Consider the following 40,706-nt stretch of genomic DNA (forward strand, 5'->3'; position numbering starts at 1 on the left):
CCGCAAGATCGCCTGAGGCTTTCTCTTTCACCAGCAGCGAGAACACGGCTGGGCCTGCGAGGATAGCGAGCCCGGCCAGCGCCAGCAGGTAGTTATTGTGCAACACGCGTGACAACAGCCAGACGACAATCATCGCCGCGCCGAAATACCAGGTGGTGGTTAACTCTTCGAGCACGTCGGCGAACGCGCGCCAGCGCTGCTCAGGGTGGCGCTGCAGCGCCAGCATCAATACGACGGTCACGGCATACAGCACGCAGAGCCCCAGGCCAACGCGTACCAGCGCGCCGCCCATCCAGCCCATCACCAGTGCGGCGACGACCAGTAAATGCAACATAATCTGCCAGCAACTGAGTCCCGTTGCGACACGAATTCGTTGTTGCCACTTCATGGCTTCTCTCCTGAAGAATTTTATTCGCTTATTCAGAGTACTCAAGTCTACGGAAAATTCCGTAATAGTGGTGCTTTTTGTGACGCTGTTGTCACTATTTTCACCAACAGAGTGATGAATTGTGCCTAAACATTCATTTAACGAAGAGGAAAATGCAGGGGATTAGGTGAGATTCCCGGCGTCGCTGCGCTCGGCCGGGCTACAAATTCGAGTCTGTAGCCCGGCCGAGCGCAGCGACGCCGGGGAGGCATTTAGCGGCGGTTACCGAAAATACGCAGCAGCATCAGGAACAGGTTGATGAAGTCGAGATACAGCGTCAGCGCGCCAAGAATGGCGTATTTGCGCAGGTTCGACGAATCGCGAACGTCAATCTGCTCGCCGATATTTTTCAGCTTCTGGGTGTCGTAGGCGGTCAGGCCCACAAACACAATCACCCCGATGTAGGTAATCGCCCACATCAGCGCATCGCTTTTCAGCCAGAAGTTCACCAGCGACGCCAGTACGATACCAATCAGCGCCATAAACAGCATGTTGCCAAAGCCGCTCAGGTCACGCTTCGTGGTGTAGCCGTACAGGCTCATAATACCGAACATCCCGCCGGTCACCACGAAGGTGCTGGCGATGGACGAATAGGTATAGACGATGAAAATACTCGATAGCGTCAGCCCGGTGAGCGCTGAATAGAGCATAAACAGCGTAGTCGCCATGCCTGCGCTAAGACGCTGAACCATGCCCGAAAGCACGAACACCAACGCCAGCTGCGCGATGATCAGCCCAAAGAAGGTAATTTTGCTGGAAAAGACAAACATCATCACCGCGGGAGTATTTGCCGCATACCAGGCGATAAACGCCGTCAGCAGCAACCCGCAGGTCATCCAGCCGTATACCTGAGCCATATAGGTTTGCAGACCGCTACGCGCCTGCACAATGGAATCGGACCGAGGGAATCGTTCCATGACTTTCTCCTGAGTGTGAGTAGAACTTATTCTAAGCGTATCACATTCACGGCTTACCAGCGCTCGGCAGCGTGTTTATCGCTATCGCGGGCTTCGACCCAGCGCTCACCTTCCGGCGTCGCTTCACGCTTCCAGAACGGTGCACGGGTTTTCAGGTAGTCCATGATAAATTCGCCAGCGTCAAACGCGCTGCTGCGGTGCGCGCTGGTCACCCCAACAAACACAATCTCCTCGCCTGGCCACATTTCACCGATTCGGTGGATGACCGTCACGCGGCCGAGCGGCCAGCGTTCGCGCGCGGCATCAACGATTTCCGCCAGCGCTTTTTCCGTCATGCCCGGATAGTGCTCCAGGGTCAGCGCTTTGACGCTATCGCCCAGATTGTGATTACGCACCTTGCCGGTAAAGGTCACGACCGCGCCATCTTCGTCGCGCTCGGCAAGCCACGGGTATTCATCCCCAACGCTGAAGCGTTCGTGGCGGACGATAATTCGGGTCTCGCTCATCTTAACCTCCTGTTACCGGTGGGAAAAACGCCACTTCGTCGCCGTCAGCAACCGGATGGTCGAAGCTCACCAGCGTCTGATTCACCGCCGCCAGCAGCTTGCCCTCTTCCAGCGCCAGAGACCAGCGCCCTTCCTGCGCCGCCAGATGCTGGCGTACCGCTTCAACCGTTGCAAACTCAGGCGTCAGCGCCAGCGAATCGGTGCCCACCAGCTCGCGGACCTGAGCAAAAAACAGCACATTAATCATAGGAATCCGCCTTGAAATCGCCCGATTTGCCGCCGCTTTTCGCCAGCAGACGAACCGGGCCGATGACCATATCTTTTTGTACCGCTTTGCACATGTCGTAAATCGTCAGCGCGGCGACCGAGGCGGCCGTCAGCGCTTCCATTTCGACGCCGGTTTTCCCGGTCAGACGACACAGCGATTCAATGCGTACGCGGTTGTGTTCCGGCTCGGCCTGCAGGTTAACTTCCACCTTACTCAGCATCAGCGGATGGCACAGCGGGATAAGATCCCAGGTGCGCTTGGCCGCCTGAATACCGGCGATGCGCGCCGTGGCGAACACGTCACCTTTGTGGTGGCTGCCTTCGATAATCATCGCCAGGGTTTCCGGCTGCATGGTAACAAACGCTTCAGCGCGCGCTTCGCGAACGGTTTCTGCCTTGGCGGAGACATCCACCATGTGGGCTTCACCCGCCGCGTTGATATGGGTCAGTTGCGACATCGTTTATTTCTTCAGATGAGGGTGGAAGTTACACGGACGCGTACGGGCATCCAGCTGCGGAGCAATAATATTGTCCCACGCGGTCCGGCAGGCTTTGGTGGAACCCGGCATCGCGAAAATCAGCGTGCGATTCGCCATTCCGGCGACGGCGCGGGACTGTAGCGTGGCGGTGCCAATCTCTTCAAAGGAGAGCATGCGGAACACTTCGCCAAAGCCTTCGATTTCGCGGTCGAACAGCGGCAACAGCGCTTCCGGGGCCTGGTCGCCATCGGTCAGACCGGTACCGCCGGTAATCAGCACCACCTGTACGTCGTCGCGGGCAATCCAGGCGGAAACCTGGGCGCGAATCTGATAGCGGTTCTCTTTGACGATGGCCTTATCGACTATCTGATGCCCGGCTTCCTGGGCAGAGTCGCGCAGGAAGTGACCGGAGGTGTCATCTTCTTCGCCGCGACGGTTGGAAATAGTAAGAATAGCAATGCGTGTCGGGATAAATTCAGCGCTCACCTGACTCATTTACGTGCTCCTTGATTTGGAATTATCCACCAATATAGGACAAATTCTGCGTAATTCCGGTATTGCCCTGATGCAGGAAGTGGGTCTGCTTTTTGTGGGTTAACGCTTCGGCAATACGCGCTTCCAGCGCCTGCTGCTGAGCGTCATCCGCCAGCAGTTCACGCAGGTCAACGCCACCGTCGCCAAACAGGCACAGATGCAGCTTCCCAATGGACGATACGCGCAGACGGTTACAGCTGGCGCAGAAGTCTTTCTCATACGGCATAATTAAGCCGATTTCCCCTTCATAGTCGGGATGACAGAAGACCTGCGCCGGGCCGTCGCTGCGTTGACGGATTTGATGGATCCAGCCGCGTTTGAGTAGTTGATCGCGCAGCACCATGCCAGAGATATGGTGCTTGCGGAACAGCTCGCTGCTTTCGCCGGTTTCCATCAGTTCAATAAAGCGGAGTTGAATGCGGCGCGGTTTGATCCACGCCAGAAAGGTGTCGAGCTGGTGATGGTTAACATCGCGCATCAGCACGGTGTTGACCTTCACTTTTTCAAAGCCCGCGGTAAAGGCGGCATCGATGCCGTCCATAACCTGGCGGAATTTATCCTGGCCAGTGATGGCGTGAAACTGACGCGCGTCAAGACTGTCGACGCTGACGTTAATCGCGGTTAAGCCCGCATCGCGCCAGCCCGCTACGTCGCGCGCCATGCGGTAACCGTTGGTAGTCACAGCAATCTGGCGGATAGCGGCATTCTCTCTCACAGCGGCGATGACGTCGGTAAAGTCGCGACGCAGCGAGGGTTCCCCGCCGGTCAGACGGACTTTTTCCGTACCCAGCGCCGAAAAGGCGCGCGTCACCCGGCGAATTTCGTCCAGAGACAGAAATCCGTTATTGGTGACCCCATTAGGCTGGTAGCCGTTTGGCAGGCAGTAGGTGCAGCGAAAATTGCATACGTCGGTAATCGACAAACGCAGATAGTAGAAGCTGCGTGCATACGCATCAGTGAGTTGTGAAGCCATAGACACCTTTCCAAATACGGGAGGCGAGATCATTTCTTCCTTCGCCCTGGCAACAGCGTTGGCTGTTGCGGCCAAAGCGCCGTATTTTTCAACTTAGGCGCAGAGGCTAGAGTGTGTTGTTCAACCTGCATAGCAGGATGACTGAACCATGTTATGCCGAATAGTAGCGCGAGAATAAAGGTTTCGCCATTTTCGCTTTCGCTATATAAACTTGTATATAGCGAGCCTATCGTGCACTTTCCCTACAGAATACGTAAAAATCACGTTTTTGCATTGATATACGTCATTTTGCTGGGGGTGGAGCATCGTCTTTTAGAGGTAGTTAGGCTAATGTAAGCAGGTTTTTCAGACATAAGGAAGTTGTATGCGCAATCGCACTTTTGCCGATCTCGACCGCGTTGTGGCGCTCGGCGGCGGGCACGGACTTGGACGCGTGATGTCGTCTCTCTCCACCCTTGGTTCTCGCCTGACCGGCATTGTCACCACCACCGATAACGGCGGCTCAACGGGGCGTATCCGTCGTTCGGAAGGCGGCATCGCCTGGGGCGATATGCGTAACTGCCTTAATCAGTTAATTACCGAACCCAGCGTTGCTTCGACGATGTTTGAGTATCGTTTTGGCGGTAACGGAGAACTTTCCGGACATAACCTCGGAAATTTGATGTTAAAGGCGCTAGACCACCTGAGCGTGCGGCCTTTAGAGGCGATCAATTTAATAAGAAATCTGCTGAAAGTTGAGGCTTCACTGATTCCCATGTCCGAGCAGCCGGTCGATTTAATGGCGATCGATAGCGAGGGGCATGAAATCTACGGCGAAGTGAATATCGATCAGCTTGCGCTGCCGCCGCAGGAGCTGATGCTAACGCCGTCGGTTTCCGCGACCCGCGAGGCAGTACAGGCTATCGCCGAGGCGGATCTGATTCTGATTGGCCCCGGCAGCTTTTACACCAGCCTGCTGCCTATTCTGCTGCTGCCGGAGATTGCCCAGGCGCTGCGCCGCACCCCGGCACAAATGGTTTACATTGAAAACCTCGGCCGGGAGCACAGCCCCGCAGGCCACTTAACCCTTGGCGACCGCCTTGTCCTGCTGGAGCACTACATTGGCAAACCCGTTATCGATGCCGTGATTGCTGGCCCCAAAACCGATATCAGTGGCGTAGAGGGGAAACTGGTCATTCAGCAGCCGCTTGAGGCCAGCGATATTCCGTATCGCCACGATCGCCAGTTGCTACGTGCCGCACTGGAAGAGGCACTCCAGGCTTTTGGTCGCGTTTCCTTAAAATCTTAAGGTTGTCTTAAAAAACGTCAGGCAGCATAGCGAGCATCAATCTCTTTGGGTTCAACGTTATGCTTCGCCTGTTTCGCCATCGTCCTACCGTCAGCCGACTGACCTACATCATCCTGTTTTCGCTGTACATCGCTCTGGCGCTGAATATCGCTTTCTATCGCCAGGCTTTTACATTGCTGCCGGTCGACGGCTTGCACAACGCGCTGGTGTTCCTCTCCATGCCGGTGGTCGCCTCTGCGGTGATGGCCATTTTGCTGGCCCTGGCTTCGGTGATTCGCTTAGAGAAAGTCGCCGCAACGCTGTTTATTTTGCTCAGCGCCAGCGCGCAGTATTTCATGATGAACTTCGGCATCATTGTCGACCGTTCGATGATTACCAATATTCTCGATACCACCCCTGCGGAAAGCTACGCCCTGCTCTCCGGGCAGATGATTATGGTGCTTGGTTTTACCGCACTGCTCTCTATTGCGCTGGCCTGGTGGATCAAAATTAAGCCCGCACCGAGCGTATGGCGCGGCACAATAATGCGTGCGGGCACCGTTCTCGTATCGGTGCTGTTAATCCTTCTGGTCGCTGGCCTGTTCTATAAAGATTACGCGTCGCTGTTCCGCAATAATAAAGAGCTGGTGAAATCGCTTAACCCGTCTAACAGCATTGTGGCCATGAACTCCTGGTATTTCCACCATGAGATGGACAACTTGCCGCTGGTGAAAATTGGTGAAGATGCCAAACAAAAAGCGGTGATGAAAAACGGCCCACGTAAAAATCTGACGATATTAATCGTCGGCGAAACATCGCGCGCCGCTAATTTCTCACTGGGCGGCTACGAACGCGAAACCAACCCGCTGCTGGCAAAAGATAACGTTGTCTATTTCCCAAAAACGGCGTCCTGCGGGACGGCCACTGCGGTCTCGGTTCCGTGCATGTTCTCTAATATGCCACGCACCGGTTATGACGAGTCATTAGCACACCACCAGGAAGGGCTGCTGGATATTATTCAGCGTGCCGGGATTCAGGTGCAGTGGAACGATAACGATGGCGGCTGTAAAGGTGCCTGCGACCGCGTTCCGCATCAGGATGTCACCGCGCTGAACCTGCCAGGGCAGTGCATCAACGGCGAATGTTACGATGATGTGCTGTTCCATGACCTGGAAAAAACCATTGATAGTATGCAGGGTGACGGCGTCATCGTGTTGCACACCATTGGCAGCCACGGTCCGACCTATTACAACCGTTATCCACCGGAATTCCGTCGTTTCACGCCAACCTGCGACACCAGCGAAATTCAGTCCTGTAGCCAGGAACAGCTGAAAAATAGCTACGACAACACGATTTTGTACGTCGACCATATTGTTGATAAAGCGATAAAATTACTGCAATCCAAACAGGATAAATTCACCACCAGCCTGGTTTACCTTTCCGACCACGGTGAATCTTTGGGTGAAAACGGCGTTTATTTACATGGGCTGCCTTATTCCATTGCCCCGGAAACGCAAAAACACGTGCCGATGCTGTTATGGTTATCTGATGATTATCAGCAGCGCTATGGCGTTAATTACGCCTGCCTGCAGCAAAAGGCCAAAGAAAATGACTACTCGCAGGATAATCTGTTCTCTACAATGCTGGGGTTAACGGGCGTAGAGACCCAGGAATATCGCGCAGCGGATGATATATTAGCCACCTGTAAATAGAGGCCAGCAGATGAAAATATTAGTCGTGGAAGATGACACCCTATTATTGCAGGGGCTGATTCTGGCAATGCAGAGCGAAGGCTACGCCTGCGACGGCGTCGCCACTGCACAGCAGGCGGCGTTGAGCCTGGCTAACGGGCATTACAGCCTGGTAGTACTGGATTTAGGTCTACCAGACGAAGACGGCCTGCACTTCCTCAACCGTATGCGTCAGGAAAAAATGAGCGTGCCGGTGCTGATTCTGACCGCCCGCGATACGCTTGAAGACCGCGTGATGGGGCTGGATACCGGTGCAGATGACTATCTGGTGAAGCCATTCGCGCTGGAAGAGTTGAATGCCCGCATTCGCGCCCTGCTGCGACGTAACCTCAACCAGGGCGATAACGAAATTACGGTTGAGAATCTGCGTCTTAACGTCACCCGTCGTCAGGTCTGGCTTGATGAAGAGTTGCTGGAGCTGACGCCGAAAGAGTACGCCCTGCTTTCACGCCTGATGCTGAAAGCGGGCAGCCCGGTACACCGCGAGATCCTCTACAACGATATCTACAACTGGGATAACGAACCGGCGACCAATACGCTGGAAGTGCATATCCATAATCTGCGTGACAAGGTGGGTAAAGCGCGGATTCGCACCGTGCGCGGTTTTGGCTACCAGTTGGTTAACGCGATAAGCAAAGCGGAGTAAGGCATGGCGCTATTTTCCATCCGCAAGTGGCCAATGCGGCATCAGCTGCTGCTCACCATTGGCGTGATTCTGGTGGTGTGCCAGCTCATTAGCGTGTTCTGGCTCTGGCATGAGAGCAAAGAGCAGATTGAGCTGGAAGTGGCGATGCTGATGCATAACCACAACAACGCCAAGCACATCCGCCACGAGGTGCGTGAAGCGATTGCCAGCCTGCTGGTGCCCAGCATGCTGATCATTGGCCTTGCGCTCTTCCTCTGCCTGCAGGCGGTAAAGCGGATCACCCGCCCTCTGGCCGACCTGCAACAAGAGCTGGATTCACGGACGCCGGGGAATTTGCAGCCAATCTTTCTTCAGCAGACCACCGTGGAAGTCGAGGCGGTGACCAACGCTATCAACCAGCTTGTTGATAACCTGACGCAGACGCTTAACCGAGAGCGTCTGTTTACCGCCGACGTCGCCCACGAGCTGCGTACGCCGCTGGCTGGATTAAAGCTGCACCTTGAACTGCTGGAGAAAACCCAGAAGCTCAACCTGTCCCCGTTAGTACAGCGCCTGGACCAGATGACCGATAGCGTGGCGCAACTGCTGCTGCTTGCCCGCGTCGGACAGTCGTTTTCGGCGGGGAGCTATCAGCAGGTGAATCTGTTGAGCGATGTGATTGAGCCACTGAAGGGCGAGCTGGAAACGATGCTGGAAACACGCGCACAAACGCTGGTGATTGCCGAACCGACACCAACGGTGACCGTTCCCGGCGATGCCACGCTGTTGCGCCTGCTGCTGCGAAATCTGGTTGAGAATGCCCATCGCTATAGTCCAAAAACGTCAGCGATTACGCTGTCGCTGGTTCAGGGCGTGCGACCGATGCTGGTCGTGGAAGATGAAGGTCCAGGGATTGATGAGTCGAAGGTGGGCGAACTGAGCCAGGCGTTTGTGCGCATGGACAGCCGATATGGCGGTATTGGTCTGGGGTTGAGTATCGTTACGCGCATCGCCCAGCTGCATGAGGCGGCGTTCTTTTTACAAAACCGCGACACTGCAACCGGGACGCGGGCATGGGTAGAGTTTCAACCGACGAAGCGCTAAGGCGCTTCAGAAGGTGAGCATCCAGTGGCAAACAAAGCCGGCAACGATGGCAACAGAGACGAGCACGGTGAACAGCTGTTGGACGTTCAGATTCGACATAACACTACCCTCAATAATTTTACGGATAGTATCAGTAGATTATATTAAGCGAACCTTAAGGCTGGTTCCCGGCCCGTGATGGCTGCCGCAATTCAGATAAATAGTGCCCGTTGAGCGGTCGTGCGGCCCCGGGGTCGGCGTAAACGCCTCGCCCGGGCTACATCGGATCGACCCGATATTTACGATGTCGCGATAAACAGCTCACGCAGCTGGTGTAAACGGTCGCGAATCTCTGCTGCTTCTTCGAACTCCAGGTTCTGCGCGTGTTTGAGCATCTGCGCTTCCAGCGACGTAATCTGCTGCTGCAGCGCTTTTGGCGTCAGCGCCTGGACATCCGGCTCGACGATGGTGACCGCGGTCTTCGACTTACCGCGACCTTTGGCCCTGGTTTTCGCCAGCCCCTCGCCCATCGCCAGAATATCGACAACGTCTTTCACCAGCCCCTGCGGCACGATGCCGTGCTCTTCGTTATAGCGCTGCTGTTTCTCACGACGGCGCTCGGTTTCGCCAATCGCTTTCGCCATTGACGGGGTAATTTTGTCCCCGTAGAGAATCGCTTTACCGTTGATGTTACGCGCCGCACGACCGATGGTCTGAATCAGCGAGCGTTCGGAACGCAGGAAGCCCTCTTTGTCGGCGTCCAGAATCGCCACCAGCGAGACTTCCGGCATATCGAGGCCCTCACGCAGCAGGTTGATCCCCACCAGCACGTCAAACTCGCCCAGACGCAAGTCGCGGATGATCTCCATACGCTCCACGGTGTCGATATCAGAGTGCAGGTAGCGCACCCGCTCACCGTGCTCTTCCAGATATTCCGTCAGATCTTCCGCCATACGTTTGGTCAGCGTGGTCACCAGCACACGCTCGTTAATCACCGAACGTTTACGAATTTCCGACAGCAGGTCGTCTACCTGCGTGCCAACCGGACGCACTTCAATCAGCGGGTCAAGCAGCCCGGTTGGACGCACCACCTGATCAATCACATCGCCGCCGGATTTTTCCAGCTCATAGTTGCCCGGCGTCGCCGACACGTAGATAGTCTGCGGCGCCAGTGCTTCAAATTCTTCAAACTTCAGCGGACGGTTGTCGAGCGCCGACGGTAGGCGGAAGCCGTACTCCACCAGCGTCTCTTTGCGTGCGCGGTCGCCGCGGTACATGCCGCCAATCTGGGGAATGGTGACGTGGGATTCGTCGATCACCAGCAGGCCGTCCGCCGGCAGGTAGTCAAACAGGGTTGGCGGCGGCTCGCCCGGTCCGCGCCCGGAGAGGAAGCGCGAGTAGTTTTCAATGCCGGAGCAGTAGCCAAGCTCGTTCATCATTTCGAGGTCAAACTGCGTACGCTGGCTCAGGCGCTGCTCTTCCAGCAGTTTGTTATTCGCCAGCAGCACCTTGCGGCGGTCCGCCAGCTCCACTTTGATCTCTTCCATCGCCTGCACAATACGCTCGCGCGGCGTCACGTAGTGCGATTTCGGGTAGATGGTAAAGCGCTGAATGGTCGAATCAACGTGGCCGGTCAGCGGGTCAAACAGCGAAAGGCGTTCCACCTCTTCGTCAAACAGCTCAACGCGCAGCGCCAAATCGTCAGATTCGGCCGGGAAGATGTCGATAACCTCGCCACGCACGCGGAAAGTCGCGCGCTGGAACGCTTGATCGTTGCGGGTGTACTGCAATTCCGCCAGACGGCGCAGAATGGAGCGCTGGTCGATAATCATGCCCACCGTCAGGTGCAGCATCATTTTGAGGTACAGGTCAGGGTCGCCCAGACCGTAGATAGCGGACACCGAGGCCACCACCACCACGTCACGGCGTTCGAGCAGCGCTTTGGTGGCAGACAAACGCATCTGCTCAATGTGTTCGTTCACCGAAGCATCTTTTTCGATGAAGGTATCCGAGCTTGGGACGTACGCTTCCGGCTGGTAGTAGTCGTAGTAGGAGACGAAGTACTCCACCGCGTTTTCCGGGAAGAACGCTTTCATTTCGCCGTACAGCTGGGCGGCCAGCGTTTTGTTCGGCGCCAGCACCATCGTCGGACGCTGAAGGTCAGCAATCACGTTGGCGACGGTAAAGGTTTTCCCCGACCCCGTTACGCCTAACAGCGTCTGGTGCGCCAGGCCGTCTTCCAGCCCCTCTTTCAGGCGTGAAATGGCAGCAGGCTGGTCGCCTGAAGGACTAAACGCAGAATGCAATTTGAAGGGTTTACTCATGGACAACGCTACCTGATGACGAATGGGCCGGGCTGGAGATTAATTCTACTCGCCGCCTGCCGAATTGCCAATAAAAAATACTGGATATAAAAACAGTAATCACTTACTGTATTTCGTGTTCCTGGGGCAACGGCACGCAAGAGCGGCTGAAATTTATCCTCTGACAAGATAAAACACCAGCCTGATAAGGTTATCCCCAAAATTTTTTCTCTTTTAACATTTGTCAATATAGGTCATGAAAGTTTTATGGCAATCCGCAGCACTTTTTATTACGCCATTGCTTTTATTTATCTTATTGAAATTTATAAAAAACATCGAAAAGCCGCGTTTCGCATCAATTCAGGCGCAGGCCGCATGTTCTCTCGTTTACCGCAGGTTTTCTAACTCTAATACACAGGGTTATCCACAGGAATAGTGGATAACTGCCGCTAGCCCCTATCCCCCGGCACCCGGCGATTTGCGCAACGGCGTGTCAACGGGAAAGCAAAAAAATATTTTATCGTCGATTTTGATATTTATCAGCGAAAAGGCACGCCCATTTTGTCCATCAACATGAGCGATTTCCTTACGTTATCTTCGGGTTAGCGCTTACGAATGAAGATGAAAAAGGCGTGCCAGAAAAGCGGCTTACAGGGCGCTCAGGTCAAGGTATTGCCCAAGTGGTTGGGATTCAACGTCATTGCCAAGCCATGGGATCTCTCCAAGCAACGGTGCGGGAAGCATTCGCTGGAGCGTGCTGAGGTATTCTGCGTGGCGACGCCCTGGTGGCGTCACATCGTTGGCAATCCAGCCCGCCAGTCGTAGCCCTGCCTGCTGTACTGCCTGCGCGGTCAGCACCGCGTGGTTGATGCAACCAAGCTTCACGCCCACCACCAGGATGACCGGCAGCTGTTCTGCCTTCACCCAATCCGCCAGCGTCAGCGTTGGCGAGAGCGGCGTAAACCAGCCACCGGCCCCTTCCACCAGCACCCAGTCGGCTTCGGCCTCCAGCGCGCGCAGCCCAGCGGAAAGCACGCTGGCCTCGATAGGCCGCTGCTCGTCGGCGCTGACGATATGCGGAGAGGTCGGCTCGGCAAAAGTATACGGGTTCACTTGCTCATAGCGTAACGGCAGCACGCTGTTGCGTTGCAGCGCCAGTGCGTCGCTGTTGCGCAAACCGTCGGCGGTCATTTCACTGCCGGAAGCAACCGGCTTATACCCCGCGGTACGCCGCCCAAGTGAACCTGCCGCCTGGAGCAGCGCGGTGCTGGCGACGGTTTTTCCGACTTCGGTGTCAGTACCGGTTACATAAAAGCGTTCAGTCACGCGAGATCACTCCTGTAAAAAGATGGTAGGTCAGCGGGAATCCTCCCGCCTGAGATGGCCACGCCAGCTGAAGCTGCTGAAGCCTGCTGCGGGTCAGCGGCTGCTGGCTGCGTCCCTCGTGGAGATGCGTCGCGCCAATACCCTTCAGCGAACGCATGGCGCTCAGCGCATCGGGAAAGGCCAGCGTGATAGAGGTGGCAACGCTGCGGCAGTGGTAGCCAACTAGTGCCTCCTGCAGCGCCGTCTCGGGAAGAAAACGGTTGGCGTGTGGACGCTGGTCAACGGCACGCCAGGCCTGATTCAGCTCTGGCAGTGAGCCTGCCGTCAACGTGGTAAAGGCCAGCGTGCCGCCGGGGCTAAGCTGGCGATATAGCCCCTCCAGCGCCACGTGGAGATCGCTGCACCACTGAATAGCCAGATTGCTCCACACCAGATCAAAACCACCGGCAGGTAGCGGAATAGCTTCGATATCGGCCTGGAGATAGCGGTCTGCCGCCTGCTGACGCTGCGCCTGCTCAAGCATTTCCGCTGAGAGATCCAGCGCCGTCACATGGCAGCCTTTGTCGCGCCAGTAGCGACTGTAGCTACCCGGCCCACAGCCCGCGTCCAGCACGCGGTCAAACGCCCGCGACGGCAGCTGGGACAGCAGCTGCTGTGCGCTCAGACGCTGTAACTCGTCGTGCTGATGGTAGTGCGCCGCCGCACGGCCAAACGCCGCCGCCACCGCCTGTTTATTGACGGTCGCCATGCAACACCTCCAGCAGTCTGTCGATATCCTGCGCTTCATGCGCCGCGGTCAGCGTTAAGCGCAAGCGTGCCGTCCCTGCGGGTACCGTCGGCGGGCGAATCGCCGTCACCCAACAGCCCTGCTCCCGCAGTTGATCGGCCAGGTTGAGGGTGTGCTGGTTATCGCCGACGACAAGCGGCTGAATCGCACTTTGTGAGTCGGTTAAGGTATAAGCCAACCCCTGTGCGCCGTGACGGAACGCGGCAACGTGCTGCGCCAGCTTTTCACGTCGCTGCTGGCCGTCATCGCTCTGAATCACGGCCAGCGCCGCCTGTAGCGCAACCGCCTGGGCGGGCGGCATGGCGGTGCTGTAAATCAGATGGCGGGCGAACTGCACAAAGTAATCCGCCACGTCATGGCTGCACAGCACCGCGGCACCGCTCAGGCCAAACGCTTTGCCAAAGGTCACCACCAGCAGCTCAGGATGAACGCCCTGCTGCTGACAACTCCCCCGTCCGTTTGTGCCGTTGATGCCAATACCGTGCGCATCATCGACCATCAACCAGGCGTTAGCGTTGCGCACAGCCGCAGCGATATCCGCCAGCGGCGCGCCGTCGCCATCCATGCTGAACACCCCTTCAGTGACGGCCAACTGTTGACCGTCGATGGGGGCCGCCAGCAGCCTGGAGAGATGCTGGCTGTCATTATGCTGAAAGCGGCGCAGCTGCGCCGGGCTTAGCGTGGCGGCTTCAAGCAACGACGCGTGGCTGAGACGATCGGCCACGATCCGGTCTTCACGCCCGGCAAGTGCGGCGATCGTCGCCTGATTGGCAGCAAAACCGGAGATAAACAGCAGCGCGCGGTCATAGCCCAACCAGTCGGCCAGTTGCTCTTCAAGGCGTCGATGGGCCTGGTGGTAGCCGGTCACATGCCCGGACCCACCGCTGCCCACGCCATACTGCTCTGCCCCCTGCTGCCAGGCGTGGATCACCTGCGGATGCTGGCTGAGGCCAAGATAGTCATTGCTGGAAAAGTTGCAGTAACGACGTTCACCGCGCACCAGCCAGCGACCTGCACCTTGTTCCAAAGGCTGGCGTGAACGAAAGGCCTGGGCCTCCCGACGTTCGCTTAATGCCTGTTCAATGCGCTGCTGCCAGCTCATATCGCCGCCGCGTTGTAATAATCCTCGGTGTCCGGCGTCATCAGTACCTGCTCCAGACGCTGCTGCTGTTCGTTATCACCCGCCGTCACCGTGGTCTGCTGCGGGTTAAGACCCAGTTTACGGAACAACTGCAGGTCTTTATCCTCTTCCGGGTTCGGCGTCGTCAGCAGTTTGCAGCCGTAGAAAATGGAGTTCGCGCCCGCCATAAAGCACATCGCCTGGGTCTGCTCGTTCATCTGCTCACGGCCTGCGGAGAGACGAACGTGGGAGGTTGGCATCATGATGCGCGCCACGGCAATAGTGCGAATAAAATCAAAGGCATCGACATCGTCGTTATCCGCCAGCGGCGTGCCCTTCACCTTCACCAGCATGTTAATCGGCACGCTCTCCGGCGGCGTTGGCAGGTTGGCTAGCTGCAGCAACAGCCCGGCGCGGTCGGTGACGGTTTCACCGAGGCCTACAATGCCGCCGGAGCAGACTTTAATCCCGGCGTCGCGCACTTTATCCAGCGTGTCCAGGCGCTCCTGGTAGCTGCGGGTGGTGATGATATTGCCGTAGAATTCCGGCGAGGTATCGAGGTTGTGGTTGTAGTAATCCAGCCCCGCCGTCGCCAGACGACTGGCCTGGCTATCGGACAGCGTGCCCAGCGTCATACAGGCTTCCAGCCCCATCTCTTTCACGCCCTGAACCATCTGCTCCAGGTACGGCATATCGCGATCGTTCGGGTTTTTCCACGCCGCGCCCATGCAGAAACGGGTCGAGCCCGCTAGCTTGGCTTTGCGCGCCGAGTCCAGCACCTGCTCGACTTCCATCAGGCGTTCGGTTTCCAGCCCGGTTTTGTAGCGGGAGCTCTGCGGGCAGTATTTGCAGTCTTCCGGGCACGCGCCGGTTTTGATCGACAGCAGCGTGCTCACCTGCACCTGCCGAGGGTCGAAGTGCTGGCGGTGAACCTGTTGAGCTTCAAACAGTAAATCGAGCAGCGGTTTATCGAAAAGAGCGGTGACCTGCGACATTGTCCAGCGTAAAGGGTTAGCCATTGGCTTCTCCGGGGTTTTGTTAATTTTCGGTTCGGTTTATACTCGTAAACCTAAAACTTTTCAAAATGGTTTACAAGTCGATTATGACAACGGACGATCTTGCCTTCGATAGCCGCCATATCTGGCATCCCTATACCTCAATGACTCAACCGCTGCCGGTCTACCCGGTGGTTTCCGCCGAGGGCTGCGAGCTACACCTCGCCAGCGACGAGCATCTGGTGGACGGCATGTCCTCATGGTGGGCCGCCATTCACGGCTACAACCACCCGCGTCTGAACGCGGCGATGAAGACGCAGATCGACCAGATGTCGCACGTGATGTTTGGCGGGATCACCCACCCTTCCGCCGTGGCGTTGTGCCGTAAACTGGTGGCGATGACCCCGGAGCCGCTGGAGTGCGTGTTCCTGGCCGATTCGGGTTCGGTGGCGGTGGAAGTGGCGATGAAAATGGCGTTGCAGTACTGGCAGGCCAAAGGCGAGTCGCGTCAGCGTTTCCTGACCTTCCGCAACGGCTATCACGGCGATACCTTTGGCGCAATGTCGGTGTGCGACCCGGATAACTCGATGCACAGCCTGTGGAAGGGCTACCTGCCGGAGAACCTCTTCGCGCCCGCGCCGCATAGCCGCTTTGACGGGGAGTTTGACGAGTATGATATGGTGGCCTTTGCCCGCCTGATGGCCGCGCATCGTCACGAAATTGCTGCCGTTATTCTTGAGCCTGTCGTTCAGGGTGCGGGCGGCATGCGGATGTATCATCCGGAGTGGCTCAAACGAATTCGTAAGATGTGCGATCGCGAAGGGATCCTGCTGATTGCCGATGAAATTGCCACCGGCTTTGGCCGTACCGGCAAGCTCTTTGCCTGCGATCATGCGGGCATCAGCGCCGATATTCTGTGTCTCGGAAAAGCACTAACCGGCGGCACCATGACCCTCTCCGCTGCTATCACCACCCGTGAGGTTGCCGAGACCATCAGCAACGGTGAAGCGGGCTGCTTTATGCACGGCCCCACTTTTATGGGCAACCCGCTGGCCTGCGCTGTCGCCACTGAAAGCCTGGCGCTGCTGGAGAGCGGCGAGTGGCAAACGCAAGTGGCGGCGATTGAACGTCAGCTCAAGCGCGAACTCGCTCCGGCCGCCGACGCACCGCTGGTCGCCGATGTCCGCGTGCTGGGGGCCATTGGCGTCGTCGAGACGCGCTATCCGGTGAACCCGGCGTTGCTCCAGCGCTTCTTCGTCGAACAAGGGGTGTGGATCCGTCCGTTTGGCCGCCTGATTTATCTGATGCCACCGTACCCGATTACGCCGCAGCAGTTGACACGTCTGACGCGGGCGGTGTGTCTGGCGGTCGAGCAGGAAACATTTTTTATCCAATAAGCTGCGGTAATCTCCCCACGTTACCGCTACACTCCTTTGTTAATCAGTTGATTAACAAAGGAGGCAGTTGATGAAATTAGTCAGTCACGACCTGCGTGACGGTGAAAAGCTCCCTCATCGCCAGGTGTTCAACGGCATGGGCTACGATGGCGAAAACCTATCTCCCCATCTGGCCTGGGATGACGTTCCTGCGGGCACCAAAAGCTTTGTCGTAACCTGCTACGATCCGGATGCGCCAACCGGCTCCGGTTGGTGGCACTGGATCGTTGCCAATATTCCAGCCGATACCCGCGAACTGCCAACCGGTGCAGGTTCAGGCCTGGTCGGGTTACCGGCAGGCGCCCTGCAAACCCGTACTGACTTTGGTAAAGCGGGCTACGGCGGCGCGGCACCGCCGAAAGGCGAAACCCACCGTTATATCTTCACCGTCCATGCGATGGACGTTGAAAGCATTGAGGTTGATGAAGGCGCCAGCGGCGCGATGGTCGGCTTCAACGTGCACTTCCATAGCCTCGGCAGCGCATCCATCACCGCCCTGTTCAGCTAATCGCAGCCTAATCTGTTCACGCCCTGCCGGGGAAACCTCGCAGGGCTTTTTTATGGCTGACACGAAGCGCTGTAATTTTCTAACGTAAACGCCAGTGCATGACAGGAAAGCGCAGTAGTGTGAGGGGAATGTAAATTTATCTTGTGAATTTGATCACAATTTAAAAACAAACACGCCAATACAAAAGGTGATTTAAATCACAAAAAACAGGACAGGAAAGGACGTATTTTCGCTTTGTAGCCGACTTACAGCCATTTTATGTGACAGCGATCACCAAAAGTGACCTATTGATGGGGTGATGAGAGTGATCAAGATCACAAACACCCCTCGGGGTACGCGAGACGAAAACGCCGTGATAGAGTCGATTTTGCATACTGAACGACTGGATGGTTTTTGGCGAAACCATCACAACTATGACGACGCGCAGCATCTAAGACGCGCACCACGAGGGGTGTTTTTATGTTATCACCAGATATCAAGGTCAAGGTACAGAATTTTGGCCGCTTCCTCAGCAATATGGTGATGCCCAATATTGGCGCATTCATTGCCTGGGGTTTGATTACTGCACTGTTTATTCCCACCGGATGGCTCCCTAACGAGACGTTAGCCAAACTGGTCGGCCCGATGATCACCTATCTGCTGCCGCTGTTAATCGGTTATACCGGCGGCCGTCTTATCGGCGGCGAGCGCGGCGGCGTGGTCGGTGCCATCACTACCATGGGCGTTATCGTTGGCGCTGATATGCCAATGTTTATGGGCGCAATGATTGCTGGTCCACTGGGCGGCTGGGCGATTAAACGCTTCGACCGCTGGGTTGACGGCAAAATCAAAAGCGGCTTTGAGATGCTGGTGAACAACTTCTCAGCCGGTATCATCGGCATGCTGTTGGCTATGCTCGCCTTCCTGGCGATTGGCCCGATGGTTGAGCTGCTCTCTAAAGCGCTGGCGACCGGTGTTAACGTCATGGTGCAGAACAACCTGCTGCCGCTGACCTCTATCTTTGTTGAACCGGCAAAAATTCTGTTCCTCAACAATGCGATTAACCACGGTATCTTCTCACCGCTGGGCATTCAGCAGGCCACCGAAACCGGTAAATCTATCTTCTTCCTGATTGAAGCGAACCCAGGCCCAGGCCTCGGCGTGCTGCTGGCGTACATGTTCTTTGGTAAAGGCAGCGCCAAGCAGTCCGCGGGCGGTGCGGCGATTATTCACTTCTTCGGTGGCATCCACGAAATCTACTTCCCGTACGTGCTGATGAACCCGCGCCTGCTGCTGGCGGTGATTCTGGGCGGCATGACCGGCGTCTTTACCCTGACCCTGTTCAACGCCGGCCTGGTTTCCCCGGCCTCTCCTGGCTCTATCTTTGCCGTACTGCTGATGACACCGAAGGCCTCTATTATTGGCGTGGTGCTGTCGATTCTGGCCTCAACGCTGGTCTCTTTCCTGACCGCCTCCATGTTGCTGAAACGCGTTCGCGTTGGCGATGAAGAGAGCAACGGCCTGGCGGAAGCCACCCGTCGCATGCAGAGCCTGAAGCAGCAGTCAAAATCCGGCGAGAAATCCTCCGGCGAACTGCCACAGCCAGCAATGCGCAGCGAAACGCTCGACCTGTCTAAAGATCTGCACCACGTACGTAAAATCATCGTGGCGTGCGATGCGGGTATGGGCTCCAGCGCATTGGGCGCAGGCGTACTGCGCAAGAAGGTGAAGGATGCGGGCCTGACCCACATTTCGGTGAGCAACTGCGCGATTAACAGCCTGCCTGACGACGTTGACCTGGTGATTACCCATCAGGACTTAACCGAACGCGCCATGCGCTTTGCGCCACAGGCGATGCACATGTCGCTCTCCAACTTCCTCGACAGCGGCCTGTATACCGACCTGACCACCCGCCTGCTGGCAGCCAAACTGCCTGCCGCCGCGAACGACAGCCGTCTCATCAACCAGACGATTATCGCGGCGAACGATGACGCTTTCGACGGCACCGAGCGCGATGAGAATCTGTTTAAGCTCAGCGCGGACAACATTTTCCTCAACCTGACCGCTGAAAATAAGGCTCAAGCTATTCGCTTTGCCGGTGAGATGCTGGTCTCCGGTGGCTACGTTGAACCGGACTATGTTGATGCCATGCTGGCGCGTGAAGCGCTGACCACCACTTACCTGGGAGAATCCATTGCGGTGCCGCACGGTACCGTAGAAGCCAAAGACCGCGTGCTGCGCACCGGGATTGTCATTTGCCAGTACCCGCAAGGCGTTCGATTCGGCGATGAGCCGGACGATATCGCCCGCCTGGTTATCGGCATTGCAGCCCGCAACAACGAGCACGTTCAGGTTATCGCCCGCTTAGCGAACGCCCTGGATGATAAAGACGTGATTGAGCGTCTGACGCAGACCAGCAGCGTGCAGGAAATTCTACAAATCCTGTCCGGCGAACAAGCAGCATAAGGCTTCAGGGGCGAAACGCCCCTGACATGGAAAGTTTTTCTCGAGGTCAGATTTATGAAAGCGATTCATTTTGGTGCAGGGAATATTGGTCGGGGATTTATCGGCAAACTGCTGGCCGATGCCCAGGCGGAGTTAACCTTTGCCGACGTTAACCAGCCACTGGTCGATCAGTTGGCGCACCAGCAGCACTATCAGGTCAACGTGGTGGGAGAAAATGCCCGCATCGAGCAGGTTAACCGCGTCAGCGCTATCCACAGCAACAGCCCGGATGCCATCCAGCAGATTGCTGAAGCCGACATTATCACCACCGCCGTGGGCCCACAGGTATTGAGCAAAATCGCCAGTACGCTGGCGCAGGGACTGATTGCCCGTCATGACAACGGTAATCATCAACCGATGAATATCATCGCCTGCGAGAATATGGTGCGCGGCACCAGCCAGCTCAAACAGCACGTGCTGCAGGCGATGCCAGCCGAGCTGCACGGCTGGGTGGAAGAGCATATTGGTTTCGTCGATTCCGCGGTAGACCGTATCGTACCGCCGGGCTCAGCGGCGAACGACGATCCGCTGGATGTAACCGTGGAAACTTTTAGCGAGTGGATTGTCGACAGCACGCAGTTCAAAGGCGCACTGCCGGAAATCGCCGGTATGGAGTCCACCAGCAATCTGATGGCCTATATCGAGCGTAAGCTGTTTACCCTCAATACCGGTCATGCAATTACCGCTTATCTTGGTCAACTGGCCGGGCATAAAACGATTCGCGATGCCATTCTGGACCCGGCCATTCGCGATGTGGTGAAAGGCGCGATGGTGGAGAGCGGCAACGTGCTGATCAAACGCTACGGCTTTAACCCTGAGCAGCATGCGGCCTATATCGAGAAGATCCTGACCCGCTTTGAGAACCCGTACCTGCACGATGACGTGGAGCGCGTGGGGCGTCAGCCGCTGCGCAAGCTCAGCGACGGCGACCGTCTGATCAAGCCATTGCGCGGCACGCTGGAGTACGGTTTGCCTCATAGCAACCTGGTGATGGGCATTGCGGCAGCGTTAAGCTATCGCAGCGGCGATGACCCGCAGGCGCAAGAAATGGCGAGCCTGCTGCGCGATAATGGCGTCACCCACACCGTCACCCAGGTCTGCGGTCTGCAGGACCAGCCAACGCTTGTCGCCCAGATAGCGAATGTGTATAACGCCATGCAACGGAAATAATGTTGTTGCCCATAGGGTTGGAGCTGCTGTTCCGGCAGCAGCTCCAGAATAAGAAGGTAAGATGAAACAAAATCGACTGCGTTTGACGACGCAACCAGAGATACAAGGACATCATCCGAAGGAGCCGACGCCGCTAAAGCCGCGCCCTTCGGTCAATGAAACCACCATGATGGCGACAATGGACGAATCTGACCTTTATAAAAACCAGGCCGCGGAGAACCGCGTGCTGGAAAAGCTCAACGCGCGCCAGACGCTCAGCGGTTTTATTCAGACCGCCGTCTTGCTGCTGGCTGAAGCGGTCGATCAGCTGATTCTTCAGGCCTTTCGTAAAGACGATTATGCCGTTAAGTACGCCGTCGAACCGCTGCTCGAAGGGAGCGGCCCGCTGGCCAACCTGTCGGTGAGACTCAAGCTCATTTACGCGCTCGGCGTCATCAGCCGCGATGAGTATGAAGACGTTGAGCTGCTGGTCGCGCTGAACAACGAACTGGAGCAGGAGAAGACCGTTTACAGCTTTACCGATGATGAAATCCTCGGCCCGATTAGCATGCTGCATAGCATGACGGCGCTGCCGCCGCACCCGACGCTGCATATGCCGGAGGACGTGGTGGATGATGCACTGAGAGCTATGCAAGAGCAACGCTATCAGCAAATGGTGCGTTCGGCGCTGGTATTGAGCATCACCGATTTAATTACTCGTCTGGCCCACAAAAAAGCGTTCTAGCAGGACGATGGGGTTTCCATTGTCTTGACGAACGCCCCTGACAAATGGCGGCCACCTCCGCCAGAGACCTCCCCTTTCCTTCCGTCACGGTAAGTCGGCAAAAAAACAGGCGATTTTTTTGCCAGCACATCTTCCCGTTTCGCTCAACTTAGTATAAAAAGGCTGCTTTTACGGGATTCACATTCACTTAAATTAGCCTGGAGCAACATGAACACTTTATCGGTTTCTCGTCTGGCGCTGGCATTGGCTTTTGGCGTGACACTGACGGCTTGCAGCTCAACCCCAGCGGATCAACGACCTTCTGACCAGGCAGCCCCTGGTACGGCTTCTCGTCCGGTGCTGTCAGCTGATGAAGCGCAGAACTTTGTCGCCGCACGTTATTTCTCATCGCTCGATCCTAACGCTGCTGCCTGGTCTCCGTCTTCCATCGCCGTTCCAGCCAAAGCAGACTTCGTGGTAGGGCCAGCGGGTACGCAGGGCGTTACCCACACCAGCATTCAGGCTGCGGTTGACGCCGCCATTGCTCGCCACAGCAGCTCACGTCTGTATATCGCCGTTCTGCCGGGCGAATACGATGGCACCGTCTATATTCCAGCCGCACCAGGCAGCGTGACCATTTACGGTACCGGCGAAAAAGCCACCGACGTGAAAATTGGTCTGGCTATCGACTCCGAGATGGACCCAACCACCTGGCGTCGTCAGGTCAACCCAGGCGGTAAATATATGCCTGGCAAACCGGCGTGGTACATGTTTGACAGCTGCCAGAGCAAACGCACCGCTACCGTCGGCGTGATGTGCTCAGCGGTTGTCTGGTCACAGAACAACGGCCTGCAGTTGCAGAATCTGACTATCGCCAACAACCTGGGCGACAGCGTTGATGCTGGCACTCACCAGGCGGTCGCTCTGCGCACCGACGGTGACAAAACGCAGATCAACAACGTCAATATTCTGGGGCGTCAGAACACCTTCTTCGTGACCAACAGCGGCGTTGATAACCGTCTGCAGAACAACCGTCAGACCCGCACGCTGGTCAGCAACAGCTACCTGGAAGGCGATGTAGATATCGTTTCCGGCCGTGGCGCCGTGGTGTTTGATAACACCGACTTCCGCGTGGTGAACTCACGCACCCAGCAGGAAGGCTACGTGTTCGCCCCAGCGACACTGTCCAACGTCTATTTCGGCTTCCTCGCCACCAACAGCCGCTTTACCGCAGCCGGTGACGGCGTGGCGCAGCTCGGCCGCTCTCTGGACGTTGATAGCAACACCAACGGTCAGGTGGTTATTCGCGATAGCGTAATTAACGAAGGCTTTAACGCGGCGAAACCGTGGGCTGATGCTGCCGTATCTAAACGTCCATTCAGCGGCAATACCGGCACGCAGGACGAGAAAGGTCAGATGAAGCGCGATCTGAATGACCGTAACTTCAACCGCATGTGGGAGTACAACAACCGCGGCGTGGGAAGTCACGTAGTAACAGAACCGAAGAAGTAATTTGTGATGATGTGAAAAAGGCCCATGATTTCATGGGCCTTTTTTTATCACGTAGGCCTGATAAGCGTAGCGCCATCAGGCATCATGCCGCACATGGCCGAATGGCGACGTACGATCAATGTGCGTTAACCACCACCCACATCGGGCCCTGACCTACCGCGTAACGCCCTTTCTCCTGCAGCAGCCCCTGCTCACCGGCAATCTCATACACCGCAACGTGGTGTGATTTCTGCCCGGCAGCAATCAGGTATTTCCCGCTATGATCGACGTTAAAGCCGCGCGGCTGCGTTTCGGTTGGCTGGAAGCCTTCCAGTGACAGCACGCTGCCGTCTTCTGACACGCTGAAGATGGTAATCAGGCTAGAGGTACGGTCGCAGGTGTACAGGTGACGACCGTCTGGGGTGATATGAATATCTGCCGCCCAGCGAGTATCGGTGAAATCAGCAGGCATCATGTCCAGCGTCTGCACGCACTCAATTTTGCCGTACGGATCTTTCAGTTCCCACACATCGACAGAACCGTTCAGTTCGTTGACGCAGTAGCCGTACTGTTCGTTCGGATGGAACACCATATGGCGCGGGCCAGCGCCTTCTACGGTAGTCACTTCCGCCGGGGTCTGCGCGGACAGGAAGCCGTCATCGCTCAGCGTGAACAGGCAGATGCGATCCTGCTTCAGTGCCGGTACCCACAGGGTGCGGTTGTCCGGGGAGATGTTCGCTGAGTGGCAGCCGTCCAGCCCTTCCACAACCGTCACGGTGTCGCGCGGCAGGCCATCTTCCAGACGAATCACGCTGACGTTGGCCTGGTTGTAGGAGGCGCTAAAGACGAAGTTGCCTTTACGATCGGTGGAGATATGGGTTGGGCTACCCGGCAGCGGCGCTTCGGCTTCAAAGGTCAGTGCACCGTCGTCTGGGGCAATGCGGTAAGCCAGCACGCGGAATTCAGGGCGTACGCCGACGTACAGAAAGCGTTTATCAGGGCTGACAACCATTGGCTGTACCTGACCCGGGACATCCACCACCTGAACCAGCGTCAGGCTGCCGTCATGGTTCAGCGTCCAGACGTGGATCTGCTGGCTCTCCGGGCTGGCGGTATAAACGGTCTGTTTCATGACTACTCCTTTCTGAAAACATTGAATTGGCGGCGACGAGTCGCGGCCTGGTCCACACAATTTTGCCGTACAGGTATCTCGGTGTACCATCCTGCACAGCGAATTTTCTCTTTAACTCGAGACAACACTATGACTGCACGTGTGATTGCCCTGGATCTGGACGGAACGCTCCTGACGCCAAAGAAAACTCTGCTTCCCTCTTCACTGGAAGCGCTGAATCGTGCCAGAGCGGCTGGCTATCAATTAATGATTGTCACCGGCCGACATCACGTTGCCATTCATCCTTTTTATCAGGCACTGGCGTTAGATACACCTGCAATTTGTTGTAATGGTACTTATCTTTATGATTATCAAAATAAAAAAGTACTGACCGCCGACCCAATGCCGGTCGAAAAAGCCCAGCAACTGATTACCCTGCTGGATGAACATCAGGTGCACGGCCTGATGTACGTCGACGATACCATGATGTATCAGTACCCCACCGGCCACGTGGTACGCACCAGCAACTGGGCACTGAGCCTACCGGAAGCCCAGCGCCCGTCGTTCACCCAGGTTGATTCACTGGCGCAGGCCGCTCATGAAGTCGAGAACGTCTGGAAGTTCGCGCTGACCGACGAAAATGGGCAGAAGCTGCGTGAATTCGCCGAGCACGTCGAAAAAACGCTGCAGCTGGAGTGCGAATGGTCGTGGCACGATCAGGTCGATATCGCCCGCCAGGGGAACAGCAAAGGCAAACGCCTGACGCAGTTTATCACCGACCAGGGCTGGTCGATGCAGGATGTGGTGGCATTTGGTGATAACTTTAATGACATCAGCATGCTGGAAGCTGCCGGAACCGGCGTGGCGATGGGCAATGCCGATGACGCGGTAAAAGCCCGCGCCAACGTGGTGATTGGCGACAACACCACCGATGCCATCGCCGACTATATCAATAAACACCTGCTGTAATCAGGCGGTGATCGACACGCTTTTCACCTGAGCATACAGCCACTGGCCTGGTTTAATCGCCAGGTCATCGCGAGCCCACGGGCTGACGCGCGCCCACAGCGTGCGTCCGCTCACGTCCAGCTGCACTTCCACCTGCCCGTTATCATCGTAGCACTGCACCACCTTCGCGTGCAGCACATTACGGATACTGGTGTGTAACGACGGTTGCAACACCAGCGACACATCGGTGGCCTGAATGCGCACGCGCACCGCGCTCTGCAGCGGCTTATCAAGCTTGTTGACCCAGATATGCTGGTCGCCTAGCGCCAGTGCGGTCATGGCGTAATGCGGATGGTGTTCCAGCACCGTGACACGCAGAATGCTGCTTTGCTGCTCCTGCGGCAGCCACGGGTGCATCACGCTGCTGCCCCACACCTCTTCCAGAGGGCCAAAGGCTTTCACCTTTCCGCTTTCCAACACCAGCACGTTATCCGCCAGATGGAGAATTTCATCCAGCGAGTGGCTGACGTAGAGCATCGGGATGTTAATTTCCCGCGCCAGACGCTGCAGATACGGCAGCAGCTCGCGTTTACGCGGGATATCAAGCGAGGCTAGCGGTTCATCGAGCAGCAGTAACTCAGGGGCGGTCAGCAACGCACGGCCAATCGCCACGCGCTGTTTTTCGCCGCCGGAGAGGCTACCGGGGAGTCTATCGAGCAGGGGTTCAATGCCCAGCAACGCTACCAGCTTATCGAACTGGTCGGTCATGCTTTTTGCCATGCCGTAGCGCAGATTGCCGCGCACCTTGTAGTGCGGGAACAGTCGCGCATCCTGGAACACATAGCCGACGCGGCGTTTTTCCGGTGCCAGACAGACGCGCTGTTCCACATCGTTGAGCACACGGCCGTTAAGCACAATGCGCCCTTGCTGCGGCTTGGTCAGGCCGCTGATGGCGTTAATCAGCGAGGTTTTGCCCGCCCCGGAGACGCCAAATACGGCAGTAATACCGGAAGCCGGCAGCGATTCATCAATTTGCAGACAGTGCGTACCGAGCGTCTGGCTAAAATTCAGCTCCAGCATGGTTACGCCCCCATCCGACGACGGCTAATGCTCGCCAGCCATTCAGAGATCATCAGGGAAATCAGCGCCAGCACAATGGAAATCAGACACAGACGTGCCGCCGCGCTTTCGCCGCCGGGAGTCTGAATCAGGGTATACATCGCAGAGGGAATGGTGCGGGTTTCGCCTGGAATATTCGACACGAAGGTAATGGTCGCGCCAAACTCGCCGAGCGAGCGGGCAAAGGCCAGCACGGTGCCGACGATAATACCGGGCAGCATCAGCGGTAGCGTAATGGTGCAAAATACTCGCCAGCGCCCAGCACCCAGCGTACGAGCCGCCTGCTCCAGTTTGACGTCTACCCCTTCCAGCGCCAGACGAATCGCGCGAACCATCAGCGGGAACGACATCACCGCCGCGGCAATCACCGCGCCACGCCAGCTAAAGGCAAAGGTCAGGCCGAACCAATCATACAGCCAGGAGCCAATAAACCCTCGACGCCCCAGCGCAATCAGCAGCAGATACCCCACCACCACCGGCGGTAGCACCAGCGGCAGATGGATAAGACCATCCAGCAGCGCTTTGCCGGGGAAGCTGCGGCGAACCAGCAGCCAGGCGAAGAAAATCCCAAACGGCAAGCTAAACACCACGGCCAGGGATGACACTTTAAGGCTCAGCAGAACCGCCTGCCATTCGGGATCTGTCAATATCATTAGTGCGTCGTAAATCCGTAACGTTTAAAGATTTCGGAAGCCTGCGGCCCTTTCAGGTAGTCATAGAACGCCGAGACGGTTGCGTTTTTATGGCCATCGATAATGGCAATTGGGTATTCCACTTTCTTATGCGAATCTTCCGGGAAGGTGCCGACCACTTTAACACCTTTGCTTGCTACTGCATCGGAACCGTAGACGATACCCAGCGGAGCTTCGTTACGTTCAACCAGCGCCAGCGCACCGCGCACGTCTTCAGCCGGAGCCAGTTTCGGTGACAAGGTGTCCCATGCGCCCAGTTTCTGCAGCGCTTCTTTCGCGTAGATGCCCGCCGGTACGTGGTCCGGGTCGCCCACCGCCAGACGGCCGCCTTTCAGCAGGCTGGTCCAGTTGGTTTTGGCATCAATGGTGATGTCGCCCTGTGCGCTGGCTTTTGGTGCCACGACGACCAGGCTGTTGCCCAACAGGGTTTCACGAGACGCAGTGTCGATAGCTTTCTTATCTACCGCGTAGTCCATCCATTTCTGGTCAGCGGAGATAAACAGGTCAGCCGGGGCGCCTGCTTCAATCTGGCGTGCCAGAGTAGAAGAGGAAGCAAAAGAAGAGACCACATCGACGTTCTTCTCTTTTTTATACTCTTTCGCAATATCCTGCATTGCGTTGGTCAGCGATGCTGCCGCAAATACGGTGATTTTGCTTTCATCCGCCAGCGCGTGGCCCGCAACGGAAAGCGTTAAAGTTGCTCCTGCAAACAAACGTAACCATGAACCTGTCATTTGAAACTCCTGTGTGTGCCGTTGTATATCGAAAAATACAGCGCAGAGTATAGGGGCTTTCTTAGATTAATGCATTACAGATACATGAATTATCGCGGTATTTACGGGAGGTTATCGGCAGGAGTGTGAAGAACTTCATAGCAAAACGCCCGGTTAAACCGGGCGTTTGGGGGAAATCAGTGATTTTGCTGGTTGCCGTTTTTGTGACCGACACCGGAGAAAATGTTAAACACTTCACCCAGACCGTAAATTAACCCCAGGATGATAGCCATCACTACGGGTACCATGATTACGGCAAAAACCAGACTTTTCAACAGCTCTAACATGGTTTACTCCAGACATTGTGATGCGGTTATTGTAACCGGATATCGCAGAAATACACTCCCTTTTGTGCGGTGTGCTTTGCGCTTGCTAACATTTGGGTCAAAATACCCTTTTTATTGCCAGGATACTCTTATGCAGGCTGAAATCCTTCTTACCCTCAAGCTCCAGCAGCGCCTGTTCGCCGATCCGCGCCGCATTTCACTCCTCAAACAAATAGCACAGACCGGCTCCATCAGCCAGGGAGCGAAAAATGCGGGTATCAGTTATAAGAGCGCATGGGATGCGATTAATGAAATGAACCAACTGAGCGAGCAATCGCTGGTCGACCGCGCCACCGGTGGCAAAGGCGGCGGCGGCGCGGTACTCACCCGTTACGGTCAGCGCCTGATTCAGCTCTATGACCTGCTGGCGCAGATCCAGCAAAAAGCCTTTGATGTGCTGAGCGACGACGACGCGCTGCCGTTAGACAGCCTGCTCGCCGCTATTTCCCGCTTCTCTTTGCAAACCAGCGCCCGCAACCAGTGGTTTGGTACCGTCACTCAGCGTGACCACCAGCAGGTACAGCAACACGTTGATATCCTGCTGGCTGACGGCACCACGCGCCTCAAGGTGGCCATCACGGCCCAAAGCGGAGAGCGTTTGGGGCTGGATGAAGGCAAAGAGGTACTGGTCTTGCTAAAAGCACCGTGGGTCAGCGTCACCCGCGATCCGCAGGTTGCAGCAGCAGCAGACAACCAACTTCCGTGCCGTATCAGTCATATCCAGCGCGGCGAAGAGCAGTGCGAAGTGCTGATGGCACTGCCGGATGGTCAGACCCTGTGTGCCACTCTGCCGCTGGTAGAGGCCGCAGGGCTGGAAGAAGGTGCTGATGTCACAGCATTCTTTAACGCCGATCGCATCATTCTTGCCACGTTGTGCTGATGGCATTGACTTTGCGCTGAGGAAGACGTATCCCTGATGCACATCGCTGCATAAAACGGGATACATCATGTCATCATTGCAAATTTCGCAAGGCACGTTTCGTCTTAGCGACACAAAAACATTAAAAATAGAGCATCTGACGCTGCGTGCCGGAGAAAGCTGGGCTTTTGTCGGTAGCAACGGCAGCGGTAAATCGGCGCTGGCTCGAGCGCTGTCCGGTGAGCTGCCGCTGCTTTCCGGCAGCCGCGACGCCACCTTCACCCGCATAACTCGCCTCTCCTTCGAGCAGTTGCAAAAGCTGGTCAGCGACGAGTGGCAGCGTAACAACACCGATATGCTTAGCCCGGACGAAGACGATACCGGGCGCACCACTGCGCAAATCATCCAGGATGAAGTCAAAGACGACGCCCTGTGCGCTCGGCTCGCCGCGCAGTTTGGCATCAGCCATCTGCTGGATCGCCGCTTTAAATATCTCTCCACCGGTGAAACCCGCAAAACCCTGCTCTGTCAGGCGCTGATGGCGCAGCCGGATCTGTTGATCCTCGATGAGCCCTTTGACGGCCTGGACGTAGCCTCTCGCCGTCAGTTGGCGGAACATCTGGCGGAGTTACATAAAGCGGGCTATACGCTGGTGCTGGTGCTCAATCGCTTTGATGATATCCCTGAGTTCGTGCCGTTTGCCGGAGTCCTGGCCGACTGTACCCTAACAGAAACCGGCGAGAAAAAAGCGCTGCTTGAGCTAACACTAATTGCGCAGCTGGCGCACAGTGAAAAGCTCTCCGGCATGACGTTGCCTGAACCAGACGCCCCTTCCGCGCGCCTCTCTATTCCCGACGATCTGCCACGTATCGTGCTGAACGATGGAGTGGTCTCCTATAACGATCGCGCCATCATCAACCATTTAAGCTGGACGGTCGCCCCGGAAGAGCACTGGCAAATTGTTGGCCCGAACGGCGCGGGGAAATCCACCCTACTCAGTCTGATCACTGGCGATCATCCGCAGGGATACAGCAACGATCTGACGCTGTTTGGCCGCCGCCGTGGCAGCGGTGAAACCATCTGGGATATTAAAAAACATATCGGCTACGTCAGCAGCAGCCTGCATCTGGATTATCGGGTGAGCACCACGCTGCGCAACGTGATCCTCTCTGGCTATTTTGATTCCATCGGCATCTATCAGGCCGTCTCTGATAAGCAGCGCAAGCTCGTAGATGAATGGTTGCAGATCCTCGGCATGGACCCGCGCACCGCCGACGCGCCGTTCCACAGCCTCTCCTGGGGGCAACAGCGGCTGGCGCTGATCGTTCGCGCGCTGGTGAAACACCCGACGCTGCTGATCCTCGATGAACCACTGCAGGGCCTCGACCCGCTCAACCGCCAGGTGGTTCGCCGCTTTGTGGATGTGCTGATTAGCGAAGGTAAAACGCAGCTGCTGTTCGTGTCGCACCACGCGGAAGACGCGCCGGAGTGCATCACCCATCGTCTGGAATTTGTCGCCGACGGCGACGGTTATCGCTATGAGGTCGGCCCGATTTAAGATGGTCAGGCGTACTCTCTGAATGTAGCCCGGCCAAGCAAAGCGCCGCCGGGTTTACACACTATGCCCCGCCACCACGCTTTTTTTCAGACTATTTTCACCCTGCGCCATTAACCTCTTTGATTTATAATGAAAACTCCAGAGGAGATTGCACTAATTTCGTTAGTGTAAGCGATTCCACTAATTTAGCCCATGTCACACTTTTGGCTTCTCTGTTATGCTAAGGTTATTCCATGCCATAAGCTTAACGGAGCTAAAAATGAAAGTATTGGTTACAGGTGGTAGCGGTTACATAGGAAGTCACACATGTGTGCAACTGCTGCAACAAGGCCACGATGTCGTCATCCTCGATAACCTGTGCAACAGCAAGCACAGCGTCGTACCGGTCATTGCCCGCCTGGGCGGCAAGCAGCCGAGTTTCGTCGAAGGTGATATTCGTAACGAAGCGCTGATGGTTGAGATCCTCAAAGATCACGCCATTGAAGCGGTGATTCACTTCGCTGGCCTGAAGGCCGTGGGCGAGTCGGTGCAAAAGCCGCTGGAGTACTATGACAACAACGTCAACGGTACCCTGCGTTTGGTTGCCGCGATGCGCACCGCCAACGTCAAAAACTTCATCTTCAGCTCCTCCGCAACTGTCTATGGCGATCAGCCGAAAATCCCTTACGTCGAAAGCTTCCCTACCGGTACGCCACAGAGCCCGTACGGCAAGAGCAAACTGATGGTTGAACAGATCCTGACCGACCTGCAAAAAGCGCAGCCGGAATGGAGCATTGCGCTGCTGCGCTACTTCAACCCGGTGGGTGCACATCAGTCCGGCGATATGGGGGAAGACCCGCAGGGCATCCCGAACAACCTGATGCCGTATATTGCGCAGGTCGCCGTGGGCCGCCGCGAGTCGCTGGCTATTTTCGGTAATGACTACCCAACCCCTGACGGCACCGGCGTACGCGACTACATCCATGTGATGGATCTCGCTGATGGCCACGTTGCCGCGATGGAAAAACTGGCGAACAAAGCCGGCGTGCATATTTACAACCTGGGTGCAGGCGTCGGCAGCAGCGTGCTGGACGTGGTTAACGCGTTCAGCAAAGCCTGCGGCAAATCGATTAACTACCATTTTGCTCCACGTCGCGACGGCGATCTTCCGGCCTACTGGGCCGATGCGACCAAAGCCGACAACGAGCTGAACTGGCGCGTAACCCGTAACCTTGACGAAATGGCGCAGGACACCTGGAACTGGCAGTCCCGTCATCCTCAGGGATATCCAGACTAAGGATTTTGTCATGACGCAATTTAACCCCGTCGACCATCCACACCGCCGTTTTAATCCGTTAACCGGCCAATGGATCCTTGTATCACCGCATCGTGCAAAGCGCCCATGGCAAGGGGCGCAAGAGACACCAGCAAAACAGACGCTGCCCACGCACGATCCGGATTGTTTTTTATGCCCGGGTAATACTCGGGTGACGGGCGATAAAAACCCCGACTACACCAGCACATACGTTTTTACCAATGACTTTGCTGCGCTGATGACCGACACGCCGGACGCGCCGGAAAGCGACGATCCGCTGATGCGCTGCCAGAGCGCACGCGGCACCAGCCGGGTGATTTGCTTCTCACCGGACCACAGCAAAACGCTGCCGGAGCTGAGCGTCGATGCGCTGCAAGCCGTGGTGAAAACCTGGCAGGAGCAAACCGCTGAACTCGGTCAGCAGTATCCGTGGGTACAGGTGTTCGAAAACAAAGGCGCAGCGATGGGCTGCTCCAACCCGCACCCGCACGGACAAGTCTGGGCCAACAGCTTCCTGCCGAATGAAATCGAGCGTGAAGACCGCCTGATGCGCGAGTACTACGCCGAGCAGAAATCGCCGATGCTGGTTGATTACGTTAACCGTGAACTGGCAGACGGCAGCCGGACGGTGGTAGAAACCGAGCACTGGCTGGCGGTGGTGCCGTACTGGGCGGCGTGGCCGTTCGAAACGCTGCTGCTGCCAAAAGCGCACGTGCTGCGGATTACTGATTTAACCGAGGCACAGCGCGACGATTTAGCGCTGGCGCTGAAAAAACTGACCAGCCGTTACGACAACCTGTTCCAGTGCTCCTTCCCCTACTCGATGGGCTGGCACGGCGCACCGTTCAACGGCGAAGAAAATGCACACTGGCAGTTGCATGCCCATTTCTATCCACCGCTGCTGCGCTCCGCTACCGTGCGCAAATTTATGGTTGGTTATGAAATGCTGGCAGAGACCCAGCGCGACCTGACGGCAGAACAAGCGGCTGAACGCCTGCGTGCGGTCAGCGACATCCACTTTCGCGAGTCCGGAGAATAACAATGAGTCTGAAAGATAAAACCCAAACCCTGTTCGCTGAGAAATTCGGCTACCCTGCTACCCACGTCATTCAGGCTCCGGGCCGCGTTAACCTGATTGGTGAACACACCGACTACAACGACGGCTTTGTCCTGCCGTGCGCCATCGATTACCAGACGGTGATCAGCTGTTCACCACGTGATGACCGTCTGGTGCGCGTGATTGCTGCCGACTACGATAATCAGAGCGACGAGTTCTCTCTCGATGCGCCGATCGTTAGCCACGATACCCAGCAGTGGTCCAACTATGTGCGCGGCGTGGTGAAACATCTGCAAAAACGCAATAACGCCTTTGGCGGCGCGGACCTCGTTATCAGCGGCAACGTACCGCAGGGCGCGGGCCTGAGCTCATCCGCCTCTCTGGAAGTCGCAGTCGGTACCGTCTTCCAGCAGCTGTATCATCTGCCGCTGGACGGCGCGCAAATTGCGCTGAACGGTCAGGAAGCGGAAAACCAGTTTGTCGGCTGTAACTGCGGCATTATGGATCAGCTGATCTCCGCGCTCGGCAAGAAAGACCATGCGCTGCTGATCGACTGCCGTTCGCTTGGCACCAAAGCCGTCTCCATGCCGGAAGGCGTTGCGGTGGTAATCATCAACAGCAACTTTAAACGTACTCTGGTCGGCAGCGAGTACAACACCCGCCGCGAGCAGTGTGAAACCGGTGCGCGCTTCTTCCAGCGCCCGGCGCTGCGTGATGTGACCATTAATGAATTCAACGCCGTCGCTCATGAACTGGACCCGATTGTCGCGAAGCGCGTACGTCACGTACTGACCGAGAACGCCCGCACCGTTGAAGCAGCGGCGGCACTGGAAAAAGGCGATCTGCTGCGCATGGGCCAGCTGATGGCGGAATCCCACGCCTCCATGCGCGACGATTTCGAAATCACCGTGCCGCAAATTGATACGCTGGTCGATATCGTGAAAGCGACCATCGGTGACCAGGGCGGCGTGCGCATGACCGGCGGCGGCTTCGGCGGCTGCATCGTCGCGCTGATCCCAGAAACGCTGGTGCCTGCGGTGAAACAGGCCGTGGCCGAACAGTACGAAGCCAAAACGGGCATTAAAGAGACGTTCTACGTCTGCAAACCGTCACAAGGAGCAGGACAGTGCTAAGAGAAACGCCAGCGCTGGCGGCAGATGGCCAGCCGTATCGACTGATTACGTTACGCAACGCCAATGGCGTGGTGGTGACGTTAATGGACTGGGGTGCAACGCTGCTATCTGCGCGCATCCCAATGAAAGACGGCAGCGTACGTGAAGCGCTGCTGGGCTGCGCGTCGCCGGAACAGTACACCGAGCAGGCGGCGTTCCTCGGCGCATCGATTGGCCGTTACGCCAACCGCATCGCCAACAGCCGCTATCTGCTCGATGGGCAGACGGTTGAACTCGCGCCAAGCCAGGGCAAAAACCAACTGCACGGCGGGCCTGAAGGCTTCGACAAACGCCGCTGGGCGATTGCCTCGCAGAACCCAACGGAGGCCGTTTTCACCCTTACCTCGCCTGATGGCGACCAGGGCTATCCAGGCGAACTTCAGGCGACGGCTATCTATCGCCTGACCGAAGATAACCGCATCTCCATTGAGTATCGCGCAACTGTCGATAAAACCTGTCCGGTGAACCTGACGAACCACGTCTATTTCAACCTCGATGGCGCTCAGACCGATGTGCGCAACCACAAACTTCAACTGCTGGCAGATGCTTATCTGCCGGTTGATGAGAGTGGGATCCCGCGCGATGGGCTGAAAGACGTTGCGAACACCAGCTTCGATTTCCGTGAGCCAAAAACCGTGGCGCAGGATTTTCTGAGCGACGATGACCAGAAGAAAGTGAAAGGCTACGACCACGCTTTCCTGCTTCAGGCAAAAGGCGATGCGACTCAGCCAGTAGGCTATGTCTGGTCCCAGGATGAAAAACTGCAAATGACGGTCTATACCTCCGCACCGGCCATTCAGTTCTACTCCGGTAATTACCTGGACGGCACGCTGTCCCGCAGCCCGCAGCCTTACGCCGCCTGGCAAGGCCTGGCGCTGGAAAGCGAGTTCCTGCCGGATAGTCCGAACCATCCGGAGTGGCCGCAGCCGGACTGCATGCTGCGCCCAGGCGAAGAGTACGTCAGCCTGACGGAATATCAGTTTACCGCATTATAATCACGTGGCTTACCGTAGCCCGGACGAGGTGCGATAGCACCGACTCCGGGGGTTCCCCGGCCTCGCTCCGCTCGGCCGGGCGACTCCCTTCCTCTTCTCTGTCTCGTCGAAGTTTTAGGCATATCGCTGAAAATTACGCCATGCAAAGACAAAATCATAACGCCTGGTTCACATGCACCTTACACTGGGACACTATTTTCGCTATGGTTATGCATAAGCGTTGCCGTCGAGCCTATCGCGGCAATATAATGAGAATTGTTATCATTCAATAAAGCTTGAGGAGTGAGAGTATGGCTGTAACTAAGCTGGTACTGGTTCGTCACGGTGAAAGTCAGTGGAACAACGAAAACCGCTTCACCGGTTGGTACGACGTTGATCTGTCTGAGAAAGGCGTTAGCGAAGCAAAAGCGGCAGGTAAACTGCTGAAGGCTGAAGGCTTCAGCTTTGATTTTGCTTATACCTCCGTGCTGAAACGTGCCATCCACACTCTGTGGAACGTGCTGGATGAACTGGATCAGGCCTGGCTGCCGGTTGAGAAATCCTGGAAGCTGAACGAGCGTCACTACGGTGCGCTGCAGGGGCTGAACAAAGCGGAAACCGCTGAAAAATACGGTGACGAGCAGGTTAAACAGTGGCGTCGCGGCTTCGCGGTCACCCCACCAGAGCTGACCAAAGATGACGAGCGCTACCCGGGTCACGACCCGCGCTACGCGAAGCTGACCGATAAAGAGCTGCCAACCACCGAAAGCCTGGCGCTGACCATCGAACGCGTTGTTCCATACTGGAATGAAACCATTCTGCCACGCCTGAAAAGCGGTGAGCGCGTGATCATCGCCGCTCACGGTAACTCCCTGCGTGCGCTGGTGAAATACCTGGACAACATGGGCGAAGACGAAATCCTCGAACTGAACATCCCTACTGGCGTACCGCTGGTGTATGAATTCGACGAGAACTTCAAGCCAATCAAACATTACTATCTGGGTAACGCTGACGAAATCGCTGCGAAAGCGGCAGCCGTAGCAAACCAGGGTAAAGCGAAATAATTTTCGCTGAACGGTAAAAAGAAAAAAGCGTGGAATATTCCACGCTTTTTTTATTTCTGCGGTGTTCCCGGCGGCGATTCGCTTGGCCGGGCTACGTTTAGAAAGTAGCCCGGGCGAGGTGCACAGCACCGACCCCGGGGAACAAATTAACCGCGGCGTGCCTTAACCGCGTTCGCTAACTGACGCAGGACAGTATCGGTATCTTCCCAGTTAATGCAGGCATCGGTGATGCTCTTGCCATACACCAGCGGTTCACCGCTGTCCGGGTTCTGATTACCTTCCACCAGGTGGCTTTCAATCATCACGCCCATAATGGCTTTCTCGCCGTTGGCAATCTGGTTGCAAACGTCAGTGCCCACTTCCATCTGCTTTTTAAACTGCTTGCTGGAGTTAGCGTGGCTGAAATCAATCATGATTTGCGCCGGCAGGCCTGCTTTCGCCAGGCCTTCCTTCACTGCCGCCACGTGGGAGGCGCTATAGTTTGGCTCTTTACCGCCGCGCAGGATGATATGGCAATCGCCGTTACCGCTGGTGTTCACAATCGCGGAGTGACCCCATTTGGTGACGGACAGGAAACAGTGCGGCGCACCGGCAGCATTGATGGCATCAATGGCCACTTTAATCGTGCCGTCGGTACCGTTTTTGAAACCGACTGGGCAAGAGAGGCCAGACGCCAGCTCACGGTGAACCTGGGATTCGGTGGTACGCGCACCAATCGCGCCCCAGCTCATGAGGTCAGCCAGGTACTGCGGGGTGATCATATCCAGGAACTCGCCCGCCGCTGGCAGGCCAGTATCGTTAATATCCAGCAGCAGCTTACGTGCAATACGCAGGCCGTCGTTAATCTGGAAGCTGTTATCCATATGCGGATCGTTAATCAGCCCTTTCCAGCCAACGGTGGTGCGCGGCTTTTCAAAATAGACGCGCATGACGATTTCCAGCTCGCCCTGCAACTCTTCACGAATTTTCAGCAGGCGCTGCGCATACTCTTTGGCAGCAGCCGGATCGTGGATCGAGCAAGGACCAATCACCACCAGCAGACGATCGTCATCTCCCTTCAGGATCTGATGGATCGCTTTACGGGCATGAGACACCGTATTTGCGGCATTTTCAGTGGCTGGGAATTTTTCAAGGAGTGCTACAGGAGGTAATAACTCGTTGATCTCTTTAATGCGTAAATCGTCGTTCTGATAATTCATGACTGTTCCAGTGTTGCCATACTTATATGATTGAGTGCAATCCCTTCAATCTATATCGTCAGTCAAAAAGTGTAAACTGGCTTTTACACTTTAGCCGAATAATAACTAAAAAAACCCTACAATTTAGAATTTAATAGCAAATCACCCGCGTCATAACCGCAATCAACAACTTAATAATCTGCAAATTAGATTAAAAACAATATATTTCAATATCACTTGCCGCATTACGCGCTATTTTTGCCCGTGGGATTTCGTTGCGTATTTCTGTGCGGAAAATACAAAGATCTGCAATGATGTCAGATAGTCACACTCAAATAGGGAAGGATGAGCGTCATGGCGCATAGGCATGATTCACACTCGCACACTACGCAGAATGATGGTAACGCCCGTCGTTTATTGCTGGCTTTTGGGGTAACCGCGGGTTTTATGGTCGTCGAGGCGATTGGCGGGGTTGTCTCCGGTTCGCTGGCGTTGCTCGCCGATGCCGGGCATATGCTGACCGATTCAGCCGCGTTATTGTTCGCGCTGCTGGCCGTGCGCTTTGCCAGTCGGCCACCGAGCGGGCGTCATACCTTCGGCTGGCTGCGTCTGACCACCCTTGCCGCCTTCGTCAACGCCATCGCCCTGCTGTTTATCATCATCCTGATTGTCTGGGAGGCCGTGCAGCGCTTCTATCATCCGCAGCCGGTGGCAGGCGTCACCATGATGGTCATTGCGGTCGCCGGCCTGCTGGCAAATGTTCTGGCTTTCTGGATTTTGCATCGCGGTAGCGAAGAGAAAAACCTCAACGTGCGCGCAGCAGCGCTGCATGTGATGGGCGATTTACTGGGTTCAGTGGGTGCGATTGTGGCGGCGGTGGTGATCATGACCACCGGCTGGACGCCTATCGACCCGATTCTCTCGGTGTTGGTCTCCTGCCTGGTGCTGCGTAGCGCCTGGTCGCTGCTGAAAGAGAGTATGAACGAACTGCTGGAGGGCGCGCCGCAGTCAATCGACGTGGCGGCGTTAAAGCGTAATATGCGCCGCTCACTACCTGAAGTGCGCGATGTACACCACGTACACGTCTGGCTGGTCGGCGAAAAACCGCTGATAACGCTGCACGTTCAAGTGGTGCCACCGCACGATCACGATGCGCTGCTGGATCGCATTCATCATTTTCTCGAAGAGCACTACCAAATTGACCACGCGACGGTGCAGATGGAATACCAGCCCTGTAGCGGCCCGGAATGCCACCTTAACGAGGCGCATTCCGAGCACGGGCATCATCACCATCATTAATGGGACAGCGCGCGAGAACCTCGTTCACGTGCGCTATTCATCCACATCCGGCTGCCGTTGAGCGCGATGAAGGTCAGGATCAGATATTCCAGCGCCATGGCGTAAACCCCTTGCAGGGCAAAAATCGCCACGCTGATAACATTGATAACCACCCACAGCAGCCAGTTCTCGACGTATTTGCGGGTCATCAGCACCATCGCGGCAATCGACAGCACCATCATACTTGAGTCCCAGAACGGGAACGCATCAGGCTGTAGCGTCGGCATCACCACGTTCATGCTCATTCCCTGCATTACGTTAACTGCCACCCGCGTGAGCACGGCGAAAACAGGATCGATGTAGAGCGTCATCAGCGCAATCGCCACCACGCATGCCGCCAGCCAGCTCAGCGCTTTTGGCAATGGCAGCCAGCGAATTTGCAGCTCAGCTTCATTCTGGCTGGTCTGCCGCGACCACGCGTACCAACCGTAGAGGTTGGCTGCAAAGAAAAATAGCTGCAACAACAGGCTAGCGTAGAGCTGAATCTGGAAAAAGATAATCGCAAACAGCGTGACGTTAATCAGGCCAAACAGGTAGTTCACGATCTTTTCGAGGCTGGCCAGCCAGATGCAGAGTAGCCCGGCAACCGTCCCTACCGCTTCTATCCATGAGAGGTCGTAGCCTCCCGCGCCCAGCGGTATATGAACCAGAATGTTTTGCGTACTAAAGAAATCCATTTTAACTCCAGTGCGTTAGAGGTTTACCCTCGTAGTGTAGCCGCAAACTCCAGCATCCGGTTCAACGGAACCAGCGCACCCTGACGCAGTTGTTCATCGACGTGGATCTCATGGGCATGGCCGCCGTTCTCCAAACCTTCAGCGATGGCCTTCAGGCCGTTCATCGCCATCCACGGGCAGTGTGCACAGGTGCGGCAGGTTGCCCCTTCACCGGCGGTTGGCGCTTCGAACAGCTCTTTATCCGGCACGGCCTGCTGCATTTTGTAGAAGATGCCGCGATCGGTTGCCACAATAAGCTGCTGGTGCGGCAGCGTTTTGGCGGCATTAATCAACTGGCTGGTTGAACCGACGGCATCGGCCATATCAACAATCGCCTGCGAGGACTCCGGGTGTACCAGTACTGCCGCCTGCGGGTACAGCGATTTCATACGGCTCAATGCCTGGGTTTTAAACTCGTCGTGGACGATACATGCACCCTGCCAGCACAGCACATCCGCACCGGTCTGCTTTTGCACGTAGCGGCCCAGATGGCGGTCCGGCGCCCAGATGATTTTCTCACCCAGGCTATCGAGATGTTCGATAAGCTCAACGGCAATGCTTGAGGTCACCACCCAGTCGGCGCGTGCTTTTACCGCCGCCGAAGTATTGGCATAGACCACCACGGTGCGATCAGGATGGGCATCACAGAAAGCATTGAACTCATCAATAGGACAGCCAAGGTCGAGCGAGCACTCGGCGTTCAGCGTCGGCATCAGAACCGTTTTTTCCGGGCTGAGGATTTTCGCGGTTTCGCCCATAAAACGAACGCCTGCCACCAGAAGCGTTGAGGCAGAGTGTTTTGCCCCGAAGCGCGCCATCTCCAATGAATCAGAAATACAGCCACCAGTCTCCTCCGCCAGCTGTTGGATTTCGGGATCGGTGTAGTAGTGTGCCACCATGACGGCATCACGTTCCTTTAGCAACCGCTTGATTTTCTCGCGATAAAATTGCTTCTCATCAAGACTTAGCGGCACAGGCTTCGGCGGGAACGGGTAAATTGCGGCTTCTGGGTCAAACATCACGCTCATCAGGCTTCTCGTTTTACTGGCTTAACGAAATAAACGGTTATTCGGCGAAGATTCGCCGTTACCACGGCAATATGTTTTATATGCTAAACAAGATAGCCGATTCCATGAGAAAAGTCGTGGTGAATTTTACGCCCTTCCCCGGAGTCGGCGCGTTGCACCTCGTCCGGGCTACGGCAAGCACAAACGTAGCCCGGACGAGCGTCAGCGACGCCGGGAAGGCTCTAAAATTTAAATTAAGACAGGTATCAAATCGCAGATAGCAAAAAGGCGCCTTTAGGGCGCCTTTTTACACTGGTGGGTCGTGCAGGATTCGAACCTGCGACCAATTGATTAAAAGTCAACTGCTC

General features: G+C 56.2%; 41 protein-coding genes and 1 riboswitch (2 of these 42 cut by a window edge). Of the genes, 21 read left to right on the forward strand and 20 right to left on the reverse strand.

Annotation, left to right across the window (positions count from 1 at the left end; genetic code table 11):
- Positions 1-16 carry the final stretch of an ABC transporter permease gene (locus V6944_RS19460; RefSeq protein WP_185666701.1) on the forward strand. The gene continues 1,091 nt to the left of window position 1, outside the view, so the window shows 16 of its 1,107 coding nt (coding positions 1,092-1,107); the start codon falls outside the window, past its left edge; its stop codon occupies positions 14-16.
- Here V6944_RS19460 and V6944_RS19465 read toward each other — a convergent pair.
- The 7 genes from V6944_RS19465 to moaA form a co-directional block, all read right to left on the reverse strand.
- Positions 1-388, reverse strand: the 5' portion of a protein-coding gene (locus V6944_RS19465; protein ID WP_220438392.1) for a YbhQ family protein. It extends 23 nt beyond the left edge of the window; 388 of the gene's 411 nt are visible here — the first part of the coding sequence; it begins with the start codon at positions 386-388; the stop codon falls past the left edge of the window. The genes V6944_RS19460 and V6944_RS19465 overlap by 39 nt on opposite strands.
- Positions 389-639: 251 nt before the next feature.
- On the reverse strand, positions 640-1,344 hold the full coding sequence (locus V6944_RS19470) for a Bax inhibitor-1/YccA family protein (protein ID WP_035892249.1): 705 nt from the start codon (positions 1,342-1,344) through the stop codon (positions 640-642).
- Positions 1,345-1,397: 53 nt separating this feature from the next.
- Positions 1,398-1,850, reverse strand: a complete 453-nt coding sequence (gene moaE, locus V6944_RS19475) for a molybdopterin synthase catalytic subunit MoaE (protein ID WP_035892247.1) — start codon at positions 1,848-1,850, stop codon at positions 1,398-1,400.
- A gap of 1 nt (position 1,851) precedes the next feature.
- Positions 1,852-2,097 carry a molybdopterin synthase sulfur carrier subunit gene (gene moaD / locus V6944_RS19480; RefSeq protein WP_333495883.1) on the reverse strand — a complete coding sequence of 82 codons (246 nt, stop codon included), beginning with the start codon at positions 2,095-2,097 and terminating at the stop codon, positions 1,852-1,854.
- Complete coding sequence (gene moaC / locus V6944_RS19485) at positions 2,090-2,575, reverse strand: cyclic pyranopterin monophosphate synthase MoaC (protein WP_333500147.1); 486 nt, start codon at positions 2,573-2,575, stop codon at positions 2,090-2,092. Before moaC ends, moaD begins: the two co-directional genes overlap by 8 nt.
- A gap of 3 nt (positions 2,576-2,578) precedes the next feature.
- Positions 2,579-3,091 (reverse strand): molybdenum cofactor biosynthesis protein B, encoded by a 513-nt coding sequence (gene moaB, locus V6944_RS19490; RefSeq protein ID WP_035892242.1) that lies wholly within the window; start codon positions 3,089-3,091, stop codon positions 2,579-2,581.
- Positions 3,092-3,113: 22 nt separating this feature from the next.
- On the reverse strand, positions 3,114-4,103 hold the full coding sequence (gene moaA, locus V6944_RS19495) for a GTP 3',8-cyclase MoaA (RefSeq protein ID WP_333500148.1): 990 nt from the start codon (positions 4,101-4,103) through the stop codon (positions 3,114-3,116).
- Positions 4,091-4,227, reverse strand: a riboswitch (molybdenum cofactor riboswitch). Its footprint overlaps the gene before it by 13 nt.
- A gap of 240 nt (positions 4,228-4,467) precedes the next feature.
- On the opposite strand from moaA, the gene yvcK reads away from it, so the two are divergent.
- Genes yvcK through pmrB form a run of 4 tightly spaced genes read left to right on the forward strand, consistent with a single transcriptional unit; the run spans position 4,468 to position 8,850 of the window.
- Positions 4,468-5,391 (forward strand): uridine diphosphate-N-acetylglucosamine-binding protein YvcK, encoded by a 924-nt coding sequence (gene yvcK, locus V6944_RS19500; RefSeq protein WP_333500149.1) that lies wholly within the window; start codon positions 4,468-4,470, stop codon positions 5,389-5,391.
- Positions 5,392-5,450: 59 nt separating this feature from the next.
- Positions 5,451-7,082 carry a phosphoethanolamine transferase EptA gene (gene eptA, locus V6944_RS19505; RefSeq protein WP_333500150.1) on the forward strand — a complete coding sequence of 544 codons (1,632 nt, stop codon included), beginning with the start codon at positions 5,451-5,453 and terminating at the stop codon, positions 7,080-7,082.
- Positions 7,083-7,092: 10 nt separating this feature from the next.
- A complete protein-coding gene (gene pmrA, locus V6944_RS19510) occupies positions 7,093-7,767 on the forward strand; it encodes a two-component system response regulator PmrA (RefSeq protein WP_333500151.1) in 675 nt (224 codons plus the stop codon).
- Between the two features lie 3 nt (positions 7,768-7,770).
- Positions 7,771-8,850, forward strand: a complete 1,080-nt coding sequence (pmrB, locus tag V6944_RS19515; RefSeq protein ID WP_333500152.1) for a two-component system sensor histidine kinase PmrB — start codon at positions 7,771-7,773, stop codon at positions 8,848-8,850.
- A gap of 278 nt (positions 8,851-9,128) precedes the next feature.
- Here pmrB and uvrB read toward each other — a convergent pair whose 3' ends face one another.
- Positions 9,129-11,153, reverse strand: a complete 2,025-nt coding sequence (gene uvrB / locus V6944_RS19520) for an excinuclease ABC subunit UvrB (RefSeq protein ID WP_333500153.1) — start codon at positions 11,151-11,153, stop codon at positions 9,129-9,131.
- 246 nt (positions 11,154-11,399) lie between these two features.
- Between uvrB and V6944_RS19525 the strand changes: the two genes are divergently transcribed.
- On the forward strand, positions 11,400-11,537 hold the full coding sequence (locus V6944_RS19525) for a hypothetical protein (protein WP_333500154.1): 138 nt from the start codon (positions 11,400-11,402) through the stop codon (positions 11,535-11,537).
- Between the two features lie 243 nt (positions 11,538-11,780).
- Here V6944_RS19525 and bioD read toward each other — a convergent pair whose 3' ends face one another.
- The 4 genes from bioD to bioB are packed head-to-tail and all read right to left on the reverse strand — an operon-like array spanning position 11,781 to position 15,384.
- Positions 11,781-12,458 carry a dethiobiotin synthase gene (bioD, locus tag V6944_RS19530; protein WP_333500155.1) on the reverse strand — a complete coding sequence of 226 codons (678 nt, stop codon included), beginning with the start codon at positions 12,456-12,458 and terminating at the stop codon, positions 11,781-11,783.
- On the reverse strand, positions 12,451-13,206 hold the full coding sequence (gene bioC / locus V6944_RS19535) for a malonyl-ACP O-methyltransferase BioC (protein WP_333500156.1): 756 nt from the start codon (positions 13,204-13,206) through the stop codon (positions 12,451-12,453). Before bioC ends, bioD begins: the two co-directional genes overlap by 8 nt.
- Positions 13,190-14,347, reverse strand: coding sequence for an 8-amino-7-oxononanoate synthase (gene bioF / locus V6944_RS19540; RefSeq protein WP_333500157.1), 1,158 nt, complete (start codon positions 14,345-14,347; stop codon positions 13,190-13,192). The genes bioC and bioF overlap by 17 nt, the downstream gene beginning before the upstream one ends.
- Positions 14,344-15,384, reverse strand: coding sequence for a biotin synthase BioB (gene bioB / locus V6944_RS19545; RefSeq protein WP_333500158.1), 1,041 nt, complete (start codon positions 15,382-15,384; stop codon positions 14,344-14,346). The genes bioF and bioB overlap by 4 nt, the downstream gene beginning before the upstream one ends.
- Before the next feature lie 83 nt (positions 15,385-15,467).
- Here bioB and bioA point away from each other — a divergent pair, with 83 nt between their 5' ends.
- The 6 genes from bioA to V6944_RS19575 all read left to right on the forward strand — a co-directional run bounded on the left by bioA (position 15,468) and on the right by V6944_RS19575 (position 23,173).
- Positions 15,468-16,757 (forward strand): adenosylmethionine--8-amino-7-oxononanoate transaminase, encoded by a 1,290-nt coding sequence (bioA, locus tag V6944_RS19550; RefSeq protein WP_333500159.1) that lies wholly within the window; start codon positions 15,468-15,470, stop codon positions 16,755-16,757.
- 70 nt (positions 16,758-16,827) lie between these two features.
- The gene (locus tag V6944_RS19555) at positions 16,828-17,304 is read left to right on the forward strand and encodes a kinase inhibitor (RefSeq protein WP_315407324.1); all 477 of its coding nucleotides are present in this window, start codon (positions 16,828-16,830) and stop codon (positions 17,302-17,304) included.
- 459 nt (positions 17,305-17,763) lie between these two features.
- The gene (locus V6944_RS19560; protein ID WP_333500160.1) at positions 17,764-19,749 is read left to right on the forward strand and encodes a PTS mannitol transporter subunit IICBA; all 1,986 of its coding nucleotides are present in this window, start codon (positions 17,764-17,766) and stop codon (positions 19,747-19,749) included.
- 54 nt (positions 19,750-19,803) lie between these two features.
- The gene (locus V6944_RS19565) at positions 19,804-20,958 is read left to right on the forward strand and encodes a mannitol-1-phosphate 5-dehydrogenase (protein WP_333500161.1); all 1,155 of its coding nucleotides are present in this window, start codon (positions 19,804-19,806) and stop codon (positions 20,956-20,958) included.
- 166 nt (positions 20,959-21,124) lie between these two features.
- Positions 21,125-21,682, forward strand: a complete 558-nt coding sequence (locus V6944_RS19570; protein ID WP_333500176.1) for an MltR family transcriptional regulator — start codon at positions 21,125-21,127, stop codon at positions 21,680-21,682.
- A 207-nt stretch (positions 21,683-21,889) separates the two neighbouring features.
- Positions 21,890-23,173 (forward strand): putative acyl-CoA thioester hydrolase, encoded by a 1,284-nt coding sequence (locus V6944_RS19575; protein WP_333500162.1) that lies wholly within the window; start codon positions 21,890-21,892, stop codon positions 23,171-23,173.
- A 115-nt stretch (positions 23,174-23,288) separates the two neighbouring features.
- On the opposite strand, the gene pgl is transcribed toward V6944_RS19575, so the two are convergent.
- Positions 23,289-24,284, reverse strand: coding sequence for a 6-phosphogluconolactonase (gene pgl, locus V6944_RS19580; protein ID WP_333500163.1), 996 nt, complete (start codon positions 24,282-24,284; stop codon positions 23,289-23,291).
- Positions 24,285-24,413: 129 nt separating this feature from the next.
- On the opposite strand from pgl, the gene V6944_RS19585 reads away from it, so the two are divergent.
- Entirely contained in the window at positions 24,414-25,232 is an 819-nt protein-coding gene (locus V6944_RS19585; protein WP_333500164.1) for a pyridoxal phosphatase, read from the forward strand.
- On the opposite strand, the gene modC is transcribed toward V6944_RS19585, so the two are convergent.
- The 4 genes from modC to V6944_RS19605 form a co-directional block, all read right to left on the reverse strand.
- The gene (modC, locus tag V6944_RS19590; protein ID WP_333500165.1) at positions 25,233-26,291 is read right to left on the reverse strand and encodes a molybdenum ABC transporter ATP-binding protein ModC; all 1,059 of its coding nucleotides are present in this window, start codon (positions 26,289-26,291) and stop codon (positions 25,233-25,235) included.
- A gap of 2 nt (positions 26,292-26,293) precedes the next feature.
- Entirely contained in the window at positions 26,294-26,983 is a 690-nt protein-coding gene (gene modB, locus V6944_RS19595; RefSeq protein WP_035892212.1) for a molybdate ABC transporter permease subunit, read from the reverse strand.
- Entirely contained in the window at positions 26,983-27,756 is a 774-nt protein-coding gene (gene modA / locus V6944_RS19600) for a molybdate ABC transporter substrate-binding protein (RefSeq protein ID WP_220438420.1), read from the reverse strand. Before modA ends, modB begins: the two co-directional genes overlap by 1 nt.
- 176 nt (positions 27,757-27,932) lie before the next feature.
- Positions 27,933-28,082, reverse strand: a complete 150-nt coding sequence (locus V6944_RS19605) for an AcrZ family multidrug efflux pump-associated protein (RefSeq protein WP_185666726.1) — start codon at positions 28,080-28,082, stop codon at positions 27,933-27,935.
- A 130-nt stretch (positions 28,083-28,212) separates the two neighbouring features.
- Here V6944_RS19605 and modE point away from each other — a divergent pair, with 130 nt between their 5' ends.
- From modE to gpmA, 7 genes are all read left to right on the forward strand, one after another.
- Positions 28,213-29,001 (forward strand): molybdenum-dependent transcriptional regulator, encoded by a 789-nt coding sequence (gene modE / locus V6944_RS19610; protein WP_333500166.1) that lies wholly within the window; start codon positions 28,213-28,215, stop codon positions 28,999-29,001.
- Positions 29,002-29,068: 67 nt separating this feature from the next.
- The gene (modF, locus tag V6944_RS19615; protein WP_333500167.1) at positions 29,069-30,538 is read left to right on the forward strand and encodes a molybdate ABC transporter ATP-binding protein ModF; all 1,470 of its coding nucleotides are present in this window, start codon (positions 29,069-29,071) and stop codon (positions 30,536-30,538) included.
- Between the two features lie 259 nt (positions 30,539-30,797).
- A complete protein-coding gene (gene galE / locus V6944_RS19620) occupies positions 30,798-31,814 on the forward strand; it encodes a UDP-glucose 4-epimerase GalE (protein WP_333500168.1) in 1,017 nt (338 codons plus the stop codon).
- Between the two features lie 10 nt (positions 31,815-31,824).
- Positions 31,825-32,871, forward strand: a complete 1,047-nt coding sequence (gene galT, locus V6944_RS19625; RefSeq protein ID WP_333500169.1) for a galactose-1-phosphate uridylyltransferase — start codon at positions 31,825-31,827, stop codon at positions 32,869-32,871.
- A gap of 2 nt (positions 32,872-32,873) precedes the next feature.
- Positions 32,874-34,022: a galactokinase gene (gene galK, locus V6944_RS19630; RefSeq protein WP_333500170.1), complete on the forward strand. Its 1,149-nt coding sequence runs from the start codon at positions 32,874-32,876 to the stop codon at positions 34,020-34,022.
- Positions 34,016-35,056 (forward strand): galactose-1-epimerase, encoded by a 1,041-nt coding sequence (gene galM, locus V6944_RS19635; protein WP_333500171.1) that lies wholly within the window; start codon positions 34,016-34,018, stop codon positions 35,054-35,056. The genes galK and galM overlap by 7 nt, the downstream gene beginning before the upstream one ends.
- A 290-nt stretch (positions 35,057-35,346) precedes the next feature.
- Positions 35,347-36,099, forward strand: a complete 753-nt coding sequence (gpmA, locus tag V6944_RS19640; RefSeq protein WP_035892201.1) for a 2,3-diphosphoglycerate-dependent phosphoglycerate mutase — start codon at positions 35,347-35,349, stop codon at positions 36,097-36,099.
- Between the two features lie 146 nt (positions 36,100-36,245).
- Here gpmA and aroG read toward each other — a convergent pair whose 3' ends face one another.
- Complete coding sequence (gene aroG, locus V6944_RS19645) at positions 36,246-37,298, reverse strand: 3-deoxy-7-phosphoheptulonate synthase AroG (protein ID WP_185666733.1); 1,053 nt, start codon at positions 37,296-37,298, stop codon at positions 36,246-36,248.
- 333 nt (positions 37,299-37,631) lie between these two features.
- Between aroG and zitB the strand changes: the two genes are divergently transcribed.
- Complete coding sequence (gene zitB / locus V6944_RS19650) at positions 37,632-38,576, forward strand: CDF family zinc transporter ZitB (RefSeq protein ID WP_333500172.1); 945 nt, start codon at positions 37,632-37,634, stop codon at positions 38,574-38,576.
- On the opposite strand, the gene pnuC is transcribed toward zitB, so the two are convergent.
- Both pnuC and nadA read right to left on the reverse strand, forming a co-directional pair.
- The gene (pnuC, locus tag V6944_RS19655) at positions 38,573-39,292 is read right to left on the reverse strand and encodes a nicotinamide riboside transporter PnuC (protein ID WP_333500173.1); all 720 of its coding nucleotides are present in this window, start codon (positions 39,290-39,292) and stop codon (positions 38,573-38,575) included. The genes zitB and pnuC overlap by 4 nt on opposite strands.
- Positions 39,293-39,315: 23 nt before the next feature.
- Entirely contained in the window at positions 39,316-40,359 is a 1,044-nt protein-coding gene (gene nadA, locus V6944_RS19660) for a quinolinate synthase NadA (protein ID WP_333500174.1), read from the reverse strand.
- Positions 40,360-40,706: the final 347 nt, after the last annotated feature.

This window comes from Kluyvera sp. CHPC 1.2972, from assembly GCF_036759925.1.
Taxonomy (GTDB): domain Bacteria; phylum Pseudomonadota; class Gammaproteobacteria; order Enterobacterales; family Enterobacteriaceae; genus Kluyvera.

What these genes read in the sequence shown, in the direction of transcription:
- V6944_RS19470 (WP_035892249.1), bottom strand. Translation starts at nt 1,344, where the DNA reads ATGGAACGATTCCCTCGGTCCGATTCCATTGTGCAGGCGCGTAGCGGT.
- moaE (WP_035892247.1), bottom strand. Translation starts at nt 1,850, where the DNA reads ATGAGCGAGACCCGAATTATCGTCCGCCACGAACGCTTCAGCGTTGGG.
- moaD (WP_333495883.1), bottom strand. Translation starts at nt 2,097, where the DNA reads ATGATTAATGTGCTGTTTTTTGCTCAGGTCCGCGAGCTGGTGGGCACC.
- moaC (WP_333500147.1), bottom strand. Translation starts at nt 2,575, where the DNA reads ATGTCGCAACTGACCCATATCAACGCGGCGGGTGAAGCCCACATGGTG.
- moaB (WP_035892242.1), bottom strand. Translation starts at nt 3,091, where the DNA reads ATGAGTCAGGTGAGCGCTGAATTTATCCCGACACGCATTGCTATTCTT.
- moaA (WP_333500148.1), bottom strand. Translation starts at nt 4,103, where the DNA reads ATGGCTTCACAACTCACTGATGCGTATGCACGCAGCTTCTACTATCTG.
- yvcK (WP_333500149.1), top strand. Translation starts at nt 4,468, where the DNA reads ATGCGCAATCGCACTTTTGCCGATCTCGACCGCGTTGTGGCGCTCGGC.
- eptA (WP_333500150.1), top strand. Translation starts at nt 5,451, where the DNA reads ATGCTTCGCCTGTTTCGCCATCGTCCTACCGTCAGCCGACTGACCTAC.
- pmrA (WP_333500151.1), top strand. Translation starts at nt 7,093, where the DNA reads ATGAAAATATTAGTCGTGGAAGATGACACCCTATTATTGCAGGGGCTG.
- pmrB (WP_333500152.1), top strand. Translation starts at nt 7,771, where the DNA reads ATGGCGCTATTTTCCATCCGCAAGTGGCCAATGCGGCATCAGCTGCTG.
- uvrB (WP_333500153.1), bottom strand. Translation starts at nt 11,153, where the DNA reads ATGAGTAAACCCTTCAAATTGCATTCTGCGTTTAGTCCTTCAGGCGAC.
- V6944_RS19525 (WP_333500154.1), top strand. Translation starts at nt 11,400, where the DNA reads ATGGCAATCCGCAGCACTTTTTATTACGCCATTGCTTTTATTTATCTT.
- bioC (WP_333500156.1), bottom strand. Translation starts at nt 13,206, where the DNA reads ATGGCGACCGTCAATAAACAGGCGGTGGCGGCGGCGTTTGGCCGTGCG.
- bioF (WP_333500157.1), bottom strand. Translation starts at nt 14,347, where the DNA reads ATGAGCTGGCAGCAGCGCATTGAACAGGCATTAAGCGAACGTCGGGAG.
- bioB (WP_333500158.1), bottom strand. Translation starts at nt 15,384, where the DNA reads ATGGCTAACCCTTTACGCTGGACAATGTCGCAGGTCACCGCTCTTTTC.
- bioA (WP_333500159.1), top strand. Translation starts at nt 15,468, where the DNA reads ATGACAACGGACGATCTTGCCTTCGATAGCCGCCATATCTGGCATCCC.
- V6944_RS19555 (WP_315407324.1), top strand. Translation starts at nt 16,828, where the DNA reads ATGAAATTAGTCAGTCACGACCTGCGTGACGGTGAAAAGCTCCCTCAT.
- V6944_RS19560 (WP_333500160.1), top strand. Translation starts at nt 17,764, where the DNA reads ATGTTATCACCAGATATCAAGGTCAAGGTACAGAATTTTGGCCGCTTC.
- V6944_RS19565 (WP_333500161.1), top strand. Translation starts at nt 19,804, where the DNA reads ATGAAAGCGATTCATTTTGGTGCAGGGAATATTGGTCGGGGATTTATC.
- V6944_RS19570 (WP_333500176.1), top strand. Translation starts at nt 21,125, where the DNA reads ATGATGGCGACAATGGACGAATCTGACCTTTATAAAAACCAGGCCGCG.
- V6944_RS19575 (WP_333500162.1), top strand. Translation starts at nt 21,890, where the DNA reads ATGAACACTTTATCGGTTTCTCGTCTGGCGCTGGCATTGGCTTTTGGC.
- pgl (WP_333500163.1), bottom strand. Translation starts at nt 24,284, where the DNA reads ATGAAACAGACCGTTTATACCGCCAGCCCGGAGAGCCAGCAGATCCAC.
- V6944_RS19585 (WP_333500164.1), top strand. Translation starts at nt 24,414, where the DNA reads ATGACTGCACGTGTGATTGCCCTGGATCTGGACGGAACGCTCCTGACG.
- modC (WP_333500165.1), bottom strand. Translation starts at nt 26,291, where the DNA reads ATGCTGGAGCTGAATTTTAGCCAGACGCTCGGTACGCACTGTCTGCAA.
- modB (WP_035892212.1), bottom strand. Translation starts at nt 26,983, where the DNA reads ATGATATTGACAGATCCCGAATGGCAGGCGGTTCTGCTGAGCCTTAAA.
- modA (WP_220438420.1), bottom strand. Translation starts at nt 27,756, where the DNA reads ATGACAGGTTCATGGTTACGTTTGTTTGCAGGAGCAACTTTAACGCTT.
- V6944_RS19605 (WP_185666726.1), bottom strand. Translation starts at nt 28,082, where the DNA reads ATGTTAGAGCTGTTGAAAAGTCTGGTTTTTGCCGTAATCATGGTACCC.
- modE (WP_333500166.1), top strand. Translation starts at nt 28,213, where the DNA reads ATGCAGGCTGAAATCCTTCTTACCCTCAAGCTCCAGCAGCGCCTGTTC.
- modF (WP_333500167.1), top strand. Translation starts at nt 29,069, where the DNA reads ATGTCATCATTGCAAATTTCGCAAGGCACGTTTCGTCTTAGCGACACA.
- galE (WP_333500168.1), top strand. Translation starts at nt 30,798, where the DNA reads ATGAAAGTATTGGTTACAGGTGGTAGCGGTTACATAGGAAGTCACACA.
- galT (WP_333500169.1), top strand. Translation starts at nt 31,825, where the DNA reads ATGACGCAATTTAACCCCGTCGACCATCCACACCGCCGTTTTAATCCG.
- galK (WP_333500170.1), top strand. Translation starts at nt 32,874, where the DNA reads ATGAGTCTGAAAGATAAAACCCAAACCCTGTTCGCTGAGAAATTCGGC.
- gpmA (WP_035892201.1), top strand. Translation starts at nt 35,347, where the DNA reads ATGGCTGTAACTAAGCTGGTACTGGTTCGTCACGGTGAAAGTCAGTGG.
- aroG (WP_185666733.1), bottom strand. Translation starts at nt 37,298, where the DNA reads ATGAATTATCAGAACGACGATTTACGCATTAAAGAGATCAACGAGTTA.
- zitB (WP_333500172.1), top strand. Translation starts at nt 37,632, where the DNA reads ATGGCGCATAGGCATGATTCACACTCGCACACTACGCAGAATGATGGT.
- pnuC (WP_333500173.1), bottom strand. Translation starts at nt 39,292, where the DNA reads ATGGATTTCTTTAGTACGCAAAACATTCTGGTTCATATACCGCTGGGC.
- nadA (WP_333500174.1), bottom strand. Translation starts at nt 40,359, where the DNA reads ATGAGCGTGATGTTTGACCCAGAAGCCGCAATTTACCCGTTCCCGCCG.